This window comes from Streptomyces sp. XH2, from assembly GCF_049725035.1.
Lineage (GTDB): Bacteria > Actinomycetota > Actinomycetes > Streptomycetales > Streptomycetaceae > Streptomyces > Streptomyces roseoverticillatus.
Genome location: NZ_JBMMMZ010000003.1, coordinates 278,998 through 336,320, shown reverse-complemented (window position 1 = coordinate 336,320; position 57,323 = coordinate 278,998). Strand labels below are relative to the sequence as shown.

The following is a 57,323-nucleotide window of genomic DNA, read 5'->3' as shown; positions in this document are numbered from 1 at the left end:
GCTCGACGGGCTACGGCCGGGCATGGACGGACGCGCTCAAGCACCGGGTGGGCCTCATCGAGCTGGAGGACATCGCGGCCGTCCGGGACTGGACGGTCTCCGCGGGGATCGCAGACCCCGAGCGGCTGGTGCTGGCGGGCGGGTCGTGGGGCGGCTATCTGACGCTGCTCGGCCTGGGCACCCAGCCGGAGGCCTGGGCGCTGGGCCTGGCCGGCGTGCCCGTCGCGGACTACGTGACGGCCTATCACGACGAGATGGAGGCCCTGAAGGCCCTGGACCGCACGCTGCTGGGCGGCACTCCGGAGGAGGTGCCGGAGCGCTACGCGGCCTCGTCACCGCTGACGTACGTCGAGCAGGTGCGGGCGCCGGTCTACATCTCCGCGGGCATGAACGACCCGCGGTGCCCGATCCGCCAGATCGAGAACTACGTGGAGCGGCTGGAGCAGCGCGGCCACCCCCTGGAGGTGTACCGCTACGACGCGGGGCACGGCTCCCTGGTGGTGGAGGAGCGGATCAAGCAGCTCCGGCTGGAGATCGCTTTTGCGGAGCGTCACCTGGGCCGTCCGGCCCGGAATCGTCCGGAGCCTGCCCGTCCGGAGCCGTCCCGCCCGGAGCCTGCTCCGGAGTGATGCCGAGGGCCCGGTCCCGTGCGGCCTCCGCCTCTCGGCGGAAGAGCCTGGCCCACATGAACAGCACGAAGCCGGCGAAGACGAACCACTCCCCGGTGTAGCCGAGGTTCTGGAAGGCCTTGAGGTCCAGGCCGCTGCCCGGGGCGGCGGCCGGGGGCACCGGGGTCATGGCCCCGTCCGCCGCCGTGGCGGTGATCCACGCGTCGTGGACCCCGTACGGCACGACGTTGACCAGTGAGGCGGCGCTGATCACGCCGAGCTGGCCGGCGGGCAGGCCGCCCCCGGCCCGTACGCCCTTGGAGCCGGGGCTCTCCGAGGACTGGAGGGCTCCGGTGACGGTCACGTGGCCGGCCGGCGGGGCCGGCACCTTGGCGGTGTCGGCCTTGGAGTCCGCGTCGCCGGGCAGCCAGCCGCGGACGACGGGAAGGGCCTTGCCGTCGTCCGTGCGCAGGAGGGTCAGCACGTAGAAGCCCTCGCGGTCGTCCAGCATCCGCTCGGGCACGAGCAGCTGGTGCTCGGCGTCGTAGCGGCCGGAGGCGGTCGCCTTGCGGCCGGAGGTCTCGGTCGTCACGGGGAGGAGGTCGCGCAGCGGCTCGGCCGCGGCCTCGCGGGCGTCGTCGGCCTGCGTCTGCTGCTCGCGGTGCGAGTCGACGCGCGTTTCGAAGCGGCCGAGCTGCCAGCTGCCCATGAAGAGACAGAAGGGGATGGCCACCACGGTGAAGACGTTGATCGCCCACCAGCGGGGAGTCAGCAGGAACCGATACACACCACCACGGTACGGGCACGGCCGCGGGGACCGGCACCGCCCCCTGCCGCGGCGCCTTCGCCGGGATTGCGGCAACGCGACGGTGGCGGTGCCGGTCCGTTCCGCCGGACCCTCACCGCTGCGGTGCAGCGCCGTTGCGGCGGGCGTTGTTTTCGCCGCCCGGTGGAAGCGGAAGCTTCTCGGGGCGCCGTGGGGACGCCCCCGGCGGTGGCTGGAGAAGGCAGCCGGAGGTGGCACACCAGGACGCGGCAGTCCGGGCGCCTCAGCCCGCCGGGACGATCGGGCCGGTCCGGTAGACGGTGCCGGCGCACGCGTCGTCGATCTTGGCGTCCGCGATCGCGGGCTCGCCCACGTCCGGCGTGTGGCTGAGGACGATGCTCGGCGGGGGCGTGGGCGGCGGCGAGTCCGGCACGACCGGCTGCTGCTGGGTCGCCGCGGAGGAGCCGGCCGGGGAGGCGCTGGCACCGCCGCCGGCGGAAGGCGCCGGGGAGGCGCCGCCGCCGGGCTTGGCGCAGCCGTTGCTCCCGCCGTCGCCGGCCGGGATCCAGGCGAACTTCACCTCGTAGGCCTGCCCGGGCTGCAGGATGACCTCGCTGGGCTCGCTCGTCGGGTCGGGCAGGCCGGTCGCGGCGTCGCCCGGGGTGTGGTCCACGACGGAGACGCGACCGCTCTCGGCGCTGCCCCGCGGGCTCGCCGCGACGGTCCCCGGCCCGCCCACCGTGCAGACGGAGCGGGAGACGTTGACCACGCGGAAGGCGCCGTAGACGCGTCCGTCGCGGCCGGCCGGGCCGACCGTGCCGCTGCCCTTGCCGAGCTGGTCCCGGTCGCAGGTCGGGGAGACGGCGGCGAAGGTGTTCGTGGGCGCGGGAGGGATGCCTGCGGGGGAGGAACCGGCGGGCTTCGGTTCGTTGCCCTTCTTCCCCTCTTCCTTGCGCTCTTCCCGCTTCTCGTCGTGGTTCCGGGCCTCGCCCTCGTCGGGGCGCCCGGGGCCGTCGCTCACCCCGTCGGGCTCGGTGTCCGGCTCCTCGGGGGTGTGACGGCTGCTGGCCGTGTTGGCGTGGCGGTCCTCGACCGCGTCACCGGTGGTGGCGACGTGGACGACGGCGGGCAGGGCCGTGCCGCCGAGGATCAGCGCGGCCGCGGCGCCCACGAGGGCCTGCCTGCGGCGGGTGCGCCGGGCCGGCACGGCGCGCCGGATCTGCTCCAGCGAGTCGGGGGCGGGCTCGATGTCCCCGACGGCGCCCTGCAGCAGCTGCCGGAGCGTCTGCTCGTCCATGCCGCTTCCGTGCACATCACTGCCGTGCGCATCGCTGCCGCGCATACCGCTGCCGTGCATACCGGTGTCGTGCATGCCCCCGCCGTGCTCGTCGGCGGGGCCGGGCCCGTCGTATGGGGGGCGGGTCATACCGGAGCCTCCATGGCGACGCGGAGCGCCGCAATGCCCCGCGACCCGTACGCCTTGACCGAGCCGAGCGAGAGGCCCAGGGTCTCGGCGACCTGGGCCTCGGTCATATCGGCGAAGTAGCGGAGGACGAGGACTTCCCGCTGGCGGCGTTGCAGTCCACGCATCGCTTTGATCAATTGGTCGCGCTCCAGCTGTTCGTACGCACCCTCTTCCGCGCTCGCCATGTCGGGCATCGGCTTGGAGAGCAGCTTCAGCCCGAGGATCCGGCGGCGGAGCGCGGAGCGGGACAGATTGACGACGGTCTGCCTCAGATAGGCGAGGGTCTTTTCGGGGTCCCGGACCCGGCCGCGCGCGGAGTGCACGCGTATGAACGCTTCCTGGACCACGTCCTCGCAGGAGGCGGTGTCGTCGAGGAGCAGCGCGGCAAGGCCGAGCAGGGACCGGTAATGGGCCCTGTAGGTCTCGGTGAGGTGGTCGACTGTGGTGCCCGCTGCCATTGCTTCGTCAGCGTCCCCCCGCTGGGGCGGGATCTGGGCGGCGGGGCGGGCGGTCGGCCAGGGAGCGATCACCGGCATGCCGCCCGACGGGTGGGAACGCGGACGCAGTGCACTGCCGCCGCGCCTCGGGGCGGTTGCGATGCTGATGACCTCTGCCACGCCTGTTGGACACGCTTCCCCCCGTCAGGGTTGTACACGCGAGGCGCCGCGTCTGACGATGCGCCGCGTGACGATGCGTCATATGCCCTCATGCGTACCAGCTCTTCCTCAATGCCCCGGTTTTGCTACCGCCCTGAGAGACGGCAGCAAAGACGCCCCCCGGCCCGCTGGCGGTTGCAGTGGGCGGGGAGCGCATCGTCGAACACTTCATCTGCCCAGTTCAAGAGGTCTGGACCAACGACTTGATCACAGGACCTGCAAGACCTTCACCACTTCTCCAGATTAGGGAGTGGTCAGCTCCGCCGCCACGCATTCGGCGACCTGAGCCGTGTTCAGCGCCGCTCCCTTGCGCAGATTGTCTCCGCAGACGAAGAGGTCGAGCGCCCGCGGATCGTCCGGGGACCGGCGCACCCGGCCGACCCACGTCGGATCGGTGCCCACCGCGTCGGCGGGCGTGGGGAACTCCCCCTCGGCGGGGTCGTCCACGAGCACGACCCCCGGCGCGCTCGCCAGGATCTCGTGGGCCTGCTCCACCGTGACCTCGTTCTCGAACCGCGCGTGCACGGCCAGCGAGTGCGTGGTGATCACGGGGACCCGTACGCACGTCGCCGCGACCCGCAGCGACGGCAGCCCCAGGATCTTGCGGGACTCGTCCCGGATCTTCAGCTCCTCGGAGGACCAGCCGTCCTCCCGGAGCGAGCCCGCCCACGGCACCACGTTCAGCGCGAGGGGCGCGGGGAAGGGGCCGAGCCCGTCGCCGACCGCCCGGCGCACGTCGCCGGGCTGCGTCCCCAGCGAGGAGCCGGCCACCGCGGTGAGCTGTGCCCGCAGCGTGTCGACGCCGGCCTTGCCCGCCCCGGAAGCCGCCTGGTACGAGGAGACGACCAGTTCGCTGAGGCCGAATTCGGCGTGCAGCGCGCCCACCGCGACGATCATCGACAGCGTCGTGCAGTTCGGGCTCGCAATGATGCCGCGCGGCCGTACGCGCGCCGCGTGCGCGTTCACCTCGGGCACCACCAGCGGCACGTCCGGGTCCATCCGGAAGGCCGCGGAGTTGTCCACGACGACCGTGCCCTTGGCGGCGGCGATCGGCGCCCACTGCGCCGAGACCTCGTCCGGCACGTCGAACATGGCGACGTCGACGCCGTCGAACGCCTCCTCGCTCAGCGCGACGACCTCGGTCTCCTCGCCGCGCACGGTGAGCCGGCGCCCCGCCGAGCGCGGGGAGGCGACGAGCCGGATCTCGCCCCACACGTCCTGCCGCGTGGAAAGGATCTCCAGCATGACCGTGCCGACGGCGCCGGTGGCGCCGACGACGGCGAGCACCGGCTTACGGCCCGCCCCGGCACCCGCGAAGGTGCCGGTACGGGCCGCGGGGCCGGAGGTCATCGCCCGGTGCCTCCGTAGACGACGGCCTCGTCGTTCTCGCTGTCCAGGCCGAAGGCGGAGTGCACCGCGCGGACGGCCTCGTTCACGTCGTCGGCACGGGTGACGACCGAGATGCGGATCTCGGAGGTCGAGATCAGCTCGATGTTCACCCCGGCGTTCGACAGCGCCTCGAAGAACGTCGCCGTGACGCCCGGGTTGGTCTTCATCCCCGCGCCGACCAGCGAGATCTTCGCGATCTGGTCGTCGTAGCGCAGCGAGTCGAAGCCCACGCGCGCCTTCGTCCGCTCCAGCGCCTCGACGGCCTTGCGGCCCTCGGTCTTCGGGAGGGTGAAGGAGATGTCGGTCAGGCCGGTGGACGCCGCGGAGACGTTCTGCACGACCATGTCGATGTTGATCTCGGCGTCCGCGATCGCCCGGAAGATCGTCGCGGCCTCGCCCGGCTTGTCCGGCACCCCGACGACCGTGACCTTGGCCTCGGAGGTGTCGTGCGCGACGCCCGAGATGATCGCGTTCTCCATCGGCTGGTCCCCTCGCGGTTCGTTGCTGACCCAGGTGCCCTGGAGCCCCGAGAAGGACGAGCGCACGTGGATCGGGATGTTGTAACGGCGTGCGTACTCGACGCAGCGGTGCAGCAGCACCTTGGAACCGGAGCTCGCGAGCTCCAGCATGTCCTCGAACGAGATCCAGTCGATCTTGCGGGCCTTCTTCACCACCCGCGGGTCGGCCGTGAAGACGCCGTCGACATCGGTGTAGATCTCGCAGACCTCGGCGTTCAGCGCGGCGGCCAGGGCGACGGCGGTGGTGTCGGAGCCGCCGCGGCCCAGGGTCGTGATGTCCTTGCTGTCCTGGGACACGCCCTGGAAGCCGGCCACGATCGCGATGTTGCCGGAGTCCACCGACTGCTGGATGCGGCCCGGCGTGACGTCGATGATGCGCGCCTTGCCGTGGACCGCGTCCGTGATGACACCGGCCTGGCTGCCGGTGAACGACTGCGCCGCGTGGCCGAGGTTTTTGATCGCCATCGCCAGCAGGGCCATGGAGATCCGCTCTCCGGCGGTCAGCAGCATGTCGAACTCACGCCCGGCAGGCATCGGCGAAACCTGCTCGGCGAGATCGATCAACTCGTCCGTCGTGTCACCCATCGCGGAAACCACGACGACCACCTGGTGGCCGTTCTTCTTGGCTTCCACGATTCGCTTGGCAACCCGCTTGATGCCCTCGGCATCGGCAACGGAGGAGCCTCCGTACTTCTGCACGACAAGGCCCACGTGCGCTCCTCGCAGCTCTGTGTAATGCGGTCGGCTCAGTCTAACGAGCGGCCGGATTCAGCCATGCCGATATCGCATGCTGAGACGTGTCGCCCGCGTCATGATCGCGAACGGTACGCCGTCGGACCGCTCATGATCGCTCTTGCCCTCTGCGGCCGGAGCCACTCACTTTGTGAGCTGCACCATACGGGGCGCGGGGTGGTCCGGGGCGGCGGGGCCGGTGCCGGCGGCCGCGGTGGCCACGCCGGTGGCCGGGGTGGGCGCGCCGGTGGCCGCAGTGGGCGCGGTGGCCGCTTTCCAGCGCGCCACCATGTCTGCGTGGACGGCGTACATCCGCGGCTCGGTGGAGAGGGCGGGCAGCTTGCGGCGCCGGCCGTTCCGCAGCCGGACCCGGATGTAGAGGTTGTGGTACGGGCCGTCGCTGCAGAAGACGTGCTGGTCGATCACGATCTCCGTAATCTCCTGCCAGGGCATGAAGTGAACGCCACGGAAACGGCGCGTCCGCAGCCCGTCGTCGGCGACCCATGTACGGGCCCAGTGGGCGAAGGCCACTGCGCCGAGCATGAGGGGAAACGAGAGGATCGCCACCGCCGCCGCTGCGTGGCGCGCCAGGAGCCGGTCGTCATCGGGCAGATCGGCGAAGTAGCCGATGTAGGTGCTCCAGCCCATGGAGAAGGTCACCCAGTACAGGGCGGCGAGCCCGGCGAGGGCCCAGAAGGCCGCGGAGATCCGCCAGGCGACGCCCGTGACGCGGTATTCGTCCATGCCGTTCACCTTGCTGTCTCCCATGAACCCATATGGGTCCTTCAAGATCACATAACAGGGCAGACAGTATGCGGAGCGCGCCGGTTGATCCAGCGATCAGGGAGCGGTTCCAGCGGCAGGGCGGGCCGGCGGGAGGATGGACATGACGCCGCGGAGCGTCTCATCGCAGACGTCCGGCGCAGGGGGCATCACATCGCTGAGGATGAGCACGTCGGAGCCGTCCGCGCCCCGGAGGTCCGGGTGCAGGCCGTTGCTGAGGAAGGTGATTCCCTCGCGGCGGTGCTCCATCTCCAGCACGCTCCGGGCCCCGTGGAACTCGACGACCACGGCCGTCCCGGCCGCAACGACGTGCTCTGTCCCCCACGGCTCGAAGCAGAGCCACAGGTCCCGCTCACCAGCGCGGACCGTCAACCGCGAGACGGTTGCTTCACTCACCGTTCCTCCTGACGCCCAGGCTCCAGCTGGGCACGTACTAGCTGGTCAAGAAGGTACTGACAGCGCCTTCCGGGCCGCGCACCCGGCTCGGCACGCAAGGCGGAAGCCCGGCACCGCCCAGCGGTAACGACCCGGCCACAAACGACACTTGCCGGATGCGGCGCTTATCGGCCACGAGGACGATGCCGTACATGACCGGACAGGTGCAGGCACGGTGGGGCGGGGCGGCCGCGGCGGCGGCTGTGGTGGGGCTCGGGGTGTACTTCGCGCTGGCGGGGTGGGACGCGGCGCAGCGGTGGGCCACGGTGCTGGGTTTGTTCGTGGGACTGGCGGGGCTGTGGGTCGCGGTGGCCGGTTTGCGCCGCGGGCGGCGGGAAGCGGCGGGCGGTCAGGGGGTGGTCGGCAGCTCGGTCGGGGGCGGGGTGGCGCAGGTCCACCGCACGTGCGGGAACGTACGGATCCGGCATACGGGTGGGCCGGGAACGGCGTCGGGTACGCCGCTCGTGCCGGGCCCTGCCGCGCCCCCGGGGAACGGCCAGACCGTTTCCGGCAGCGCGGTCGGCGGGCCGGTCGACCAGGTCCGTGAGGCGGGTGGAGATGTCGACATCGAGCAGGGCCCGTGAAGTGGCCGAGGCGGCGCCCGGCCGCCGGGCCGGAGACGTACGGCCGCGGCTCGTGGGTCGCGGGGTCGGTCGTCTACGGGTCCGTGGTGCAGGTGACGGGTGTGACGGGCGATGTGTCCGTCACCGGCGGGGAGTCCCCGCTGTACCGGGTGGACGCCTTCCCCTCGGCCCCTGCCCGGCTGACGGTCGAGGAGGCCCGGGCCCAGCCGGCGCGGCTGCTGCTGGCCCGGCAGGGAGTCGTCCCCTTTACGGGGCGGTCCGCCGAGCTGGCGCGGCTCGCGGAGTGGCGTGACGGCGCGCCGTCTGTGTCGGTGCTGCTGTTGCACGGGCCGGGCGGGCAGGGCAAGACGCGGTTGGCGGCGCGGTTCGCGACGCTGAGCTGTGAAGCGGGCTGGGACGTACTGCAGGCGCGACATGCGAGCGACCCGGCGCCGGTGGGGTCCGCGGCGTGCCGGAGGGACGCCGCCGGAACCGGCGTACTGATGGTGGCCGACTACGCCGAACGGTGGCCGGTCACCGACCTGCTGGAGCTCATGCAGGACGCAGCACGCCAGGAGGGCCGCCCGGCCCGGGTGCTGCTGGTGGCCCGGCCCGCGGGGGCGTGGTGGCAGCCGCTCGCCAACCGGCTGGACCGGATGGGCCTGGCGACGGACCAATTGCCGCTGCCGACACTGGCGGATGACCCGATCACGAGTGCGGGGGACCTTTTCGCGGCGGCGCGGGAGCGGTTTGCTGCCGCCCTGGAGGCGCCCGGGGCACCCGGTATCTTCCCGCCGCCCGTCGTACTGTCCAAAGACTCCGGCTCCCGGTCGGTCCTCGCCATCCACATGGCGGCGCTGGCAGAGGTCGACCGCGTACGCCGTAACCCGGAGCAGGCGGAGACCGGCCTGAACACTCCGGCCCAGTTCTCCGCCTACCTCCTGAACCGTGAACGTGACCACTGGCAGACGCTCCACGCCAACGGCCGCGTCACGACGCCCCCGGACGCGCTCGGCCGAGCCGTCTATACGGCGGCTCTTACGGGTGCCGTGACGTATCAGGACAGCCGCGCGGCCCTGACAGCGATCGACGCGTGCCCGGACGGGGACGCGGCCCGGCTCCTCATGGACCATGCGGTGCCGTATCCGTCCTCCACCCCGCACGCCGGAACCGTGCTGGAGCCCCTCTATCCGGACGTCCTCGCCGAGGACTTCATCGCGCTGACCACGCCTGGGCACGGGGTGGAGGACTACACGCCGGATCCGTGGGCCACGGGTGCCGTCGGAAGGCTCCTGACCGGCGAAGGCGGGCCGCCGGGGTGGACCCGGCCGGCCGTTTCCACGCTTGTCGCCGCCGCAAGGCGGTGGCCCCACCTCATCGAAGACGAACTCGCACCGCTGTTCCTTGCACGGCAGGACCTAGTACTCGCCGCAGGCGACATCGCTTTCGTGGCCGACATGATGCTCGCGACTCTCCCTCACACCGTCCTACTGCGCGCCGCAGAGCAGATTCCACGCCCGCGGAACACCGACGACGCGCGCATCGCCGCGCTGACTGCCCGGCTCGTACCCAAGCTGATCGCCAACCTTGAGGACCCGGACGGGCGAGCCGATATGTACCTCTACCTAGCGGAACGACAGTTGTCCGCAGGCCGCCACGACGATGCAGTGATCGCAGCCGAACAGGCATTGGCCATCCTGCGGCCGCTCGCCGCAGATGACCCTGCTGAATACGAGCCTCAGCTCGCCCTCGCGCTGACTCGACTCGGTTCCTGCTTGTCAGGTGCCGGACGGCACGAGGAGGCGGCAGCCACTCAGCGCGAAGCACTCGCGATCTGGGAAAGGTGGCCACAAGATGCCTATGCCGAATACGAGGAGGAGTATGCCAACGCACTCTCCGAACTGAGCGACTATCTGTCACGCGCAGGGCGCTCGGACGAGGCTCTGACTGTCAGCCGGAAGGCCCTCGACGTGTGGCCGCAAGCGAAGGAGGACGAACCTGTCGAACGCATGCACGAACTGTCCATATTCCTGTCCGCCCATGCTCTCCGGCTCGCGAGAGCCGGAGAGAAGGAAGAGGCACTGGCCACGGCCAGAGAAGCAACGGGGATCTTTCGGCAACTGGCGGAATCCTGGCCGAACACCTTTGAGCCCGCATATGCCCTGTTGCTGGACAACCTCCTTCGTTACTCGCTCTTGGCAGACCGGCACGCAGAAGGGCTGAACCCCGCAACGGAGGCTGTCGCGGTCTGGCGGCGATTGGCAGCAGGCGATCCAGTACACATGCCCGAACTCGTCAGCGCACTGTCCCGCCTCGCCGACCTGCTGTGGGAGGCAGGACGGAGGGAAGAGTCCCTGCGCACGCGCTATGAGGGCCTGCTCATCCTCAATCAGCTGACCGCCAGGAGTTCCGTGACATACGCCCCCGCCCTGGCCGAAGCGCTACGCGTCTTCACCCACCGCCTGTTCGAGGCAGGCCGGCTGAGAGCAGCAACCGATTTCGCCCGCAGAACCCTGAAACTGGACCGGCACCTGTTAGCCGGTACCCGCGACAACGCATACGAGTTCCGGATCGTCAGCATGCTGATGCTGCTGACGACGATGCTGATCCTTCAACGAAGCGAACTGCACAACGCGCTGGACGCTCTCAACGAATGCGAAGCGCTCGTCCTACGGTCGACTGCATGGGAACCCGAGCGATCTGCCGAAGCCCTGCAAAAGGTAGGGACACTCAAAAAATTGGTCCTTGAAGCCCACGGTCGCGCCGACGAGACCGAGCAGGGGTGACCCCTGCGTGCGCAGCTCGGGCAGGGGTCATTTCTTCTTGCGTCTGCGGAGGGCATCGCCCGGTCGCTGCCGGAACAAGGACTCCCTGATGCCGGCCGCCCGGCGGTGGATTTCCTCCGCGTACGCCGGGTCCACGTCCCCGTCACCGGCGTCGGGCTGGAGGAACGGTGGGCGGCAGGGGCGGCACAGGCCGTCCGGGAGGGCCTCAGGGCGTCCCGGGGCGCCGCAGGCAACGCACTCCGCCATCAGGGGAAGCGGGGTGTACGGATCAGCGGGCTCGTAGACCGGTTCCGGGGGGATCTTGTCGATCAGGCGGCGGCGGGCGAAAGCCCCCGCGCAGTGGACTTCCGGCGGCAGGCCCGACGACACGGCGCGGACGACGTCCGCCTCCCCCGCTCCCCGCGCGAACCATTCCGCCACCAGCGGCTCCAACTGCGCGCACTCCGACGCCGACAGCGTCAGGCGGCGATCGCCCGTACGGCCCAGCATCGCGAGTGTTTTGTACGCGCGGGAGCGGGTCGGGGGCTGCGCCGCCGGTACGGGGTCAGGTACGGGTTCGGGTACGGGTACGGGTTCGGGGGTGGCGTCAACCTGCTCGGGCGGTGCGTCGCCCTTCAAAAACCTCTTCCACCACGCGTCGTTCCGCGGCGTCCGCGAGAAGTACGTACGGAACACCCACTGCGTACGGCCCTCCCCCACCGGCTCGCGGCGGCGGAACAGGTAACCAGCCCGTACGAGGTAGTTGAGCGCGGTGCGGATGGCCTGCTGGCCGTACGCTGCCAGTTCCTTGGCCAGGGTTTTCACGTCCATGGCCGCGCCCTCGGGCAGGCGGTCCAGGTAGCTGGCGATGGAGGCCTCACGGGCGGGCAGGTGGGCGAAGTCGTCCGCGCGGCGGGGCGCCTGACCGGGTGCGGAGCGTTTTCCGAAGCCGGGTCGGGCCATGGGGGGAGCGTACGGAGGCGCGTCAGCGCTAAGGTTGGCTGCAGCCATGGGATCGGGCTTTCGATCTCGATGGTCAGACCCCCGTTCGGTGTTGTCAGCACCGGCGGGGGTTGCTTGTTGCTGCGCACGCTACACCGCCGCAGCGGATCGTCGCGACCCGATCACGTAAAGTCATGTCACTTGTGGTATAGGCAAGTTCGAACCCTGCCGCCACCACGCCATGGGTGGGAGGGTGGGTTTCAACCTCCCCGCCCATTCCTTGCATAAAGAGCTCGAATCTCGACCTCCGACGCCCGAAGCTCAGCCCGCGGCCGCCTCGGACGCGTAGGTTATGAACGCTTCCCAGGCGTGGACCGGTATCGAGAGGCGACCACCGACGTCCCCGAGCTTCGAGTCTCGGACCTGCATCCCGTCCAACGCGGTGGCCACTTCAACGCAGTTGGTATCCGCGGTTCCCTGGCTGTAGCTGGACTTGAACCATCTCAACCTGTTACTCACAACTCCTCCATCAACGTACCGATGAACCGCCTGGACTCTTCCTCGCTCAGAGCCTGCATACGGAGCATGGCGAAGCGCTTCGTCATTGCGCTGACCCTCTGCGCTTCGGAGTCCAGCGAGGTGACCTCGTGGCATTCCACGTAGGCGAAGTGCTCGCACTCCGGGCTCTCCAGGAGCGTAAATCCGCCGTACATCCCCGGGAAGTAGCCCTGCCCGGCCGGCACGATCTGGACGAACACGTTTCGCCGCTCCCCCGCCTGCAGGAGCCGCCGCAACTGCCCCTTCATCACCGCCGACCCGCCCACCATGGTGCGGAGAGCCGCCTCGTAGATGACGAAGTTGAAAAGAACCGTCTCTTCGTTCAGCCGCTCTTGTCGCTGCAGGCGATGCTCAACGCCGACCTCGATCTCGTCACCTGGGTTAAGGGGCATGTGCGCTTCCATGAGCGCTCGCGCGTACTCCTCGGTCTGCAGCAAACCCGGGATGAGCACGAGCTCGAAGCTGTGGACCGCCACCGCCTCGGCTTCGGCCGCCAGGTACTCCGGTACGCGCGTCAGGTCCCTCTCCGGCAGCAGGTACTCCTCCGCCGCGATCAGCATCCCCTTCGCGCCGCACATCTGGTCCGCCACCATCAGCAGTCTCTGCGTGGGCCGCCGCCTGCCCTGCTCCATCGACTTCACGGTCTCGACGTCGTAGTTGGCCTCTGCCGCCAACTCCTCGCGTGTGACGTCCGCTTGTCCTCGCCACATCTTGATCTGGCCGCCGCAGTACCGCCATGCAATGGGGGGTCGGGAATTGCGCAGCATCGTCGCCGTTCACCTCACGGTCCGTACCGACATGGTTGCGCCAGAGGCTAGGACCGGCCAGCCGGATACGAGCCAGAACGGCCAACGTTCCCCCGCACGAGCGTGCGCGTGCGGGGGAACGTTATCGCCGCGTCAGGGTTGGCGGGGTTAGACCGGAATCGCCTCGATGATCGAGGCGAAGTTGGGGGTGGAGATGATCCGGTCCACCCTGAAGCCCGCGTGGCCGAGCAGGTCGCGGAACTCCTGCTCCGTACGCTCGCGGCCCGTCACGACGGTCAGCATGATGATGTCCAGCACCTTGGCGGTGTGCGGCTCGTTTCCTGGCGGAAGGATCGCGTCGACGGCCAGCAGCCTGCCGCCGGCGGGGATCGCCGTGCGGACGGCGCGCAGGATGCGCAGGCAGTCCTCGTCCTTCCAGTCGTGCAGGATGTGCTTCAGGACGTAGATGTCGCCGCCGGGTGTCACGGATTCGAAGAAGCTGCCGCTGTCCGTCCGCCAACGGCCGGCGATCTCCTTGGCGCTCGGGCCCTCGTCCAAGAGGTGCTCGGCCACCGTCTGTTCCTGGTCGAACAGCACGCCCGACAGCCCGGGATTTCGGCTGAGCACGGCCCGGACCAGGCCGCCGCGGCCGCCGCCGACGTCCACGATCGTGCCGGTGGCGGGGAACTCGTACGCGTCGGCGATGAGTTCGTCTTCCGGGCCGGACATGTTCGCCATGCCCGTGTCGAAGAGCTGCTGAGCGCCGGCGTCCGTCAGCAGGTAGTCGAAGAAGGGCATGCCGTATGCCGTGTCGAACGGCGTGATGCCCGTACGGAGGGTGTCTTCCAGGCCCGCTGCTGATCGCTGGAAGATCTCGTCGGTGAGCCACACCATTCCCGTGTGCGCCGAGGCGGGCACGTCCGTACGGAGCAGCTCGGCGGCCGGGGTGAGGCCGAAGGCGCCCTTCTCGTCCTCCTGGAAGATGCCGCGCGTGGCGAGCAGGCGCAGCACGCGGCGGAGGGTGGGGCCGTGGAGGCCCGCGCGGCGGGCGAGCTCGTCGCTCTGCAGCGGGCCGTCGGCGAGGTGGTCGGCGACGCGGTGGACGGCGACGGCGCGCAGTGCGGAGGCGTAGAAGAAGCCGAAGGCGACTTCGCCCAGCTGGGCGGAGAGTGCGGGGTGGTCGGCGGGGTGGTCGGCGGGGTTTCCGGTGCCGGGAGTGACGTCCATGTCCTCTTCCCCTCGTTTTCCCTCGTTGGTGAGCGACCGGCCTGGCAGCTACCGGGGCGGGAGCTACCGGGCCGGGCCCACTCGCAGGCTACGAAGGGGAAGGCGGCCGGGGACGTCGAATTCTCAACGATGGCCGAAGTTGGGCCCGTCAGACCCCGCGCAGCCCCAGCGGGGTCGCGATCTCCGCCTCCATCACGCGTCCGGCCTCCTCGGCGAGCCGCTCTTCCGTCGCCACGGAGTCGGTGTCCAGGCCGCCGAGCTCGTCCAGGGGCTGGTCGAGGCGGACGTGGGCGACCAGGGACTGGAGGGCGCGGAGGGCGGCCGAGGCCGTCGGGCCCCAGTTGGACAGGTACGAGAACTGCCACCACCACAGGGCCTCGCTGACCCGGCCGTCCCGGTAGTGGGCCATGCCGTGCCGCAGGTCGGTGATGATGTCGGCGAGGTCGTCGGAGATGCGGCAGGCGACGGGGGCCGTACGCGGCACGTACGGGTCGAAGACCTCGGAGTAGACGTCCACGGGGTCGAGGAGCCTGGCGAAGCGCTCCCGCAGCTCGTCGACGTCCGGCTCGGGGCCGACGTCGGGCTCGTACCGCTCGTCGGGGAGGAAGTCCTCGTGCGCGCCGAGCCTGCCGCCGGTGAGGAGCAGCTGGGAGATCTCCAGCAGCAGGAAGGGCACGGCGCTGTCGGGCTCATCGCCGCGCGACACCTCGGCGACGGCGACGATGAAGCTCTCGATGGAGTCCGCGACCGATACCGCGAAGTCGTCGGGGTCGCGCTTGGCGTCATGCAGCGTTGCGTCAGACATCGAGAAGTCGTCTCCCTTCGAAGGCACGCCCGAGCGTGACCTCGTCGGCGTATTCAAGGTCTCCCCCTACGGGGAGGCCGCTGGCCAGCCGCGTGACCTTGAGCCCCATGGGCTTCACCATGCGGGCGAGGTACGTGGCGGTGGCCTCACCTTCCAGATTGGGGTCGGTGGCCAGAATCAGCTCGGTGACCGTGCCGTCCGCGAGCCGGGCGAGCAGCTCTCGGATGCGCAGATCGTCGGGACCGATGCCCTCGATGGGGCTGATGGCCCCGCCGAGGACGTGGTAGCGGCCGCGGAACTCTCTCGTCCGCTCGATGGCGACGACGTCCTTGGACTCCTCCACGACGCAGATCACCGAGGGGTCGCGGCGCGGGTCCTGGCAGACCCGGCACCGCTCCTCCTGGGCGACATTGCCGCAGACCGCGCAGAAGCGGACCTTGGCCTTGACCTCGGTCAGGGCGTGGGCGAGCCGGCGGACGTCGGCCGGCTCGGCCTGGAGGATGTGGAAGGCGATCCGCTGCGCGCTCTTGGGACCGACGCCGGGCAGCCTGCCCAGCTCGTCGATGAGGTCCTGGACCACGCCTTCATACACGGATCGAATGCTCCTTCTTGGGTTTGTTCCGCTTGCTTCTGGGGTTGCTTCTTGGGGTTGCTCTTCGTGCGTTTTGCGTTTGTCAGAACGGCAGGCCGGGGATGCCGCTGCCGCCGCCCAGACCCTGGGCGAGCGGGCCGAGCTTCTGCTGCTGCAGCTGCTGGGCGGAGGCGTTGGCGTCGCGGACGGCGGCGAGGATGAGATCGGCGAGGGTCTCGGTGTCCTCGGGGTCGACGGCCTTGGGGTCGATCACCAGGGCCTGGAGCTCGCCGGCGCCGGTGACCGTCGCCTTGACCAGGCCGCCGCCCGACGTGCCCTCGACGGGCGTACGGGCGAGCTCTTCCTGCGCCGCGGCGAGATCCTGCTGCATCTTCTGCGCCTGCTGGAGGAGCTGCTGCATGTTGGGCTGGCCACCACCGGGAATCACGGGTTCGCTCCTGGCTTTCGACGACGTTTGTCTCGGTAGCCCGAGCCTACGTGGTCGCCGCCTCCGGCGCCCCATGCCGGACGAAGAAGAACAGGGGCGCCTCGGGGCGCATGCGGCGCACCCAGGGGGTTTGCGGTGTTGTCGCTGGTCGGGCGGGTCGCGGCCCGGCGGCGGTCGGCCCGGGAGCGGCCCGCGTAGGCCTGCGGGCGGGCCGTGGGTGGCTCACGGGCGGCCCGTCTTGCTCGCTGCTTGGCCGCTGCTTGCTCGCTGCTTGGTCGCTGCTTGGCCGCTGCTTGGCCGCTGCTTGGTCGTCGTTCTTACTCGTTCGCGATCTCTTCGATGACGGTCGCGCCCAGCTCGCGGACGATGAGGTCGTGGCCGGTCAGGGCGGTCTCGTCGAGGTCGGGGTCGTCCTCGGCGGGCATGTCGTCCTCGGGGGCGACGGGCGGCGGCTCGGGCTCGCGGTACGCCTGGGCAGGCGGGGGCGGCGGAGGCGTGGGGGACGAGGGCGCCTGGTACTGGTGCTGCGGGCTCGCCTGGGGCTGCGGGGCCGCCGGGGCGGGGGCCGTGGCCGCTCGGGGAGCGGCGTGCGCGGGGGCCTGGGGGGCGTAGCCGGCACCGCTGAAGCCGCCGCCGAAGCTGCCGGTGGGGCCGCCTGCGGGGGCACCGCCCCCACCGCCGACGACGAGCTCGATCTTCCACTGGACCTGGCCCTGGTAGGCGTCGCCGATCGCCTGGCGGAGGACCTCTTCGCTGCCGCTGTTGGCGAAGCTGTCGCGCGCGCCGGCGTTGGCGAAGCCGACCTGCAGGGTCGTGCCGTCGAAGCCGACGACCTCGGCGTTCTGGCTGAGGACGATCCAGGTGAAGCGGCGGCGGTTCTTGACCGCGTCCAGGATGGCGGGCCACATCTGGCGGACCTGGTTGGGGTCGCCGACGGGGGTGGGCTGGGCGCCCGCGCCGACTGCGGCTCCGGCGGCTGCCGGTGCGGCCGCGGGGGCGGGTGCCGGTGCGGCGGGGGCCGGGGCCGGGTGGCCGCCGCCCTGGCCGGGGGCCACGGCGGAGGGCCAGGCGCCGGGGCGGGAGGCTCCGCCGCCGCCCTGACCGGGCGCGGCAGCCGTCGGCCAGGCGCCTGCGGGGCGGGCCGCGGGGGCTTCGGGGGCCGGGGCCGCGGGGGCGGGGGGTGCGGGGGGCGTCTGCGGTGCGACGGGGGCGGCGGGGGCCGGAGCCACCGGGGCGGCCGGGACGGCCTGTGCGGCGGCCGGGACGGGAGCGGCGGCAGCCGGCGCAGGAGCCCCGGAGACCGCCGCGCGGGCGGCAGCCGGACCGGACAGCCCGGGGGCGGCGGCGGGCGGCGCGTAGGCCTGGTCAGGGGCGTGGGCGCCGGGCCCGGGCACGTAACCCGTGGCGGGAACCATCGGAGCGGTGACGAGCGCGGCCGCGCCCCGCTCCAGCTTTTCGAGCCGGGCCCGTACGGACCGCTCGTCGTCGTAGGCGGCGGGCAGCAGGACGCGCGCGCAGATCAGCTCCAGCTGCAGCCGCGGCGAGGTCGCGCCCCGCATCTCCGTGAGGCCTTCGTTGACCAGGTCGGCGGCGCGGCTGAGCTCACCCGGGCCGAAGACGCCGGCCTGGGCCTGCATGCGCTCCACGAGATCGGCGGGAGCGTCGATGAGGCCCTTCTCGACCGCGTCGGGCACGGCGGCGAGGATCACGAGGTCGCGCAGGCGCTCCAGGAGGTCGGCGACGAAGCGGCGGGGGTCGTTGCCGCCCTCGATGACGCGGTCGACGACCTCGAAGGCCGCGGCGCCGTCGTTCGCGGCGAAGGCGTCCACCACGGCGTCGAGCAGCGAGCCGTCCGTGTAACCGAGGAGGGACGTCGCCATGGCGTATGTCACACCGTCCTCGGCGGCGCCGGCGAGGAGCTGGTCCATGACGGACATCGAGTCACGCACGGAACCGGCGCCCGCCCGCACGACCAGCGGCAGCACCCCGTCCTCCACGGGGATGGCCTCGCGCTCGCACACCTCGCCCAGATACTCACGCAGCGTGCCCGGGGGGACGAGGCGGAAGGGGTAGTGGTGCGTACGCGACCGGATGGTCCCGATGACCTTCTCGGGCTCCGTGGTCGCGAAGATGAACTTGAGGTGCTCCGGCGGCTCCTCGACCACCTTCAGCAGGGCGTTGAAGCCCGCCGAGGTGACCATGTGGGCCTCGTCGATGATGTAGATCTTGTAGCGGCTGGAGGCGGGCCCGAAGAAGGCCTTTTCCCGCAGCTCACGGGCGTCGTCCACGCCACCGTGGGAGGCGGCGTCGATCTCGATGACGTCGATCGAACCGCGCCCGTTGCGCGCGAGGTCCTGACACGACTGGCACTCGCCGCACGGGGTGGGCGTCGGCCCCTGCTCGCAGTTCAGACAGCGGGCGAGGATGCGCGCGCTCGTCGTCTTGCCGCAGCCGCGGGGACCGCTGAACAGATACGCGTGATTGACCCTGTTGTTGCGCAGCGCCTGCTGCAACGGGGTGGTGACATGCTCCTGCCCGATGACCTCGGCGAAGGACTCGGGGCGGTAGCGGCGGTAGAGCGCGAGGGACGACACACCTACGACGATATCGGGCCCCGCTGACAAGTGGCCTCGCTCACATCCACAGGCCCCCCGCGACCCGGCCCGGGACCGCTCTCGCGCCCGGAAACACCCCGGGAACGCAAGGGCCCCCCACGTACCCGCCAGAGCCGACCTACCCTTGCTGCCTTCCGGCCCTGGGGGAGTTCAGTCAGATAGCGCCACGTGAGGGGCTTGCCCCCAAGCCTAGCGGATCGCCCGGGGTGCTCAGCCACCCCCGACCCCTCCGGACGTCCCCCGCGACCACGTGTTCGCGAGCACCCCTCCGCGTCTTGTATTGTTTGCGGCGGAGGATTCGCCTAGAGGCCTAGGGCGCACGCTTGGAAAGCGTGTTGGGGGCAACCCCTCACGAGTTCGAATCTCGTATCCTCCGCACTCGCCCAGCAGGGCAAACGAAGGTCCCGACCGCTCAGCGGCCGGGACCTTCGTCGTTTCGTGGTTGCAGTTTCGGTTGCAGTCCCGCCCTCGGACCTGAACCTGGGGGGCGGAGATCCTGCGCCGGCTGCCGGAGTGGAGCCTGCTGGACACACTCGCGCGCACGGCGTACGGGATCCAGTGGTGGCGGCCTGGACTGCTCGCGAACCGCCTGACCTCCCACACCGCCTCCGGACGGGCGGGCGGCCGGGCAGCTGCGGCCGGCCGCATAGACAGCACGGACCCTGGGGCGTGCACCGGGCAGAGAGAGCCGTGCCGGTCCTCCGCTCCGGCCGGCGGGCAGACAAATGCATTGCGACTTCTGCGGCCACGTGAGTAGCGTGATCGGTGCCGTGGAGCCACGTGCTCCAGCCGCACATGTCACGAGGTGATGACTTATCTCCCAGGCCTGACAGCCGCTTGCCCCGAGGCTTGACCCCCTGCCCTTCCCCGGCAGCGCGCGGTCGCCTCAGCAGCGGCGTACCCATCGGCCTGGGCGTCGTCGTACCCATTTCTTCCTGTCGCCGCAGTGAGCGGGACGGGCACGCCTGGCCTGCCCTCTTCCCATTCCGCCCCCAGAACAGGAACTGCTCCGTGTCCGCCGACACCGACCATTCCCCGCTCCTCTCCGCCTCCCCCGAGAGCCGCACATCCCGCGGCCGCACCATCACGCTCGTCGTCGTCCTGGTCGCCGAGCTGATGAACGCCCTCGACGGCTCCGTCGTCTACACGGCCTTGCCTTCCATCCAGGGCGACACCGGCGCCTCCGCCGCTGCCGTGCAGTGGATCCACGCCGCCTACGCCCTGACCTTCGCCCTCGGGCTGATCACCGGCGGCCGTCTCGGTGATCTCTACGGCCGCAAGCGGGTCTTCCTGCTCGGAACCGGTGTCTTCACCGCGGCGTCGCTGCTCTGCGGTCTCGCCGGCACCCCGGGCCTGCTGATCACCGCCCGCGTCGTCCAAGGTGGTGCCGCGGCGGTCATGATCCCGCAGGTCCTGGCGACCTTGCACGTCACCTTCGACGAGGGATCCCGGGCCAAGGCGTTCAGCCTGTACGGCACCATCATGTCGCTGGGCAGCGTCGCCGGACCGGTCCTCGGAGGCGTCGTCACCGGCGCTGACCTCTTCGGCCTCGGATGGCGTCCGATCTTCCTGATCAACCTGCCCATCGGCCTGGCGGCCGTGCTCCTCGGACTACGCCACCTCCCCGAGTCCCGGGACCGCGACGCCCCGCGTCTGGACGTCGTGGGCGTGGCGCTGTCCGGCCTGGGCCTGCTGCTGATCGCCTGGCCCCTCACTGTCGGCGGCGAACACCACTGGCCCGTCTGGACTTTGGTCATGCCGGCAGCGGGCCTGGGGACCCTGGCCGTCTTCGTGCTCCAGCAGCGGACCAGGACCGTACGGGGCGGCGCCCCGCTGGTCGTCATCGCCCTGTTCAAGGACAGGGCCTTCAGCGCCGGCCTGGCCGCGCAGTTCGTCTTCGGGTTGCTGTCCGGCGTGTTCTTCCTGACCTGGACCTTGTTCATGCAGGACGGCCTCGCCCTGGCCCCCGGGCAGGCGGCCCTGGGCTTCGTGGCGGCCTCCCTCGGCGAAATGGGCGGTGCCTGGCTGGTGATGAGCCTAGCCGCTCGCCTGGGCCGCAGGGCCCCGCAGGCCGGGGCCCTGCTGGCCGCCGCCTCGCTGGGTGGCTATGCGTGGATCATCGCGGACCAGGGCACCGGTCTGTCCTTGGCGCTGACCGTGGCGCCGATGCTCCTGGTAGGGCTCGGCCTCGGCATGGTCGGTGCCGCACTGGCCGACATGACGCTCAGTCGGGTGGTCGGCGACCACGCCGGTTCCGCATCAGGGGTCTTCAACACCTCGACCCAGCTCGGCATCGCTCTGGGTACGGCACTGACCACCGTGGTGTTCTTCGCCCACTCCCCGGCGGGCAGCCGGGGAACCGCGGTCACCGCAGCATTCACCGGAACGATTTGGTACGTCATCGGCGCCCTGCTGGCGATGTGGGCCCTCATGCTCCTGCTGCCCAAGCGCTGCCCCGCAAGCTGAACTCCGCTCCGGACCGGGCTGGTTGGCCGCCATGCCCTACCGGCCGACAGGTCTTTCGAAGAGGAACAACCACCGCCATGATCCGAGTGCTGATCGCCGACGGCCTGCGATTGCCGCGCGAAGCGCTGTCCGCCGTACTGTCGTCCGAACCCGGCGTGCGCGTGGTCTCGCAGGCACCGCGGGGCGATGCAGTGGTGCCGAGCGCACTGCGCACCCGCCCGGACGTCGCGCTGCTGGACGCCGACCTCCCGGGACTGGACGGGGTCACGGTCGCAGCACAGCTCAAGGCCGCCCTGCCCTGCTGCCGCGTCATCATCGTGACCGCGCCGGAGCGGGCCGCCTCCCTCAGGGCTGCCCTCAGCACTGGGGTGGACGGGGTCCTGGGCAAAGGCTTGTCGGTCAAAGAGCTGGCGGAGGCGGTCCGCAAGGTGGCCCGCGGCGACCGGATCCTGGACCCGCAACTCGTCACCGATGCCCTGCACGCCCCCGACAACCCGCTCAGCCGACGCGACATCGGCATCCTCCGCCTGGCCGCGCAGGGGCACACCCCCGCAGAAATCGCCGAGGTCCTGCACCTCTCGCCAGGCACGGTCCGCAACAACCTGGCCGCGATCAACCGCAAGGTCGGAACCCGCAACCGCATCGAGACGATACGTACGGCTTCCGCCCGGGGCTGGATCTGACGCCCACGGCGGGTCTGCGGGTCGGGGCGTCGTGCAACGCCGTACGGCGCCCCGACAGAAGTGCAATCTGCACGGAAAGCAATGCAGTTCGCCCTGGATTCAGGAATTGCCACGGGTAACCACGGACACGCCTGACACCCTTGCACGAGCTGGTCAGCACGCTATCGGCAGGAAAACCGGCGGGCACACACGTTGATCTGCGCACTGTGGCGCAGCCGTCGGACTCGTTCAGCGAAGCACGTGACCAGCAAAGGAACGAGCGGTGATCAAATGCGCCGCAGACCGGGAGATGCAATGTCCAGTCGATGTGATGTATGCGGAAAGCAGCCGAGCTTCGGAAAGCGTGTGGCACGCGCCGGGCTCCGTGCCCAGGTTCGGCACGTGAAGGGGCGGTCGAGTCGCCGATTCAATCCGAACATCCAGTCGGTGCGGGCCGTCAAGGACGGCACGCCTGTCCGCATGAAGGTGTGCACCTCTTGCATCAAAAAGGGAAAGGTGGAGCGCCGCGCCTCGGCGTAGGTCTCCTGAGGCAGCGGTCCGGCGGCCTCAAGAAGATGGCCCGTATTCACCATGCGGGTAAGGGCATGTGGCGCCGCCGTCGCCCCGAGCGGGACGAGTTCCCTTGCCTGGACTGCGGCTTCCTGACCGCACCTCTTGACGGCCCGGACGAGTGGTACATGGTGCATGACAGCGTATGGCAATGCGCCGGTATCGCGGAGGACGGTGTCCTTTGTGTCGGTTGCCTTGAGGCCCGGCTCGATCGCCGACTGCTGCACACGGATTTCACGCCCGCCGCTCTCAACGACCCGGATTATGGCCACCACAGCGAACGATTGCTCAGCCGCTTGCGGCCCGGGGCTGCTGGAGCACCCACATCCTGCGCATCCTCATGAAGTCGATCGCGATCACTGCGGTCGACCTCGTTTCGAGACGGCAGGACGGGCGAGGACAGGGCGGTCGGAAAATGGGTTTGCACAGGCAGGCGCCGACCGTACTCTGGAGGACTGCGAAGCGCGTCCGCGCTTCGTCCGTGTTGTGTTTCACGAGGTGATGACTTATCTCCCAGGCCCTGTAGCCGCTCGTCTTGAGGCGCTCTTTCCGGCTGTCCGCTGAAGCGGGCTTCCGACGCATGCCTCGACGGTGGTGCACCCGATGGCCTGGGCTTCGTCGTACCCTTTTCCGCTCCTGCTCGCAGCAGGCGTACGGGCATGCCCAGGCTTGCCCCTCTACCCCCCATGCGAACAGGAATTGTTGTTCCGTGTCCACCGACACCCATACCTCCGGCCGGCCGCGCTCCGGCGCCGGGCCGGGCCGCGCCCGCACCATCACCTTGGTCGTGGTGCTGATCGCGGAGCTGATGAACGCGCTGGACGGCTCGATCGTCTACACCGCGCTGCCGTCGGTCCAGGCCGACACCGGTGCATCCAGCGCCGCGACGCAGTGGATCCCGGCCGCGTACACCCTCACCTTCGCCCTCGCTCTGATCACCGGCGGCCGCCTGGGAGACCTCTACGGCCGCAAGCGGATCTTCCTCGTCGGCACAGGTGTGTTCACCCTGGCGTCGCTGCTGTGCGGCATCGCCACCAGCCCGGAACTGCTGATCGCCGCCCGGGCCCTTCAGGGCGCGGCCGCCGCAGCGATGGTGCCGCAGGTCCTGGCCACGATCCACGTCACCTTCGACGGGGAATCGCGGGCCAAGGCGTTCGGCCTCTACGGGATGATCATGTCGCTCGGCGGTGTCCTCGGCCCTGTCCTGGGAGCCGTCCTGACCAGTGCCGACCTCTTCGGCCTCGGCTGGCGGCCGATCTTCCTGATCAACCTGCCCATCGGCCTGGCCACCGTCCTGCTCGGTCTCCGGTGCATTCCGGAGTCCCGTGACCAGCAGGCCCGCCGTCTGGACCTGCTGGGCATGGCGCTCTCGAGTGCCGCGCTCCTGCTGATCGCCTACCCGCTCACCGTCGGCGGCGAGCGGAACTGGCCGGCCTGGAGCTTCGCCATGCCGGCCGCGGGCGCTGTCGTGCTGGCTGTTTTCGTGGCCCAGCAGCGGGCGAAGACCTCCAAGGACGGCTCGGCGCTGGTCGCGCTGTCCCTGTTCCGGGGCAAGGCGTTCGCCGGCGGGCTGGCCGCCCAGCTGGTCTTCGGACTGGTCTCCGGCGTGTTCCTCCTGACCTGGACCCTGTTCATGCAGGAGGGGCTGGGCTTTTCTCCGGCGCAGTTCGCTCCGGGGTCGATCGCCGTCTCGATCGGCGGTATGGCCGGTGCCATGCTCGCCTCGAAGGTGGCGGCGCGTCAGGCCCGGCGCGTCCCGCAGGCGGGTGCCGTGCTCGTCGTGGTCACTCTGGTCGGCTACCACCTGCTGATCACCGCCCAGGGCACGGGTCTGCCGTTCGCGGCCGCCGTTGCCCCGATGGTCCTCTTCGGAGCCGGCTTCGGCATGATCGGCGCCGGGCTCGCCGGCCTGGCACTCGGCCAGGTGGGACACGAGGACGCGGGGTCCGCGTCCGGGCTGTTCAACACCGCGATGCAACTCGGCACCGCCCTTGGCATCGCCGCGGCCTCCGTGGTGTTCTTCACCCACGCCCCGGCCGGCAGCCACGGCACCACCGTGACCAGCGCGTTCACGGGCACCATCTGGTACGTCACCGGAGCCCTGGCAGTGATGTGGGCCCTGATGTTCCTGCTGCCCCGCCGGACACGCGCCTGACCACCTGGTGCCCCCTCTGCCATCCGCAGAAGGGCACCGGGACACAAGCGGGCCTTAGTTCCTCGTCGTGATGACGGGTGGGTTCGGTGTCGGGGAGCCGATGTTGCACCGCGCCTCAGTTCTCCGCACTCGCCCAGCAGGGCAGACGAAGCCCCCGACCGGATTCCGGTCGGGGGCTTCGTCGTTGTCGTCCGGTGGCAGAGACGCCCCCGCCCGTCGATCTCGGGTCGGCAACGAGGCGGTCACGACAAGTGGCCGCATGTGGTGTTCAAGGGTTCAACCAGTCATAGTGACCACTCGCCACTGGTGAGGTAAGCCTCGCCTTACTTGATCGGAGAAGTGTGTCCACCGCCCTGCCCCGCGACCCCTCGGTGTCCTACCTCCCCCACTCGCGGCCGGCGCCGGGCTGGGCGAGGAGCGCCCGGTACGCCCGGCCCGTGGGGGTGTACGACTCGTGGTGGACGGTCGCGGGGGCCGCGCTGGTCGTCTGCGCGGCGTGGGGCGCGGCCGTCTGGGTCTCCGGGCACCTGCGGGTGGACGCCTCGCTGCACACCGCGGCGCTCTTCGTACACCTGGCGACCCTGGCGCTGGGCTTCGGCGCCGTACTCGTCGCCGACTACTACGGCATGCTGTGGCTGACCGGCCGGATGTCGCTGATGGACACCCTCGACAGTGCGGGCCGGCTGCACACGCCGATCTGGGCGGGCCTGGCGGGCCTGGTGGGCAGCGGCGTATTGCTGCACCCGGACACCTCCTCGACACCCACCCGCATCAAGCTGGTGATGGTGCTGGCGCTCTCCCTCAACGGGCTGCAGGCCGGCCTGCTCAACCGTCGCATGGCCGCCGCCCGCCGCCCCGGGGGACAGCCGCCGCGCCGCTTCCTGGCCTGGGGCGCCGGCACCGCCCTGGTCTCCCAGGCGTGCTGGTGGGGCGCGGTGATCATCGGCTTCCGCAACAGCCAGCGGTGACGGGCGGGCGCGCTCGCGCTGCGCGCCGGCCGGCGCGCCTGTACTGACGCGCGCGTCCCACGAAAGCGCGGGGGGGGGGCCCCCCGGGCCGCCCCCCCCCGTGTGCCGCGCGCCGGGCCGGACGCGCGCGCCCCACCACCCCGGGGGGGCGGCACCACGGGGCCGCCCCCGCGCTTTTTCCGGCCTTCCGGAATACCCCTGGGGGGTATACAGTTCTCACGAACGCAGCACGAAGAAGAACGAAGACGCGACGACCCGAAGGAAGTGCCATGACCTCCATCACCACCATCTACAACGTGACCGGCATGACCTGCGGCCACTGCGAGGGCTCGGTCTCGCAGGAGGTGTCCGCCCTGGCCGGCGTGACCTCCGTCAAGGCCGTGGCCGCCACCGGACTGGTGACCGTCACCTCCACCGGCCCGCTGGACGACGAGGCCGTCCGCGCCGCCGTGGACGAGGCGGGCTACGAGCTCGCCGGCCGCGCCTGAGGTACCCCCGCCCCGTAGGCCCGTGGCCATACGCCCGCCCGCGGCCGTAGGTACGCCTGTAGCCGTAGGTACGCCCGTAGCCGTACGCCCGCCGCACCCCCCGTACACAAGTTCCCGGTACCGCCGGATCGTGCCGCTCCACTGATATGGACGCCCGCAGCTCCGGCCCTCCTCCAGGAGACTCCGTATGACCAGCACCGCTCTCGAGAAGACCCCGGCACCCGCCGCGGCCGCCTCCGAAGTCGAACTTTCCATCGGCGGCATGACCTGCGCGTCCTGCGCGGCACGCATCGAGAAGAAGCTCAACCGCATGGAAGGCGTCACGGCGGCGGTCAACTTCGCCACCGAGAAGGCCAAGGTCTCCTACGGGCCGGGTGTGGCGGTCGCCGATCTGATCGCCACTGTCGAGAAGACCGGCTACACCGCCCAGGAGCCGCCCAAGCCGACGGCCCGCGCGGAAGCGCAGACGCCTCAGGGGCAGGAGCAGGAGCCCGGCCACGGCGGTGGAGAGGTCGGCGCCCTGCGGCAGCGGCTCCTGGCCTCGCTCGTCCTCGCGGTGCCGGTCGTCCTGATGGCCATGGTCCCGGCCCTCCAGTTCGACAACTGGCAGTGGCTGTCCCTGACCCTGGCCGCCCCGGTGGTGGTGTGGGGCGCGCTGCCCTTCCACAAGGCGGCGTGGACCAACGCCCGGCACGGGGCCGCGACGATGGACACGCTCGTGTCGATAGGCACGCTGGCCGCCCTCGGCTGGTCGCTGTGGGCGCTGTTCTTCGGCCACGCCGGCATGCCGGGCATGCGGCACGGCTTCGACTTCTCGGTCTCGCGGGCGGACGGCTCGTCCTCCATCTACCTGGAGGCCGCGGCCGGCGTCACCGCCTTCATCCTGGCCGGGCGCTACCTGGAGGCGAAGTCCAAGCGCAAGGCCGGCGCGGCCCTGCGGGCGCTCCTGGAGCTGGGCGCCAAGGACGTGGCCGTCCTGCGCGACGGGCGCGAAGTCCGCGTTCCCGTGGAGGAGCTGGCGGTCGGCGACCTGTTCGTCGTACGGCCCGGGGAGAAGATCGCCACCGACGGCACGGTGACCGAGGGCAGTTCGGCCGTCGACGCCTCCATGCTCACCGGCGAGTCCGTCCCCGTCGACGTGACCGTGGGCGACGCCGTCACCGGCGCCACCGTCAACGCCTCCGGCCGTCTGGTCGTCGAGGCCACCCGGGTCGGCTCGGACACCCAGCTGTCCCGCATGGCCAAGCTCGTGGAGGACGCCCAGAACGGCAAGGCCGCCGTCCAGCGCCTGGCCGACCGCATCTCCGGGATCTTCGTCCCCGTCGTCCTGCTGATCGCCCTCGGCACCCTGCTCACCTGGCTGCTCGTGACCGGCGACGCCACCGCCGCCTTCACGGCCGCCGTCGCCGTGCTCATCATCGCCTGCCCCTGCGCCCTGGGCCTGGCCACCCCGACCGCCCTCATGGTCGGCACCGGCCGCGGCGCCCAGCTCGGCATCCTCATCAAGGGCCCCGAGGTCCTGGAGTCCACGCGCCGCGTCGACACCGTCGTCCTGGACAAGACCGGCACCGTCACCACCGGCCGCATGGCCCTGCACGAGGTCATCACCGCCCCCGGCGTCTCCGAGCAGGAACTGCTGCGCCTGGCCGGTGCGCTGGAGCACGCCTCCGAGCACCCCATCGCCCGCGCCATCGCCGACGGCGCCACCGAGCGCACCGGCGGCCTGCCGGTCCCCGAGAGCTTCGAGAACATCGCGGGACTGGGCGTCCAGGGCGTCGTGGAGGGCCACGCGGTCCTCGTCGGGCGGGAGAAGCTGCTCGCCGAGTGGGTCATCGAGCTGCCGGTCGAACTCGCCGCGGCGAAGGCCGCCGCGGAGGCCGAGGGCCGTACCGCCGTGGCCGTCGCCTGGGACGGCGAGGCCCGCGGCGTCCTCACCGTCGCGGACGCCGTCAAGGACACCAGCGCGGCCGCCATCACCGAACTGCGCCGCCTCGGCCTCACTCCCGTCCTGCTGACCGGTGACAACAAGGCCGTCGCCGAGGCCGTCGCCCGCGAGGTCGGCATCGACGAGGTCATCGCCGAGGTCATGCCGCAGGACAAGGTCGACGTCGTCAAGCGGCTGCAGGCCGAGGGCCGTTCGGTCGCCATGGTCGGCGACGGAGTCAACGACGCGGCCGCCCTGGCCACCGCCGACCTCGGCCTGGCCATGGGCACCGGCACCGACGCGGCCATCGAGGCCGGCGACCTCACGCTCGTACGGGGCGACCTGCTGGTGGCCGCCGACGCGATCCGGCTCTCCCGCCGCACCCTCGGCACCATCAAGGGCAACCTCTTCTGGGCCTTCGGCTACAACATCGCCGCCCTCCCGCTCGCGGCGGCCGGCATGCTCAACCCGATGATCGCCGGGGCGGCCATGGCCTTCTCCTCGGTGTTCGTCGTCACGAACAGCCTCCGGCTCCGTCGCTTCCGCTGAGCGAGTCTCCTCGAACCGGCCGGGGGCCGGGTCCGGTGATCACCGGACGCGCCCCCGCCCGCCCCCGGGCGGGGGGCGGGGGCCCGCCCCCCCCCCCCCCCCCCCCCCGGCCGGTTCGAAGGGTTTCGGCCACGCCGCCCGACCACCCGCCGGAGCCGCCGTTACGCGCCCGGGGAGCGGTCGCGGAGCGCGTCCTGGGAGGCGACGTACTTGAGCATCAGGCGGGCGAACTCCAGGCGTTCGCACTCGGGCCGGTCGGCGGTGATGAACTCGTAGGCCGAGCGCTGGTGGCGGCTGAAGCGGGCCATCAGTTCGCGGCCTTCGGGGCTGAGGTGGAGAACCATGCGGCGGCCGTCCTGCTGGGAGGCCGCCCGGATCAGCGGATGACCCGCAACCTGGAGAGCCTGCCGGCGACGTGAGCCCGGACTCCCGGAAGGGAACGCAGCCCTTCAGTCCCCGCCCAGGGCCCCCCGCGACTTCCCCGTCAGCGCCGACGCCAGGTAGCGCCCCGCCCCCGGCAGCCGGGCGGCGCGCAACGCGAGGCGGCGGGCCCGCAGTTCGCCCTGTGAGCGGGGGAGGAACCAGCGCACGCCCTTACGGGCCGCGCGCTGTTTCTCCGTGACCACCGGGCGCCACCGCTCCTCGTACCGCCGCAGCGCCGTCGCGGTCGACGGCGCCTCGGACAGCTGTCCGGCGAGGAGGCGGGCGCCGGCGAGGCCGAGGGAGGCGCCCTGGCCCGCCAGGAGCGAGACCGCGTAGCAGGCGTCGCCGACCAGGGTCACCCGTCCCCGGCTCCAGCACGGCACCTCGGTCTGGGCGACTTGGTCGTAGTACACCTCGTCGCCGGGCGGGCACGCGCGCAGCGCCTGCGGGACGACCCAGCCGAGACCCCCGTACTCCTTGCGCAGCGCCTCGCGCGGGTCGCCGGGCAGGCCGGGGCGGGCCGTCCAGTGGACGGCGAACGCCGCCACGCGGCCGTCGCGCAGGCCGTAGAAGCCCATCTGCCGGTCGGTCGTGTCGGTGAGGACGAAGCTGTCCCGGCAGGCGGCGTGGATCCCGGGGTCCTCGAAGACGAACGCCGCGGTGTGGAAGCCGAGATGGCGGACGTGGCGCTCGTCGTCGCCTTCTGCTTCGCAGAAGGCCAGGCGCCGCACGGCCGAGTGGACGCCGTCCGCGCCGACGACTACGTCGGTTTCGAGGTGCGTGCCGTCGTTCAGCAACACGCTCGCGCCGTCCGTACCGTCCTCGATCGCCGTGAGCGTGGTGCCGAACCGTACGGCGACGCCCGCGGGCAGGCTGTCGTACAGCGCGCGTTCGAGGTCCGGCCGCATGATGCTGATCAGCCGGCCGCCGACGGCGCGGCCCAGCGTCTCGTACGTCATCCCCGCCCGCCTGCGTCCGTCCTCGTCCACGTAGCGGAGTTCGTGCACCGCGTAGCCGAGCTCCTGCAGCCGGGGCAGCAGGCCCATCTCCTCGGCGGCCGTGTAGCCCGGACCGAAGAAGTCGATCATGTAGCCCTGGGTGCGGAGGGCGGGGGCCTTCTCCAGGACCACCACGTCCCAGCCGGCGTCGCCGAGGCACCGGGCGAGGCCCAGTCCGGCGATTCCGGCGCCGCAGATCACGGCCTTCACCGGCGTCGGCCTCCTCTCGCGCGGCTCCGTTTCCCCTTCCGCTCCGTGTTCCCGCGCAGGCCGGGGGCACACTCGCCCGGACGGGTCGTCCAGTGCGGCTCCCCGGGGCGGACCGCGGGCCGGCGGCTACCTCGCCGCCGGTTCGGCGAACTGCGGTGTGCCCACCGCTCCCAGGAGGGCCAGGCGGTCCGGGGTGTCCGTGCCCGGGGGCGGAGTGAGGAGGATCAGGCGCTGGTCGCAGTCCGGGGAGAGCAGGACCTGGCAGTCCAGGTCGACGGGGCCCACCACCGCGTGCAGGACGCGCATGCGGGTGCGGCGGCGGACGGCCACCTCATGGCGCTCCCAGAGGGAGCAGAACTCGTCGCTGGCCCCGCGGAGGCGGTCGACCAGGCGGGTCGCCGCCGGATCCCCCGCGCGGCGGGCCACGGCGGCGCGCAGGTCCGCGGCGTGCAGCCGGCCGTAGTGCTCGTGCTCCTCGGGCGGGTACGCGGCGCGGACGGCCGGGTCGGTGAACCAGCGCCAGACGACGTTGCGGCCGTGCTCGGAGACGGTGCAGACGCCGCCGAGGAGGGCGCGGGCCATGGCGTTCTGCGCCAGCACGTCGCCCAGGTCGCTGAGGACCTGCGCCGGTGTCGCGGGCAGCTGGTCGAGGAGGTGGAGCAGGCCGGGGGCCACGTGGTCGCCCGCGGTGCGGCCCGCGGGCGGGCGGTGGCCCGCGAGCAGGTACAGGTGGTCGCGCTCGTCGGTGTCCAGGCGCAGGGCGCGGGCGAGCGAGGCGAGCATCTGCGGGGAGGGCTGCGGGCCGCGGGCCTGCTCCAGGCGGATGTAGTAGTCCGCCGACATCCCCGCGAGCTGGGCGACCTCCTCGCGGCGCAGTCCGGGCGTGCGGCGCCGGGGGCCCGCGGGCAGGCCCGCGTCCTGGGGGCGGATCCGGTCGCGGGAGCGGCGGAGGAAGTCGGCGAGCTCCGGGCGGTCCGGGCGGGCGGTCGTCATGCGGATCATCCTCGCCGACGCGTACGCCGCGAACCAGGGACCGGCGATCCCAGGGTGGGCAGGGCTCTCCCGCCGGGCCGCGGACGACGGAAGTGTGAGGGGCGTCCCCACCGGTACGCATCTCGCTCGCTACAGGAGTTCTCCCATGACCACGACCACGACCACGACTACGACCATGACCATGACCAGCGCCGCCGTCACCACGGCCACCGTCCCCGTCTCCGACGCCCTCGTCCACTACGACCGCCTCGGCCCCTCCGGCTCCACCCGCACCCCCCTCGTCCTCGTCCACGGCACCGGGTCCGCCGGCGCCGCCCTGACCTGGGGTCAGATCGCCCCGCGGTTCGCCGAGGACCGCACGGTCATCACCCCCGACCTCTCCGGCACCGACCGCACCACCGACGGCGGCGGACCGCTCACCGTCGAGGGCCTCGCCGCCCAGGTCGTCGCCGTCATCGAGGACGCCGGCACCGGGCCCGTCGACCTGCTGGGCTTCTCCATGGGCTCCCCCGTCGCCGCCGCCGTCGCCGCGCTCCGGCCCGACCTCGTACGGCGGCTGATCCTGGTGGCCGGCTGGGCCCACACCGAGGCCGACGAGTTCCTCCGCAACACCTTCGCCCTGTGGAACCGGCTCGGCACGACCGACCCCGAGTCCTTCGGCCGGTTCGTCATGATGACCAGCTTCAGCCGCGGCTTCCTCAACGCCATCGGGCGGGAGCAGGTCGACGCCATGTCCGCCAACATGCCGCCCACCCCCGGCACCCTCCGCCACGCCGACCTCGACGCCCGCGTCGACATCCGCGACCTGCTGCCCCGCGTCCAGGCCGAGACGCTCGTGATCGGCTGCCTGCAGGACGCCACCGTGCCGGTCGAGCAGAGCCGCGCCCTGCACGCCGCGCTCCCCGGCAGCACGTACGCCGAGCTCGACACCGGGCACGTGGCCTTCTTCGAGCGGCCGGAGGAGTTCCGGGAGCTGGTGGACGAGTTCACCGCCGGTGCGTGAGCTCCGGCCGGACCGGCGCGGGAGGAGCCCCGGAACACGGGGGCGGGCCATGCGGCTCCTCCCGGCCGGACACCAGGATCACCGGCGCGGCACCCCCGCGCCCAGGGCCGTACGGTCCCTTTTCCACAGCCCGTCAGGCCCTGTCGCACAGGTGTCGTACGCTGCTGGGCAGGGACTCGGCCCGGGGAGCAGTCATGACGGAAACCGCAGATCAAGCCACTGATCACGCCACTGATCAAGTCACTGATCACGCCGATCACACCGATCGGCGAAGTGCCCGGCCCCAGTCCGCGCACTTACCGTCCGCCGACCGCATGCGCGGTCTCCTCGACGCCGTCATGAGCATCGGCCATGGCCTCGAACTCCCCCAGGTGCTCCGCGGCATCGTGGAGGCGGCCGTCACCCTCACCGACGCCGAGTACGGCGCCCTCGGCATCGTCGGCGACGGGCAGACGCTGTCGGAGTTCCTGCCGGTCGGCATGTCCGAGGAGCTCACGGCGCGCATCGGCCGCACCCCCTGCGGGCGCGGCATCCTCGGCGAGCTCATCCACAACCCCTCCCCGCTGCGGCTCACCGACCTCACCCGCCACCCGCGCAGCTACGGCTTCCCCGAGCACCACCCGCCCATGCGCACCTTCCTGGGCGTGCCGGTCCGCGTCCGCAACGAGGTCTTCGGCAACCTCTACCTCACCGAGAAGCGGGGCGGCGCCGCGTTCGACGCGGACGACGAGGCCGTCCTGACCACCTTGTCCATCGCCGCGGGCGTCGCCATCGACAACGCCCGCATGTACCACGAAAGCCGCCGCCGGGAGCGCTGGCTGCAGGCGCTCGGCGAGATCACCCGCAGCCTGCTGTCGGGCACGGACGCGGACGCGGCCCTGAAGCTCATCGCCGAGCGGGCGATGGAGGTCGCCGGCGCGGACAGCGCCGTCGTCGTGGGACGCGATGACCTCGTGGGACGTGACGACCTCGTGGGACGTGACGACCTCGTGGGACGTGACGGCCTCGTGGGACGTGACGACCAGGACGGCGGCCGTCACGGCCCCACCCTCTCCGTCCCTCTCCAGACCGCCGACGGCACCCGCGGCGCGCTGCGGCTGCGCCGCCGCGCCGGGCGGCCGCCGTTCGACGAGAGCGAGGTGAAGCTGATATCCGGCTTCGCCGACCAGGCCGCCATCGCCCTCGAACTCGCCCAGCACCGCGCCGAGTCGGAGGAGCTCACCGTCCTCCACGACCGCGACCGCATCGCCCGCGACCTGCACGACCTGGCCATCCAGCGGCTCTTCGCCACCGGCATGACGCTGCAGAGCGCGACGCGCCTGATCGACCGGCCGGAGGCCGCCGAGCGCGTCGGCCGGGCGGTCGACGACCTGGACACGACCATCCAGATCATCCGGTCGACCATCTTCGGCCTGCGGACGGCCGGGGACGGCCGCGGCGGCGGGCCGAGCCTGCGCCGCGGCATGGCCGAGGCGGTGCAGGCGGCCACGCGGACGCTGGGCTTCGCGCCCGCACTGCGGATCGAGGGGCCCGCCGACACCGACGTCCCCGCCGAACTGGCCGAGCAGATCCTGGCCGTGGCGGCGGAGGCGCTCAGCAATGCCGCCCGGCACGCCGCGGCACGCCGCGTGGAGGTCATGCTGACGGTGGCCGACCGGGCGACGCTGACGGTGACGGACGACGGCGTGGGCGTCGGCTCCGCCCCGCGGCGCGGCGGGCTGGCCAACATGCGGTCCCGGGCGGAGCTCCACGGCGGCCGGCTGGCCGTGGAGACGCCCGACGGCGGGGGGACGCGGATCGTGTGGAGCGTGCCGCTGCCCGAGTGACCGGCGCGACCGGAGTGACCGGCGCGAACCGGAGCGAACCGCATCGCCACAACCCGCACTGCCACGACCCGCGCCGCCACAACCCGCACCGCCACAACCCGCACCGCCGCGGCTTCCGGCGCACGGGCTCCGGCCGGGGCCGGGGCAGCGGTTACGGCCGTGGCCACAGCCACAGCCACAGCCACAGCCACAGCCACGGCTACGGCTACGGCTGAACCTTCTTCGTCCGGCCCGCTATCACCGCCGCCTGTACCCGTCGCCCCACCCCCAGCTTCGCCAGGATGGACGAGATCCGGTTCTTGACCGTCTTCTCGGCGAGAAAGAGCCGGTCCGCGATCTGGCGGTTCGTCAGCCCCTCCCCGATGAGGTCGAGGATCTCCCGCTCGCGGGGCGAGAGGCTGTCGAGCTCCGACGCCTCGGGGGCCTCCGGCTCCCGCGGCGCCCGCAGCCGGTCCATCACCCGGGACGCCGTGCGCGGGTCCAGCGTCGACTTGCCCGTGGCCACCGTCCGCACCGCCGACACCAGCTCCGAGCCGTTGATCTGCTTGAGGACGTAGCCCGCGGCGCCCGCCATGATGGCGTCGAAGAGGGCCTCGTCGTCGTCGAAGGACGTCAGCATCAGGCAGGCGAGGCCCGGCATGCGGGCGCGGAGTTCGCGGCACACCTCGATGCCGCCGTGGTCGCCGCCCTCCGTGCCGCTCTCCCCGAGGCGCACGTCGAGGACGGCCACGTGCGGGCGGGACGCCGGGACGCGCACGAGGGCCTCCCGGCCCGTGGCCGCCTCCCCCACGACCTCGATGTCCGGCTCCGCCTCCAGGAGGTCACGGACGCCGCGGCGGACCACCTCGTGGTCGTCGAGGATGAACACGCGCAACGGCACGGTCGGCTCAGCTGTTTCCGCATCGATTCGGTCCATACGAGGCAGTATGTCCGGGCCCGGCAAGGGCACCGCGCACCAGGGGTGCGGGCACCGCTGCCGGGCCCGGGCGCAACGAACCGCGGACCCAGCTCACACCGGGCCCGCACCCCGTCGATAGGGCCGAACGGCCCTGCTGACCAGGGCCGGGCGGTCCCCCGGGGCGGTTGCCATACTGGCCCGCCCCAGCCCGTGCGCGAGGAGCCGTCGAGGAGCCGCCCACCGTGAACCCCGTCAACGACACGTACCACTCGCTGCTCGCCCGGCACGACGCGATGCGGCTCCGCAGGCGGCTGCACTCCCCCTCGGGAGACGGGCGGCAGACGGCGGAGGGTGCCGGGACGGCTGCCACGGCGGCGGCACCGCGGCAGCCGTACGACGGTGCCGCCGACCAGCGCCTCATCGCCGACCACCTCGAACTCGTCACGCCGTTCGAGGACTTGATCTCCCACCTCTACGAGTCGATGTTCGCGAACTGGCCGTTCCTGCGGCGCCTCTTCCCGGACTCGATGGAGTTCCAGCGCAAGCACCTCGAAGCCGCCTTCTGGTACCTGATCGAGAACCTCCACGACCCCGACGCCGTCTCGGCCACCTTCACCCGCCTCGGGCGCGACCACCGCAAGCTGGGCGTACGGCCCGCCCACTACCGGGCGTTCGAGGCCTCGCTGTGCGAGGCGCTGCGGCGCACGGCGGGCCCGCGCTGGAGCGAGGACGTGGAGCGGGCCTGGGTGCGCATGCTGCGGTTCGCGGTGGCGGCCATGGTCGAGGGTGCGGAGGCCGCCCTGGGCGAGCCCGCGGCCTGGCAGGCCACGGTCACGGACCACGACTTACGGCGGGCGGACCTCGCCGTCCTGCGCGTACGTCCGCACGAGCCGTACCCGTACCGGGCCGGCCAGTACGCCTCGGTGGCCTCGCCGCTCCTGCCCCAGGCGTGGCGGCAGTACTCCATCGCCTGCGCGCCCCGCCCGGACGGCGAGCTGGAGTTCCACGTGAAACTGACCGGCCGCGGAGGCGTCAGCGAGGCCCTCGTGGCGCGCACCCGCGTCGGCGACGTCCTGCGGATCGGGCCCCCGAGCGGCACGATGACGCTGGACGAGGACGATCCCGCGCACGACCTGCTGCTCGTCGCGGGTGACACCGGCTGGGCCGCGGTCAAGGCGCTGCTTCAGGAACTGGCCGCGCACCGGGTCGCCCGGCGCGAGGTGCACCTCGTCCTCGGGGTGCGGCACCCCTCCGCGCTGTACGACGCGGAGTCGCAGGCGGACCTGCGCCGCCGCCACCCGTGGCTGAAGGTCACCCAGGTGCTCGGCGAGGGCCCCGGCCCGGGCGGGCACGGCGCGCTGGCCGACGTCGTCGCGGGGCTCGGCGACTGGTCCCGGCGGCTCGCCTTCGTGAGCGGCCCGCCGTCCATGGCCGGACCGCTCGTGGCACGGCTGACCGCGGAGGGCGTGCCGGCCGGGCGCATCCGGCACGACCCGCTGCCGGACCGGACGTGAGGCCCGGCCGGCGACGGCCGCACAGCGGACACCAGCGGCTTCCCGAATCGGAGCCCAAGCCGGACTCCAAGGAGAAGTCCAAGCCGAAGTCCAAACCCGGGCTCCAAGCCGGAGCCCAAGCCGGAGCCCAAACCGGGCTCCAAGCCGGAATCCAAGCCCGCGTCCGAGCCGGAATCCACGCGGCAAGCCGAACCGGCGCCCCCGGCCGATATCCAGAGGACAGCGGCGCTCCGGCCCCGGCACACTTCGCCCATGAACGATCACGCCGAAGGCGTTCCGGCCGCCCCCGGTTTCGCCTTCAAGCCCACGCTCACCGGCGAGCTGACCCTGCTGCGCCCGGTCACCGTGGACGACGTGCCCGCGCTGCTCCCCATGTTCCGGGACGCGGAGACGGCACGGCTGACCGGTGACCACACCACGCACGACGACGCCGGGCTGCGGGCCTGGTACGCCTCGCGCGGCGACCAGGACGACCGGCTGGACCTCGCGATCGTGGAGAGGGCCACCGGGAACGTCGTCGGCGAAGCGGCCCTCCTCGACTGGGACCCGGGCAACGAGAGCTGCGCCTTCCGCATCTGCTCCGTGCCCGGCGCCCCCGGCCGCGGCCTGGGGACCGAGGCGACCCGCCTGATCGTCGGCCACGGCTTCGAGACGCTGGGCCTGCACCGCATCTGGCTGGAGGTGTACGCCTTCAACCCGCGCGCCCGCCGCGTCTACGAGAAGGCCGGCTTCGTACCGGAGGGCGTGCTGCGGGGAGCGCTGCTGTGGGAGGGCGAGCGGGTCGACGCCGAGGTGATGTCGATCCTCGCGCCGGAGTGGTTCCGGCACCGCGGGCGGCCGGAGTCCGGGGCGGACCCGGATGCCTCGCGGGCCCGCCGCGAGCCGGGAACGGCACGGTGACCCCCCATTCCCTCGCGTTCTACATGGGCGTCGTCACGACCGGTACGGTGCTCGGCGCGCGGCCGGCGGACACCCCCGACCGGGTGGCCGCGGTCCTGGGGCCGGACTTCGCCGAGAACTCCCCCGACGACACGAACATGTGGCGCGACTACGGCCTGGCGGAGTTCTTCTGGACCCGCGAATCCGCCGGGCACCCGTGGCAGGGCCACCACTTCTCCTTGCAGGTCCACCGGCTCGCCCACGGAGGGAAGGTCGTCGACGACGCCGTACGGGCCCGGTACGGCCGGTTCGCCCGGAGGCTGCGCTTCGAGAAGCTGCAGCGGCTGCTGGAGCGGCGCGGCACGACGCTGCTGGAGATCCCGGACCCCTGGAACGCGCCGAACTACCGCCTGTACTGGCAGCCGGAGTCGCAGGTGTCCGTCAGCGTCGTCGCCGAGCGCGAGGAGTACCTGACGCCGGGGAACCTGCGGCCGGGCGACGTCTACCGCATCAGCGCCCCGATGCCGCCAGAACAGGTGGAGCGGCACCTGTCCTACGGGCAGGAGTAACCGTGCGGCGCCCCGGGGCCGTTCGGCCCCTGGTGCCCTGTGAACCGGCCGCCTGTACTGGAGGGGTGAGCGACACCACCGCGCCGCCCCGGCGCCGCATCGAGCTGACCCGCACCGAGTCCCTCCGGCTCCTGCGCTCCGTCTCCCTGGGACGGGTCGTCTTCACCCGGCGCGCCCTGCCGGCGATCCGTCCGGTCAACCACGTCGTGGACGGCGGCCACATCGTCATCCGCACCCACGAGGGCGCCGCCCTGGCCGGACTCGCGGCGACCGCGCAACAGCCCGCGCCCGGGCCCGCTCAGCCGCCCGGGGCGGCCGTCCGCCGCGTCGTGGTCGCCTACGAGGCCGACTCCATCGACCCCGTCACCCACCTCGGCTGGAGCGTCGTCGTCACCGGCTACTGCATGCCGGTGACCGACCCGGGCGAACTCGCCCGCTACGCCACGCTCCTGAAGCCCTGGTGGGACGGGCGGATGGACTACGCGGTACGGATCCGGCCGTCGCTCGTGACGGGCGTCCGGCTGCTCCCCGGGTGCCCGCACGCACTCGCGCCGGCCCGCTGATACCGGCGGACGACCAGCCGGGCGACGGCGTCGTGCGGGCCCAGCGGGCGGGACATGAGCACATCGCTCACTCCCCTCCGTACGGATTCGCTGAAGTGCCCCGGCGCCGTCAGGTACGTGGCCACGGACACCTCCCCGTGCCCCTCGTCGCGCAGCGCCGCCACGGCCTCCGCGGGACGCCGCCCGTCGCCCGACACGTACGACGGCATCACCCTCACTCCCATCCGCAGGGCCAGCAGCCGCGCCATGCGCGTGGTGTCCGCCCGGGCTGCGGGGTCCGAGGACCCCGCAGCGGCGAGGACGACGGGGGCCGGCGAGCGGGCCTCCCGCCCCGCCTCCGCCAGCCGGTCCGCGAGGGCCTCGGCGAGCAGCGGGTGCGGCCCCAGCGCGGGGGCGGTACGGCACCGCAGCCGGGGCCCCGCGGACGCCACCGCCGCCGGAATGTCGACCCGTATGTGGTGGCCGGTCCCGAGGAGCAGCGGCACGAGCACCGCCTCGCCCCGCAGCCCGGCCAGGACCTCGTCCAGGGAGGGCGCCACCAGGCCGAGGTAGCCGACCCGTACGGCGAGGTCCGGCCGCAGGGCGCGGACGCGCCCGGCCAGGGCCTCGGTCACGGCGATGCCGGCCGGGCTCCGGGTGCCGTGGGCGACCAGCACCAGAGCGGGCGCGCGCCGCGCCGTCGCCGTCACCGTTGCCGCCGCTATCGCCGCTGTGGCCGCTGTCGCCGTTGCCGCCGTTGTCACCATCGTCATCGCCGTCGTCGCCTACACCCCCGCCGGCCGGCCCGGACGGGGCCGCAGGTAGACCGCCCACGTCAGCGCCGCGCACACCACATACGCGGCCAGGAAGGCCAGGTAGGCCGCGTCGCCGTTGTGCGAGCCGAGGAAGGACTGCCGGAAGGCGAGGTTGACCAGGACGCCGCCGAAGGCCCCCACGGCGCCGGCGACGCCGATCAGGGCCGAGGCGCGGCGCCGGGAGGTCTGCTCGGCTTCGGCCGGGTCGGTGCCGTGGACCTCCACCGCGGTCCGGGCCCAGGCGCGGAAGATCGCCGGGATCATCTTGTACGTGGAGCCGTTGCCGATGCCGCTGAAGACGAACAGGGCCACGAACCCGGTGACGAACAGCGGCAGCGAGCCCTGCCGGGACGCGGCCAGGACGGTCAGCGCGCCCGCCGCCATCGCCCCGTAGTTCGCCAGCGTCACCCGGGCGCCGCCCCAGCGGTCGGCCATCATTCCGCCGACGGGGCGCACGAGGGAGCCGAGGAGCGGGCCGAGGAAGGTGAGCGTCGCGGCCTTGACCGGGGTGTCGAAGTCGGCGTGGAACTGCACCTGCAGCACCTGCCCGAAGGCGAATCCGAAGCCGATGAAGGAGCCGAAGGTGCCGATGTAGAGCACCGACATCACCCAGGTGTGCGGCTCGCGGCAGATCTCGCGCAGGGCGCGCTTGTCGTTGCGCAGGGCGGTCAGGTTGTCCATGCGCAGCGCGGCGCCGAGGGCCGCGAGGGCGATGAGGGGAATGTAGAGCAGGGGCAGCAGGCGCGGGTGCGCGCTGCCCGCGGTGGCCAGGACCAGCAGACCGAGGAGCTGGACGGCGGGGACGCCGAGGTTGCCGCCGCCGGCGTTGACGCCGAGGGCCCGGCCCTTGAGCCGCTGGGGGTAGAAGGCGTTGATGTTGGCCATGGAGGAGGCGAAGTTGCCGCCGCCGACGCCGGCGACGCACGCGACGGCGAGCAGGGTCCCGTAGGAGACGCCGGGTTCGAGGACGACCCCGGCCAGGACCGTCGGGACGAGCAGCAGGAGGGCGCTGATCACCGTCCAGTTGCGGCCGCCGAAGGTCGCGACGGCGACGGTGTACGGCAGCCGCAGTACCGCGCCGAGGGCCGTCGGCAAGGCGGTGAGCAGGAACTTTCCTGCGGGGTCGATGCCGTACTCGGGCCCGAGGAAGAGGACGAGGACGGACCACAGGCTCCAGACGGAGAAGCCGATGTGCTCGGAGAGGACGGAGAAGAGGAGGTTGCGGCGGGCGGTCCGGGCGCCGGTCTCCTTCCAGAAGACGGGGTCCTCGGGGCGCCAGTCCGCGATGTCGTGGCGGCGGGCCCGGGGCGGCGCGCCTGCGGCGGGCTCCGCGGCCGCCGGGAGCGCAGCGGGCGCGGCAGGCCCAGCGGATTCCGGGGGCGCCGCAGACTCCGCAGGAGCCGTCGGCGCCGCGACCCCCACGTCCCCGCGCCGCACCGGCCACACCCGTACCGCCGCGTCGCTGCCGTCCGGTGCCAGCGGCTCGTCCAGGCAGGCGCCCGTCCGCAGGCAGAACGCCTGCTTGTACATGGGCGAGGCCACCACCGGCACGCCGTCGCGGCTGCCGAGGATGCCGCGCGAGAGGACGTGCGCGCCGCTGAACGGGTCCTGGTTGCCGACGGCGTACACCTCACCGGCCCGGTCGCGGAAGACCGCCACCTGCTGGTCGCCGACCAGCACCGCGACCCCGCGCCCGGGGACGAGCCCGTCCCACTCGCACACGGGCTGCCAGCCCGTTCCGTCGTAGATCTCCACGATCTCCACGGTCATCCTGCACGCACCTCCAGCTGGGCGCCGGCGATCAGCGGCGCGGTGGGCACCTGCCCGTCCTCGTGCGGCAGGGCGGGGCGGATCTGGTCCCGTTCGGGGACGAAGCGGACGGTCGGGTCGGGGGTGCCGGGGGCGTTCGCGAAGGAGACGAAGCGGCGCAGCCGGACGGGGTCGGCGAGGGTGGCGGCCCACTCGTCCTCGTACGTCGCGATGTGGCGGGCCATGAGCGCGTCCAGGTCCTCGCAGATGCCGAGGGAGTCGTCCATGACGACGGCGCGCAGGTGGTCGAGGCCGCCGTCGAGGCGTTCGAGCCAGGGGGCGGTGCGCTCCAGGCGGTCGGCGGTGCGGATGTAGAACATCAGGAACCGGTCGATGGTGCGGATGAGCGCGGGGCGGTCGAGGTCGGAGGCGAGCAGGTCGGCGTGGCGCGGGGTCATGCCGCCGTTGCCGCCGACGTAGAGGTTCCAGCCGGTGGAGGTGGCGATGATCCCGAAGTCCTTGCTCTGCGCCTCGGCGCACTCGCGGGCGCAGCCGGAGACGGCCGACTTGAGCTTGTGCGGGGCGCGCAGCCCGCGGTAGCGCAGCTCCAGTTCGATGGCGAGGCCGACGGAGTCCTGCACGCCGTAGCGGCACCAGGTCTCCCCCACGCACGACTTCACGGTGCGCAGGGCCTTGCCGTAGGCGTGGCCGGACTCGAAGCCGGCGTCGACGAGCCGCCGCCAGATGTGCGGGAGCGCATCGACCGTGGCGCCGAAGAGGTCGATGCGCTGCCCGCCGGTGATCTTCGTGTAGAGGCCGTAGTCGCGGGCGATCTCGCCGATGGTGATGAGCCCGGCGGGGGTGATCTCGCCGCCGGGGACGCGCGGGACGACGGAGTACGAGCCGTTGCGCTGGAGGTTGGCGAGGAAGTGGTCGTTGGTGTCCTGGAGGGCGGCCTGCTCGCCGTCGAGGATGTGGCCGTTGCCGAGGCTCGCGAGGATGGAGCCGACGGCGGGCTTGCAGACGTCGCAGCCCTCCGCGCCCGCACCGGCCGTCCCGTGTTCGTCGATGAGGCGGGCGAAGCCGTCGATGCCCTTGACGCGGATGATCTCGTAGAGCTCGGCGCGGGTGTGCTCGAAGTGCGCGCACAGGCCGCGGGAGGTCTCGACGCCGGCGGCGGCGAGCTCGTCGGTGACGAGCGTGCCGAGCAGCTTCACGCAGCTGCCGCAGCCCGTGCCGGCCCTGGTGCACCGCTTGACCTCGGGGACGGTCGTGCAGCCCTTGTCGTTCACCGCCGCCCGGACCGCGCCCTTGGTGACGTGGTGGCACGAGCACACGACGGCGTCGTCGGGCAGGGTCACGGGGCCGGCCGGGGCGCCGGCGGAGGCGGGCAGCACCAGCTGTTCGGGCGGGGCGGGCAGCGGCGTGCGGCTGAGGGCCAGGGGGCGCAGGATGCCGTAGGCCTCGGTGTCGCCGACGAGGACGCCGCCGAGGAGCGCGCCGTCCGCGCCGATCACCAGCTTCTTGTAGACGCCGTCGCGGCTGTTGGAGTACGTGACGTCGAGGGCGCCCTCGGCGGCGCCGTGCGCGTCGCCGAAGCTCGCGACGTCGACGCCGAGGAGCTTGAGCTTGGTGGAGGTGTCGGCGCCGGTGAAGGAGCCGCCGCCGTCCGTAAGGGCCTGCGCGGCGGTCTCGGCCATGGCGTAGCCGGGGGCGACGAGCCCGTAGACGCGGCCGTCGGCGGCGAGCGCGCACTCGCCGATGGCGAGGACGGCGGGGTCGGCGGTGCGGCAGTGCTCGTCGACGACGATGCCGCCGCGCTCGCCGACGGGGAGGCCGCAGCCGCGGGCCAGGTCGTCGCGCGGGCGCACGCCGGCCGCGAAGATCACCAGGTCGGTGGGGAGCCGCGTGCCGTCGGAGAGGGCGAGGGCCCGCGCCGTGCCGTCCGCGCCGGTCTCGACGCGCTGCGCTCCGGCGCCGGTGTGGACGGTGACGCCCAGGTCCTCGATCCGGCGGCGCAGGACGGCGCCGCCGCCGTCGTCCACCTGGAGCGCCATGAGGCGGGGCGCGAACTCGACGACGTGGGTGGGGAGTCCCATGGCCTTGAGCGCGCCGGCCGCTTCCAGGCCGAGCAGCCCGCCGCCGATGACCGCACCCGCGCCGGCCGTGGCGGCGGCGTCGCGGATGGCCTCCAGGTCCTCGATGGTGCGGTAGACGTGGCAGCCGGGGGCGTCGTGGCCGGGGACGGGCGGCACGAACGGGTACGAGCCGGTGGCCAGGACGAGCACGTCGTAGGGGAGTTCGCGGCCCGAGGCGGTGGTGACGGTGCGGGCGGCGCGGTCGACGGCGGTGGCGCGGTCGCCCAGGTGCAGCTCGATGCCGTACTTCTCCAGGAAGCCGTCCGGGCAGAGGGAGAGCTCCTCGGCGGAGGTGCCGGTGAACCAGGAGCTGAGGTGGACGCGGTCGTAGGCGGGGCGGGGCTCCTCGGCGAGGACGGTGACCTGCCACGCGGACGTCCGTCCGGACGGGTCCTGCTCGAAGAAGGCTTCCAGGAAGCGTTGTCCGACCATGCCGTGGCCGACGAGAACCAGGCGTCGTGCAGCCGTCATCAGGAGGCTCCTTGCGAGGTGGGCGAGGTCAGCAGGTGGAAGGGGTCGGCGGGCACGATCTCGTCCCGTTCGTAGGCGCGGGCGAGGGCGCCGACCGTCGACAGGTCGCCGAGGAGGACGGCCCCGGCGATCCGGTCGCCGCGCAGGACGAGCTTCTTGTACGAGCCGCGGGTGGCGTCGGCGATGCGGAGCACGTCGAGACCGCCCTCGTCACCGCCCTCGTCGGCGGCCGGATCGCCGAACGCCGCGTACTCCAGGGGCCCGGCCGACAGCCGCGCGTACGGGCGCGAGCCCGCGTAGGCGGCGTCCGGGGCGGCGCCGGAGAGCCGGGCGGCCAGCACGTCGGCCTGCTCCCAGGCGGCGCCGGCCGTGCCGTGCGTACGGTCCCGGTGCTCGGCGCAGTCGCCGATCGCGTACACGCCCGGGGCGCAGGACAGACGGTCGTCGACCAGGACGCCGGTGCGGACGGGGAGGCCGGCGGCGCGGGCGAGGGCGGTGCGGGGCGTGACGCCGCAGGCGGCGACGACGAGATCGGCGTCGAGGACGTGGCCGCCGGAGAGTTCGACGCGGCCGTCCCCGTGCACCGCCCGGACCGTGCTCCCCGTGCGCACCTCCACCCCCAGGCCCGCCAGAACGCCGCGCAGGAGCTCGCCCGCCGGGCCGTCCAGCTCGCGTTCGACGAGGTGGGAGGCCTGGTGGACGATCGTCACCGGCAGTCCGCGGGAGGCCAGCGCACGGGCCACGCTCACCCCGAGGACGCCGCCCCCGATCACGACCGCGCGCCGGGCGCGGGCCGCGGCAGCGGCCAGGCGCTCGAAGTCGGCGGCGGTCCGCACCATGTGCGCGCCGCCGGGCGGGAGTGCGGGGCCGGCGGCGGGGCCGACGCCGGTCGCCGGGGCGGGCTCGTCGTACGGGGCGTGCCCGCCGTCGGCCGGCCGCAGGGTGTCCGCAGTGTCCGCGCCCCCCGGCAGCACCGGCTCCGCGCCCGTCGCCAAGACCAGGTCGTCGTACGGGACGTGCGCCCCGTCCGCCAGCCGCAGCGTGTGCGCGACGGTGTCGAGCGCCGTCACCTCGCAGCCCGTCCGCAGCTGCGCGTCGCCGGACAACAGCGTGAGATCGTCCGCGGCGTAGCGACCTGTGAGGACGTCGGCGAGCAGCGCCCGGTTGTACGGGGCGCGCGGCTCGGCGCCGTACAGCGTGACCTCCGCGTCGCCGCCGAGGGCCTGGAAGCGCTCGGCGAAGCGGGCCGCGGCCATTCCGGCGCCGACGACGGCGATGCGGCGGGTCATGACGCCCGCCCCGGCACGGCGGGCCCGGACGCCGTGCGCCCGGCGACGGCCCGGCGCCCGGTGCGCTCCCCGGGAGCGGGTCGTGCCGCGGGTTCCGTGCGCTGTGTGGGCTGCGTGGCAGCACCCCGTTCCTCCCGCTCGCCGGCCGCAGGCCCCACCCGCACCGCGCACACCTTGAACTCCGGCATCCGCGAGACCGGGTCGAGGGCCGGGTTCGTGAGGGAGTTGGCGCGTCCGTCCCCGCCCCAGTGGAAGGGCATGAAGACGGTGTCCGTACGGATCGTGTCGGTGACGCGGGCCGGGGCGATTGCCCGGCCGCGCCTGCTGGTGACCGCCAGCAGTTCGCCCTCCACGACGCCGAGGCGACGGGCGAGCACCGGGTGGACCTCCACGAACGGGCCGGGCGCGGAGCGGTTGAGCTCGTCGACGCGCCGCGTCTGGGCGCCGCTCTGGTACTGGCCGACGACGCGGCCCGTCGTCAGGTACAGCGGGTAGTCGTCGTCGGGCTCCTCCGCGGCGGGCCGGTGCGTCACGGCCGCGAACCGCGCCCGCCCGTCGGGGGTGGCGAAGCGGTCCAGGAAGAGGCGGGGCGTGCCGGGGTGGTCCGGGTCCGGGCAGGGCCAGAAGACGCCGTCCTCGGCGCGGATGCGGCCGTAGCTGATGCCCGCGTAGTCCGCCTGGCCGCCGGCCGAGGCGCGCCGCAGCTCCTCGAAGACCTCCTCGGGGTCCTCGGGGAAGCCTTCGGGCACGCCCAGCCGGGCGGCGAGCCCGTGCAGGACGGCGAGGTCGCTGCGCACCCGCTCGGGGGCGTCGACGGCCTTGCTGCGCAGGATGACGCGGCCTTCGAGGTTCGTGGTCGTGCCGGTCTCCTCCGCCCACTGGGTGACCGGCAGGACCACGTCGGCGAGCCGGGCCGTCTCGGAGAGGACGACGTCACCGACGGCGAGGAAGTCCAGCGCGCGGATCCGCTCGGTGACGTGGGCGGCACGGGGGGCGGAGACGGCCGGGTTGGAGCCCATGAGCAGGAGCGCGCGGACGCCGCCGTCGGTGCCGAGCGTGTCGAGCAGTTCGTAGGCGCTGCGGCCCGGCCCGGGCAGAGCGCCGGGGTCGACGCCCCAGACGGCGGCGACGTGGCGGCGGGCCGCGGGGTCGGTGATCGAGCGGTAGCCGGGGAGCTGATCGGCCTTCTGCCCGTGTTCGCGGCCGCCCTGGCCGTTGCCCTGGCCGGTCAGGCAGCCGTACCCGGAGCCGGGGCGGCCCGCCTTGCCGGCCGCCAGGCACAGGTTGATCCACGCGCTCACGGTGTCCGTGCCCTTGCTCTGCTGCTCCGGCCCGCGCGCGGTCAGCACCATGCCGCGCGGCGCCTCCCCGAACATCGCGGCCGCCGCGGCCAGTTGTGTCACGGGCACGCCCGTCAGCCGCTCCACGCGCTGCGGCCAGTGCGCCATCGCGGCGGCCCGCGCCTGCGCGAAGCCCGTCGTGCGGCGGGCGATGAAGTCCTTGTCCGCCCGGCCGTCGGCGATCAGCAGGTGCAGCAGCCCGAGCGCGAGGGCGAGGTCGGTGCCGGGGAGGGGCTGCAGGTGCAGGTCGGCCTGCTCGGCGGTGCGCGTGCGGCGCGGGTCGACGACGATCAGCCGGCCGCCGTTCTCGCGCAGTTCGCGGAAGTAGCGCAGCGCCGGGGGCATCGTCTCGGCCGGGTTGGCGCCGACGAGGATCACGCAGTCCGTACCGGCGATGTCCGCGAGCGGGAAGGGCAGGCCGCGGTCGATGCCGAACGCCCGGCGGTGCGCGGCCGCCGCGGACGACATGCAGAAGCGGCCGTTGTAGTCGATGTGCGGCGTGCGGAGCGCGACGCGCGCGAACTTGCCCAGCAGGTACGCCTTCTCGTTCGTGAGCCCGCCGCCGCCGAAGACGCCGACCGCGTCGTTCCCGTGGCGGCGCTGCGCCGCCGTGAGGCCGGCGGCCACGCGGTCGAGGGCCTCGTCCCAGGAGGCCGGGCGCAGGGGCGCGTCCCTGCCGTCACGGACGAGGGGCTCGGTGAGCCGCACGCCGGGGCGCAGCACCGCGGCGGCGGTCCGCCCCTTGCCGCACAGGGCGCCCCGGTTGACGGGGAAGGCGGGGCGCTCCAGGACCTCCGCGGGCTCCGGGCCGGCGCCCGGCCGCAGCCGCATGCCGCACTGCAGGGCGCAGTACGGGCAGTGTGTGTCGGTGGCGGTGGCGGTGGCGGTGGCGGTGGAGGTGGAGGTGTCGGCGGAGGTGTCGGCGGAGGTGTCGGCGGAGGTGTCGGTGGAGGTGTCGGTGGCGATGCCGGAGCCGGAGCCGGAGGTCGTCATGCCACCGAGGTTCGCTCCGTGCCGTTACGCGCCGAGGTCGGCGATGTTGCCTGCCCGGTACAAGCCGTTCACACGGCCCGGCGGGCGGTGCAGGCGCTACGACATCTGCCGTAACGTGCCCGAAGCTTTCCCTAACGCTTGTGTGACGGAGGCGCAATGGCGCCGAAACCCCACCGACGGACCATGCGCGCATGGGAACGACCAGCGCCGGCACAGGACCGCTCACCGGCTTCGTCGTCGGGGTGACCGCGGACCGGCGGCGCGACGAGCTCACGGCGCTGCTCCGGCGCAGGGGCGCCCGGGTGATCGAGGCGCCCACCATGCGGATCCTCCCCCTCGACGACGACGTGGCGCTGCGCCGGGCCACCGAGCGCTGCCTCGCCGCCCCGCTCGACTACGTCGTCGCCACGACGGGCGTCGGCTGGCGGGGCTGGATGAGCGCCGCGGAGGGCTGGGGGCACGGGGCGGGGCTCGCCGGGGCCTGCCGGGGCGCCGAGGTCCTCAGCCGCGGGCCCAAGGCGACGGGCGCGGTGCGGGCGAGCGGCCTGGAGGAGGCGTACTCGCCTGGCTCCGAGGCCACCGGCGAGCTCCTGACCTGGCTCCTCGCCCGCGACCTCACCGGCCGCCGCATCGCCGTCCAGGAACACGGCGTGCCCCTCGACGGCTTCTCCGACGCGCTGCGCGAGCGCGGCGCCGAAGTCATCGACGTGCCGGTCTACCGGTGGACGCCACCGGAGGACACCGACGCGGTGCGGCGCCTCGTCGAGCAGACCGTACGGCGCGAGGTCCACGCCCTCACCTTCACCAGCGCCCCGGCCATCGTCTTCTTCCTGGAGTCCGCGCAGACGGCCGGCCTGTACGAGGAAGTCCTCGCCGCGCTGCGGAGCGACGTCCTGCCGGTCTGCGTCGGCCCGCTGTGCGCCCGCCCCCTGGAGGACGTCGGCGTCACGACGACCTGGCCGGAACGCGGCCGCCTCGGCGCCCTCGTCCGCACCCTCACGGACACCCTCCCGGACCGCGACCGCCGGATCCTGCGCGCCGGCCCGCGCCCCCTCGTCCTCCAGGGAAGCGCCCTCCTCGCCGGCGAGGAGGCCATCTGGCTGCCGCCGGTCCCGGCCGCGGTCCTGCGCGCCCTGGCCGTCCGCCCGGGCTGGGTCCTCAGCCGGAACGACCTGCTCCAGCGGGTGTGGGCGGGCGTCCGGGCGGACGAGCACGCCGTGGAGGCGGCGGTGGGGCGGCTACGGAGCGCGCTGGGTGCGTACGCGGGCCTGATCCGGACGGTGCCGAAGCGGGGGTACAGGCTGATGGTGGACGACTGAGGCCGGGGCGCGTGGCGGAGCGGCTCCGGCCCGGCCCGAGGGCCCACCGGCCTCTCCCGCCGCAACGGCGAGCACCCACCCACCACCGGGCCGGCGGTGCCGGCACCGCTTCAAGCCGCTCCGGCGCCGCCGGACACCGCCGCAAGGGTTGATCACCGCCGCGGCGGACACAAGAGAACGGCGTCCCGGAAGGCCCTGGCGCCCGGCCGGACCCCGCGCCGCGTACCTCTATCCCACCGCCGCCAGCGGCAGCGCCCCCGTCTCCGCCGGAAGCCGCAACCAGCCCTCCCGTACGGCGTGTTGCGTCAGTACGGGGTCGCTGCCGACGACCACCGGCGTGCCGACCGACCGCAGCAGCGGCAGGTCGCTCTCGTGGTCGCCGTAGGCGAAGCAGTCCTCCGGGGCCGCGCCGGCCGAGGCCATGAGGACCGCGGCGGCCTCCGCCTTCACCGGGCCGATCACGGGGCGGACGATCTCGCCCGTGAGGCGGCCGTCGTCGCCGACGCGCTGGGACGCGCAGAGGATCCGGTCCGCGCCGAGGTCGGCGGCGAGCGGGGCGAGGACCGCCCAGAGGGAGCCGGAGACCAGGACGGTCAGGTGGCCCAGGGCCCGGTGGCGGCGCAGCGCCGTGACGGCGGGGAGGACGAAGGCCTGCGGGTCCGAGCGGTACGCGCCGTACCACTCGCGGCCCGCGCTCTGGAGCTCCGCCGCGGGAACGCCCGCGAAGCGCCGGTAGTAGGCCCGGTTCAGCTCGCTCCGGTCCTTGCCCTCCAGGGCGCAGGGCCGCTCGCCCCGCGGGTGGAGGGCGTCCCACCAGTCACGGAAGAGCAGCATGCTCTTGCCGCTGATCAGCGTCTCGTCGACGTCGAAGAACGCCACCGGCCTCGTGGTCATGGACCGTCGGCCCCCTTTTCTGGCTCGTCGGAATCAGGCTCGTTCGGAAGCGGGCCTGTCGGGATCGGGCTGGTCGGAAACGGGCCGGTGGGAAACAGGCCCGATCGGAAACGGGACCGCCGGAAGCGAATCCGCCCGAAACAGGCCCGCTCGGAAATGAGTTCGCCGGCAGCGAGCCCGCTCGGAATCAGGCTCGCTCGGAAGCGGGCACGCCGGAAGCAGGCACACCGACATCGGCCCCGCCGGAAGCGGGCACGCCGGAAGCTGCCCCACCGGCATCAACCCCGCCCGCGTCGACCCCGTCGGCATCGGCGAAGACCGCGTCGGCGTAAGCCGCGGCGGCCGTGTCGAACGACAGCGTCGCGTGTGCCGCGGCGGCCGTGACGTCGCGCCACTTCTGCTGCAGGGGATTGCCCTCGGCGAGGGCGCCCGCGCCCGCCGCGTGGAACAGCCGGTCCACCGCCTCCGCGCACAGCGCGGCGGCCATGGCGGCGTCCCGGCGGCACTCCGCGACCACCGCGGGCGTGGCCTCGGCCGTGTCCGCCCGGAGCGCCACCTCGACCAGCAGCAGCCGCGCCGCCTTGATCTTCGCCGAGGACTCCGCCGCCAGGTGCCGGGCGGCGGGCGTCAGGGCCGCGGCCCGGCCGTCGGCCCGTCGGCGGCCGGCCGTGGCGGCGGTCCACAGGGACTGCGCGGCCTCCGCCGCGCCGAGCAGCGGCGCGGCGAACTGCAGTGCCGCCACCATCGGGAACGGCACGCCGTGACAGCGCCCGCCGCCCGGCAGCGGGCGCAGCAGCCGGTCCAGGGTGAAGGTCCGGTACTCCGGCACGAAGACGTCTTCCACCCGCACCGAGTTGCTGCCCGTGCCGCGCAGCCCGAGCGGCCGCCACGTGTCGAGCACCGTCACCTCGGCGCGCGGCACCGCGAAGATCCGGTGCTCGCGACCGCCGGCGCTCTCGGTGAAGCCCGCGAGCAGCACCCACTCGGCGTGGTCGATCCCGCTGGCGTACGACCAGCGCCCGTCCAGGCGCCAGCCGCCCTCGCCGGCGGTGGCCCGGCCCTGCGGCGGGATGACGGACGCGGCGATCCGCACGTCGGGACCCGCGCCCCACAGCTCCTGCCGCGCCCGCTCGGGGAGGTACGAGGCGAGCCGTCCGTGCGCCGCGAACAGCGCCGCGCACCACGCGGTGGAGGCGCAGACCGCGGCGACCGTGGCGGTCGCCGTGAGGAACTCGCCGAACGTGCCCTCGCTGCCGCCGTAGCACCGCGGGACGAAGTGCCGGGCGAAGCCGGCGTCGCGCACGGCGTCGGCCGTCTCGCCCGCCAAGCGGCAGTGCTCTTCGGAGAGTTGCGCACCGAGGCCGGCGGCCGTCAGGACGGCGTCGGGGACGAGGGAGACAGAAAGGGAGGCGGAAGGGGCCTCAGCGGTGGGGGCCGCAGCCGTGGGGCTCAGCACGAGACGGCCTCCCGGTCGGAGAGGAGCGACCAGGACGGCGCGGCGCTGACGAAGCGCGCGTCGGCCAGCGTGCGACCGCCCTGCACGGCGGAGACCTCGAAGCCGGCGCGGGCCCGCCCCGCGTCCCGCATCGGGCCGACCACGATGTCGACGGGGCGGTCGAGCTCGCCGAAGCAGTGGAACTCGGTGTCGAGCGAGGAGAGCACGCGCGGCGCCAGCCGGGCCAGCGGACCGAACTCCCGTACGTACGCGGCGTATGCCGCCTGCTGCAACGCCTCCAGCAGCACCATGCCCGGCACGTGGTCGGACTCGTGGTCGAAGTGGACCGGGTGAGTGCGGTCCAGGCGCAGCCGCCACGTGTTCGCGGGGAGCCTCGGGTCGGCGGCCAGGAGGACGTCCCGGTCGTGGCGGCGGCCCACGGCGGCCGGACGGAGGACGAAGGAGTCGCCCATCGAGTCGTCCAGCGGACCGGCCGAGGGGCCGGCCGTCCCGTCCGCCGCTGCCGGGCTGTTGCGGCGCCGCAGCACGTCGTACTTAGCCTGCGGGAGCACCGCCCAGCGGAAGTCCGCGCGCCCGTACCAACGACCGTGTATGTAGAGGGAGACCGACAGCTGCATCGCGAAGCGCCCCGGCTTGGCGGTGGTCCGTACGCAGGTGATGTCCATGACCACGGGCAGCTCGGCGCCCGGGTCGTACGGCAGGCCGCCGGGCGCGAAATCGGCGCTCAGCCGGCTCAGCACGAAGTGCACGTCCTCCGTGGGCACCCGGTAGAACCGGTGCGAGAGGTAGATCGCCGACTGACGCATCGACTCGACCAGCAGCGTGGGGTCGCCCGCCCCGGACAGGCCCGGGTAGTAGAGGAGGTGGTCGGGGGACCAGGACGCCGCCACGAGGAAGCGGTCACGGCCCACCCGGTGCGCGTCGGTGAGCAGGACCTGGCTGTCGGCGGCCTTGTGCACCAGACGGCGCGCGACGGTGGGCGCGAAGCTCAGGCGGCGGCTCGCGCCGAGCGCGAACTCGACGATGCCGGCGGTCACGGTGGCGGCGCTCGCGGTACCAGCAGTGGCGGCGGTGGCCTCAGTTGCGGCGGTGGCGGCGGCTGCGCCGGCAGTGGCGGCGCCCGCCGGACGCGGCGCGGCAACGGGAACGGGAACGGGAACGGGAAGGGATACGGGAACGGGAACGGGAACGGCGTTGACGTGCACGATTGAACTCCCCCTTGAACGGAGCGCCCGGCGCGGGTGACGCGGCCGACGGCATTCCAGGTGTACAGAAGTACAGACGCTCAGTGCTCGATCAGTGCTTGATGCACGAAAAAATATACCTGCGGGAAGGTATATTGCAAGGAAGAGGCTCGGGGCTTGACGCTTTCCACATCCCGGACCCTCCCGCTCCGCAGCCTCACCGAAGGAGAAGAAGCGTGACGACCAAGCAGCGCAAGGCCTCCGTCCGCGCCACGGCCGAGCTCAAGCAGGACCGCGCCGTCCGCACGCGGGCACAGACCCTGCACGTGGCGGCCCAGCTCTTCGCCCAGCAGGGTTTCCGCGCCACGTCCATGCAGCACATCGCCGACCGGCTGGGCATGACCAAGGGCGCGGTCTACTTCCACTTCCCCACGAAGGAGACCCTCGCCGTCGCCATCGTCGAGGAGCACTACGGGCGCTGGCCCAAGGTGGTGAAGGAGGTGCAGGCGGAGGGGCTGAGCCCCATGGAGTCCGCCGAGGAGATCCTCAACCGCGCCGCGGTGGCGTTCCGCGACGACCCCGTCATGCAGGCGGGCGCCCGGCTCCAGCTCGAACGCCCGCACATCGACGCCGAGTTGCCGACCCCGTACGTGGACTGGACACAGCTGCTGCAGTCGCTCCTGGTGACGGCGAAGTACAGCGGGGAGCTGCGCGAGGGCGTCGACCCGGAGGCGGCGGCGCGGACGCTGGTGTCGTCGTTCTTCGGCGTGCAGCACATCTCCGACGTCCTCTCGCACCGCAAGGACATCGCGGAGCGCTGGGAAGAGACCCGGAAGCTGCTGTTCTACTCCCTCCGGGCGTGAACGGCGCGGCACTACGGCACGGAACGGCACTACGGCACGGAACGGCACGGCACAGCACGGCGGCACAGCACAACGGCGCAGCGCTACGACACGGCACGGCACCGCACGACGGCACCGCACCCGAGGGGAGTTGACCATTCCGGTGGACTCCCCTCCGGTGCGGGCCGGACCCCTCCGGTCTCGGCCGGGACTCCCGTCCGGTGTCGGCACGGCGCTCCCCTCAGGCGCAGGAGCAGGGGGATCGGGCACGGAAGCAAGGGAAAACATTCCTTCCAGGGGGTATGTTTCCACACACTGCCGGGGGACCGCACACCAACACTACGGAGGAACCGGTGATCCAGGAACGCGCCCGACGCACCAGGGAGCAGGTACTCAATGCCGCCGCCGAGGAGTTCACCCTGCGCGGGTACGCCAACACCGCCCTGCAGACCGTGGCCAACCGCATCGGGATGACGAAAGGCGCGCTCTACGCGCACTTCCCGTCCAAGGAACACCTGGCGAACGCGCTGCTCCAGCACTTCGCCGACGTCTGGGACGAACTGCGGGACACCTGGGGCGACATGGCGGACCCGGCGCCCGCCGGCCTGCTCGCCGCCGCCCTGGGACTGGCCCGCCGGCTGGAGTCGGACGTGCGCATGCGGGCGGCGCTGCGGCTGTTCGCCGACGCCGGCCTGACCACGGACCGGGGGGCGCGGGCCCTCAGGGAGATACGGGACTGCCTGGCCGCCCTCGCGCACCGCGGTCAGGAGGAAGGCACGCTCCTGCCCTCGTACACCCCCGACCGCATCGTCCGGCTGCTGCTCGCGGTCGCCTGGGGGGCGCCCTTCGCACCCGGCGCACCGCCCCTCGACCACCGCCTGACGGCCCTGGAGGAGGACTGGGCGATGCTCCTGGATCTGCTCAGCCCGCAGCCCCAACCCGCCCTGCCCGTACGGCCGGACGCCCGCTGACCAGGCATGACGTGGCGTCAGTGGAGCTTTCGGCAGGCTCGGAAAATCAGGGCTTGCGCACCACGCGGCACCTGTGTCACGCTTCTTCGCGAGCCACTGTGTCTTCTGGACCCCGACGCCGATTGCGTCCATCGCTCAATTTCCTCGACTCTCCCCATGGGATCTCCACCAGCAAAAAACATTCCTTCGGGAGGGTATTTAACAGTGGATGAACAGGAGATGGGACTGGTGACCACCCCGATACAGGCCGACCCCCGCTGCGCTTCGCCCCGGTGCCCTCGCGGCGAGCGCGACGCCCACCCGCACTCCCGGCCCGCCGGGGCGGGCACCGGCACCGGCCTCTGCCGCTCCTGCACGGAGCGGCTGGCCGATCGGCTCGCCGAGCTCCCCGGCCTCTTCGCCGAGAGCGAGCACGAACTGGCCGGCGAGGGCAGGACCTGGATGTCACCGCGCGTCTCCGGAAGCCGCAAGCGCCGCCTGCCGATCGACCCCCGCACCGCGGACGTCCGCGAGCACGCCCTGGCCACACTCGCGGAGTGGGCCGGTCTCGTCGCCGACGAGCGGCGGCTCACCGCACTCCCCCCGCGCACCGTTCCGGCGCTCGCCGGGTTCCTCGGCGCGCACCTCGGCTGGCTGGCCGGGCACCCGGCCGCCGGCGCGGCCGCCGACGAGATCACGCAGGTCGCCGGCAGCCTGCGCCGCGTGGTCGACCCCGACCCCGTGGAGGCGGTCCCCGTCGGCGACTGCCCCGAGCCCGGCTGCCACGGGACGGTCTCGATCTCCTCCATCGGCAGCGCCGCGGCGCTGCGCGGACTGGTCTGCGACGCGGGCCACTCGCTTCCCCCCACCATGTGGCTCCGCCTCGCGGATCCCCGGTTCAAGAAGGAGGTGGCGGCGGTATGACCCCCGCCCAGCGCGCCCGCCGCGTCCCCACCAACGTCGCCGCCCTCGCCCTCGGCGTCACCGAGGGCACCATCCGCCAGTGGGCCCACCGCGGGCGCATCACCCGCTACGGGACCGCCCGGCGCGCCACCTACGACCTCGACGAACTGGTCGCGGTGGCCCAGGGATCGCGCCACTCCGACCGGTCCGGCTGACCTTCTCCCACCCGGTCCGCCCGACCTCCCCGACCGGTCCGGCCCGGCTCCCCCGGCCGGACCCCGCGGCCGGGGCCCCGGTGCCGCACCCCCGTCGGCACCGGGGCTCCGGGCCGCCCCGTCACCTCACCACCCCCCACGCGCATTTCATCGGCACAACCCCCTCGTCACACCCCCTCATCACCCACCCTCGTCACCCACCCCCATCACCCACCCCTGCCACACACCCCCATCACGCACCCCTCACCAAGATCCTCATCCGGAACGGAGAAGCACGTGCTGGAACACCGCAAGCTCGGTCGTCAGGGCCTCGAGGTCGCCGGGATCGGCCTCGGCTGCATGGGCATGAGCCAGTGGTACGGCGCCACCGACGACACCGAGTCGGTGGCCACGATCCACCGGGCCCTGGAGCTCGGCGTCACCATGCTCGACACCGCCGAGGCGTACGGCCCGTACGACAACGAGGAGTTGCTCGGCAAGGCGCTCCAGGGCAAGCGCGACCAGGTGGTCATCGCCACCAAGTTCGGCTTCCCGATGAAGCTGAAGGACGGCTCGACCGCCAAGGTCAACAGCCGCCCCGAGCACATCCGGGAGGTCGTGCACGCCTCGCTCGGCCGGCTGCGCACGGACCACATCGACGTGCTCTACCAGCACCGCGTCGACCCCGAGGTGCCGATCGAGGACGTCGTCGGCACCATGGCGGAGCTGGTGGAGCAGGGCAAGGTCCGCTACCTGGGCCTGTGCGAGGCCGGCGAGAACACCATCCGCCGCGCCCACGCCGTGCACCCCCTGTCCGTGGTGCAGAGCGAGTACTCGGTGTGGGAGCGCAATCTGGAGGACGGCGTGCTGCCCGCCCTCCGCGAGCTGGGCATCGGCCTCGTCGGCTTCTGCCCCCTCGGGCGCGGCTTCCTCACCGGCGCCGTCGACCGCGCCGAGAACTACCCCGAGGACGATTTCCGCAGCCACGACCCGCGTCTCCAGGGCGCGAACTACGACCACAACATGGCGATCGCCGCGAAGATCAAGGACATCGCGGGCCGCGAGGGCCTCACCCCCGCCCAGCTCGCCATCGCCTGGGTGCTGCACCAGGGCGACGACATCGTGCCCATCCCCGGCACCAAGCGCCGCACCTACCTGGAGCAGAACCTGGCCGCGGCCGACGTGACGCTCGGCGCGGAGCTGCTCGACGAGATCGCGGACACCGTCGCCTCCGCACAGGTCGCCGGCCCCCGCTACAACGAGAAGATGATGGCCTTCATCGACCGCTGACCCGCGTCGACGACACCACCCCCGGCCGTCGCTCCCCCCTCCCCCGGACGGCCCCGGCGGCGAACCCCCTGACCCGAGCACCGGCGGACTCCCCCTCCGCCGGTGCTCGCTGTTTTCCCGCCTCCCCGTAGCCGACGAGCACGGCCTGCCGCCCCCGGGACCCTTCCGGCTCGGCCGGAGCCGCGGCCTCGCCCGCTTCCGGCGGGCCCGGCGCGGCCGGCCCGCTCCACCTCCCTCACCCAGCCGACCCACGCGGAGAGAAGCAGACATGCCCAAGACGGATTCCAAGAAGGACTCCACGACGGAATGGCAGAAGCACTGGAAGGCGCGCCGGGGCCGCTTCATCGAGGAGTGCCGCCAGGCCCACGAGCGCCTCCTGGCCGACCTGAAGTGCCCCACCACCGCGCAGGACCGCGTCCTCGCCGACATCATCGGCGTCAGCGCGGCCTCCCTGCACTGGAAGGAACGCAACTACGACGTCCTCGCCTCGGACAAGGCGTCGTTCCGCAAGGTCCTGCCGATCATGCGGTACGACGACTTCGCCGAGGTCATCGAGCGGGAGACGCGTACCAAGGGCGGCACCCTCACGTGCAGCCCCGTGCTGCGCTGGCTCAAGACCAGCGGCACCACCGGCACCCCCAAGCGCGTCCCGTACACCCTGCACTGGCTGCTGACCTACCGCATCCCGGCGATGATGGCGATGTGGGGCACCTACCTGGAGCACCACCCCGAGCTGCTCGCGCACCCGTACGCGACGCTCGACACCCAGACCGTCCGCGAGGACGTCAGCGACTTCGTGCACGGCGTCGAGCACCAGGCCATCAGCAACCGGCACCCGCAGATCAACACCCGGGACTGGAACCCGCCGTGGTACGAGGCCCCGTGGTTCGGCCCGTCCGTGCCGGCCTCCCACGAGGGCCGGATGTACCACCGCATCCGCCACCTCCTCGGCAGGAACCTGCACTACATCTCGTCGATCAACCCCAGCACGCTCATCTCGCTGCGCGACCTCATCGAGGCGCACGGCAAGAGCCTGGTGCGCGACCTGCGCGAGGGCACGGTCGAGGGCGAGCCGTGGGGCGAGCCCGACCCGGCCGCCGCCGACCACCTGGCGGAGGTGCTGCGGAAGCCGGGCTTCAGCCTGAAGGACGTCTGGCCCTCGCTCACGCTCTACAGCTGCTGGCTGTCGGCCTCCGCCGGGCTCTACCAGAGCAAGCTCGACGCGGTCTTCCCCGGCGTCGCCAAGCTCCCCTTCATGAGCTGCGGC

General features: G+C 72.6%; 51 protein-coding genes, 1 tRNA gene, 1 other RNA gene and 1 pseudogene (2 of these 54 only partly in view). 25 read left to right on the top strand and 29 right to left on the bottom strand.

The window, feature by feature from the left end:
• Positions 1-629, top strand: the end of a protein-coding gene (locus tag ACOTKD_RS08565) for a prolyl oligopeptidase family serine peptidase (RefSeq protein ID WP_424888258.1). 1,279 nt of this gene lie to the left of the window's left edge; 629 of the gene's 1,908 nt are visible here — the last part of the coding sequence; the start codon falls outside the window, past its left edge; the stop codon is at positions 627-629.
• On the opposite strand, the gene ACOTKD_RS08560 is transcribed toward ACOTKD_RS08565, so the two are convergent.
• The 7 genes from ACOTKD_RS08560 to ACOTKD_RS08530 all read right to left on the bottom strand — a co-directional run bounded on the left by ACOTKD_RS08560 (position 514) and on the right by ACOTKD_RS08530 (position 7,313).
• Entirely contained in the window at positions 514-1,395 is an 882-nt protein-coding gene (locus tag ACOTKD_RS08560; protein WP_424888257.1) for an SURF1 family protein, read from the bottom strand. The two genes, ACOTKD_RS08565 and ACOTKD_RS08560, sit on opposite strands and share 116 nt — an antisense overlap.
• Before the next feature lie 262 nt (positions 1,396-1,657).
• The gene (locus tag ACOTKD_RS08555; protein ID WP_424888256.1) at positions 1,658-2,800 is read right to left on the bottom strand and encodes a hypothetical protein; all 1,143 of its coding nucleotides are present in this window, start codon (positions 2,798-2,800) and stop codon (positions 1,658-1,660) included.
• Positions 2,797-3,375 carry a SigE family RNA polymerase sigma factor gene (locus ACOTKD_RS08550; RefSeq protein ID WP_424888255.1) on the bottom strand — a complete coding sequence of 193 codons (579 nt, stop codon included), beginning with the start codon at positions 3,373-3,375 and terminating at the stop codon, positions 2,797-2,799. Before ACOTKD_RS08550 ends, ACOTKD_RS08555 begins: the two co-directional genes overlap by 4 nt.
• Before the next feature lie 363 nt (positions 3,376-3,738).
• Positions 3,739-4,845, bottom strand: a complete 1,107-nt coding sequence (locus tag ACOTKD_RS08545; RefSeq protein WP_424888254.1) for an aspartate-semialdehyde dehydrogenase — start codon at positions 4,843-4,845, stop codon at positions 3,739-3,741.
• Positions 4,842-6,113 (bottom strand): aspartate kinase, encoded by a 1,272-nt coding sequence (locus ACOTKD_RS08540; RefSeq protein ID WP_424888253.1) that lies wholly within the window; start codon positions 6,111-6,113, stop codon positions 4,842-4,844. The genes ACOTKD_RS08545 and ACOTKD_RS08540 overlap by 4 nt, the downstream gene beginning before the upstream one ends.
• 165 nt (positions 6,114-6,278) lie before the next feature.
• Complete coding sequence (locus ACOTKD_RS08535; protein WP_424888252.1) at positions 6,279-6,902, bottom strand: PH domain-containing protein; 624 nt, start codon at positions 6,900-6,902, stop codon at positions 6,279-6,281.
• A gap of 72 nt (positions 6,903-6,974) precedes the next feature.
• On the bottom strand, positions 6,975-7,313 hold the full coding sequence (locus ACOTKD_RS08530) for a hypothetical protein (protein WP_424888251.1): 339 nt from the start codon (positions 7,311-7,313) through the stop codon (positions 6,975-6,977).
• Between the two features lie 191 nt (positions 7,314-7,504).
• On the opposite strand from ACOTKD_RS08530, the gene ACOTKD_RS08525 reads away from it, so the two are divergent.
• Together ACOTKD_RS08525 and ACOTKD_RS08520 are read left to right on the top strand one after the other, a co-directional pair.
• A complete protein-coding gene (locus ACOTKD_RS08525; RefSeq protein WP_424888250.1) occupies positions 7,505-7,936 on the top strand; it encodes a hypothetical protein in 432 nt (143 codons plus the stop codon).
• 83 nt (positions 7,937-8,019) lie between these two features.
• Positions 8,020-10,701, top strand: coding sequence for a tetratricopeptide repeat protein (locus ACOTKD_RS08520; RefSeq protein WP_424888249.1), 2,682 nt, complete (start codon positions 8,020-8,022; stop codon positions 10,699-10,701).
• 27 nt (positions 10,702-10,728) lie between these two features.
• Here ACOTKD_RS08520 and ACOTKD_RS08515 read toward each other — a convergent pair whose 3' ends face one another.
• From ACOTKD_RS08515 to ffs, 9 genes are all read right to left on the bottom strand, one after another.
• On the bottom strand, positions 10,729-11,643 hold the full coding sequence (locus ACOTKD_RS08515; RefSeq protein ID WP_424888248.1) for a hypothetical protein: 915 nt from the start codon (positions 11,641-11,643) through the stop codon (positions 10,729-10,731).
• 300 nt (positions 11,644-11,943) lie between these two features.
• The gene (locus ACOTKD_RS08510; protein ID WP_424888247.1) at positions 11,944-12,141 is read right to left on the bottom strand and encodes a DUF397 domain-containing protein; all 198 of its coding nucleotides are present in this window, start codon (positions 12,139-12,141) and stop codon (positions 11,944-11,946) included.
• Positions 12,138-12,947, bottom strand: coding sequence for a helix-turn-helix domain-containing protein (locus ACOTKD_RS08505; protein ID WP_424888246.1), 810 nt, complete (start codon positions 12,945-12,947; stop codon positions 12,138-12,140). The genes ACOTKD_RS08510 and ACOTKD_RS08505 overlap by 4 nt, the downstream gene beginning before the upstream one ends.
• 147 nt (positions 12,948-13,094) lie before the next feature.
• Positions 13,095-14,153, bottom strand: a complete 1,059-nt coding sequence (locus tag ACOTKD_RS08500) for a methyltransferase (protein WP_424888245.1) — start codon at positions 14,151-14,153, stop codon at positions 13,095-13,097.
• 148 nt (positions 14,154-14,301) lie between these two features.
• Positions 14,302-14,958, bottom strand: coding sequence for a DUF5063 domain-containing protein (locus tag ACOTKD_RS08495; RefSeq protein WP_424888244.1), 657 nt, complete (start codon positions 14,956-14,958; stop codon positions 14,302-14,304).
• A complete protein-coding gene (gene recR / locus ACOTKD_RS08490) occupies positions 14,951-15,550 on the bottom strand; it encodes a recombination mediator RecR (RefSeq protein ID WP_382039583.1) in 600 nt (199 codons plus the stop codon). Before recR ends, ACOTKD_RS08495 begins: the two co-directional genes overlap by 8 nt.
• Positions 15,551-15,632: 82 nt before the next feature.
• Positions 15,633-15,977 carry a YbaB/EbfC family nucleoid-associated protein gene (locus ACOTKD_RS08485; protein WP_106674363.1) on the bottom strand — a complete coding sequence of 115 codons (345 nt, stop codon included), beginning with the start codon at positions 15,975-15,977 and terminating at the stop codon, positions 15,633-15,635.
• A 317-nt stretch (positions 15,978-16,294) separates the two neighbouring features.
• Positions 16,295-18,571, bottom strand: coding sequence for a DNA polymerase III subunit gamma and tau (locus tag ACOTKD_RS08480; protein WP_424888243.1), 2,277 nt, complete (start codon positions 18,569-18,571; stop codon positions 16,295-16,297).
• 106 nt (positions 18,572-18,677) lie between these two features.
• An RNA gene (ffs, locus tag ACOTKD_RS08475) (signal recognition particle sRNA small type) lies at positions 18,678-18,772 on the bottom strand.
• A 111-nt stretch (positions 18,773-18,883) separates the two neighbouring features.
• Here ffs and ACOTKD_RS08470 point away from each other — a divergent pair.
• The 8 genes from ACOTKD_RS08470 (at position 18,884) to ACOTKD_RS08435 (ending at position 28,374) form a co-directional block, all read left to right on the top strand.
• Positions 18,884-18,968, top strand: a tRNA-Ser gene (locus ACOTKD_RS08470).
• A 635-nt stretch (positions 18,969-19,603) separates the two neighbouring features.
• Positions 19,604-21,058: an MFS transporter gene (locus tag ACOTKD_RS08465; RefSeq protein WP_424888241.1), complete on the top strand. Its 1,455-nt coding sequence runs from the start codon at positions 19,604-19,606 to the stop codon at positions 21,056-21,058.
• 77 nt (positions 21,059-21,135) lie between these two features.
• Positions 21,136-21,741, top strand: coding sequence for a response regulator (locus ACOTKD_RS08460; protein WP_424888240.1), 606 nt, complete (start codon positions 21,136-21,138; stop codon positions 21,739-21,741).
• 294 nt (positions 21,742-22,035) lie between these two features.
• Complete coding sequence (rpmB, locus tag ACOTKD_RS08455; RefSeq protein WP_424888401.1) at positions 22,036-22,260, top strand: 50S ribosomal protein L28; 225 nt, start codon at positions 22,036-22,038, stop codon at positions 22,258-22,260.
• A 739-nt stretch (positions 22,261-22,999) separates the two neighbouring features.
• On the top strand, positions 23,000-24,445 hold the full coding sequence (locus ACOTKD_RS08450; RefSeq protein ID WP_424888239.1) for an MFS transporter: 1,446 nt from the start codon (positions 23,000-23,002) through the stop codon (positions 24,443-24,445).
• A 341-nt stretch (positions 24,446-24,786) separates the two neighbouring features.
• A complete protein-coding gene (locus tag ACOTKD_RS08445) occupies positions 24,787-25,413 on the top strand; it encodes a hypothetical protein (RefSeq protein WP_424888238.1) in 627 nt (208 codons plus the stop codon).
• A 269-nt stretch (positions 25,414-25,682) separates the two neighbouring features.
• Complete coding sequence (locus ACOTKD_RS08440; RefSeq protein ID WP_424888237.1) at positions 25,683-25,901, top strand: heavy-metal-associated domain-containing protein; 219 nt, start codon at positions 25,683-25,685, stop codon at positions 25,899-25,901.
• A 187-nt stretch (positions 25,902-26,088) separates the two neighbouring features.
• The gene (locus ACOTKD_RS08435; protein ID WP_424888236.1) at positions 26,089-28,374 is read left to right on the top strand and encodes a heavy metal translocating P-type ATPase; all 2,286 of its coding nucleotides are present in this window, start codon (positions 26,089-26,091) and stop codon (positions 28,372-28,374) included.
• Between the two features lie 161 nt (positions 28,375-28,535).
• On the opposite strand, the gene ACOTKD_RS08430 is transcribed toward ACOTKD_RS08435, so the two are convergent.
• From ACOTKD_RS08430 to ACOTKD_RS08420, 3 genes are all read right to left on the bottom strand, one after another.
• Entirely contained in the window at positions 28,536-28,718 is a 183-nt protein-coding gene (locus ACOTKD_RS08430; protein WP_424888235.1) for a hypothetical protein, read from the bottom strand.
• 105 nt (positions 28,719-28,823) lie between these two features.
• Positions 28,824-30,005 carry an FAD-dependent oxidoreductase gene (locus ACOTKD_RS08425; protein ID WP_424888234.1) on the bottom strand — a complete coding sequence of 394 codons (1,182 nt, stop codon included), beginning with the start codon at positions 30,003-30,005 and terminating at the stop codon, positions 28,824-28,826.
• 126 nt (positions 30,006-30,131) lie between these two features.
• The gene (locus tag ACOTKD_RS08420) at positions 30,132-30,998 is read right to left on the bottom strand and encodes a helix-turn-helix transcriptional regulator (RefSeq protein ID WP_424888233.1); all 867 of its coding nucleotides are present in this window, start codon (positions 30,996-30,998) and stop codon (positions 30,132-30,134) included.
• 145 nt (positions 30,999-31,143) lie between these two features.
• Between ACOTKD_RS08420 and ACOTKD_RS08415 the strand changes: the two genes are divergently transcribed.
• From ACOTKD_RS08415 to ACOTKD_RS08405, 3 genes are all read left to right on the top strand, one after another.
• Complete coding sequence (locus ACOTKD_RS08415) at positions 31,144-32,001, top strand: alpha/beta fold hydrolase (protein WP_424888232.1); 858 nt, start codon at positions 31,144-31,146, stop codon at positions 31,999-32,001.
• 314 nt (positions 32,002-32,315) lie between these two features.
• Positions 32,316-33,827: a GAF domain-containing sensor histidine kinase gene (locus tag ACOTKD_RS08410; protein WP_424888231.1), complete on the top strand. Its 1,512-nt coding sequence runs from the start codon at positions 32,316-32,318 to the stop codon at positions 33,825-33,827.
• The gene (locus ACOTKD_RS08405; RefSeq protein ID WP_424888230.1) at positions 33,824-34,042 is read left to right on the top strand and encodes a hypothetical protein; all 219 of its coding nucleotides are present in this window, start codon (positions 33,824-33,826) and stop codon (positions 34,040-34,042) included. The genes ACOTKD_RS08410 and ACOTKD_RS08405 overlap by 4 nt, the downstream gene beginning before the upstream one ends.
• Here the strand turns inward: ACOTKD_RS08405 and ACOTKD_RS08400 are convergent.
• Positions 34,033-34,743 carry a response regulator gene (locus ACOTKD_RS08400; RefSeq protein WP_424888229.1) on the bottom strand — a complete coding sequence of 237 codons (711 nt, stop codon included), beginning with the start codon at positions 34,741-34,743 and terminating at the stop codon, positions 34,033-34,035. The two genes, ACOTKD_RS08405 and ACOTKD_RS08400, sit on opposite strands and share 10 nt — an antisense overlap.
• Positions 34,744-34,967: 224 nt before the next feature.
• Between ACOTKD_RS08400 and ACOTKD_RS08395 the strand changes: the two genes are divergently transcribed.
• The 4 genes from ACOTKD_RS08395 to ACOTKD_RS08380 all read left to right on the top strand — a co-directional run bounded on the left by ACOTKD_RS08395 (position 34,968) and on the right by ACOTKD_RS08380 (position 38,250).
• A complete protein-coding gene (locus ACOTKD_RS08395; RefSeq protein ID WP_424888228.1) occupies positions 34,968-36,239 on the top strand; it encodes a globin domain-containing protein in 1,272 nt (423 codons plus the stop codon).
• Between the two features lie 252 nt (positions 36,240-36,491).
• On the top strand, positions 36,492-37,139 hold the full coding sequence (locus ACOTKD_RS08390) for a GNAT family N-acetyltransferase (protein WP_424888227.1): 648 nt from the start codon (positions 36,492-36,494) through the stop codon (positions 37,137-37,139).
• Positions 37,136-37,687, top strand: a complete 552-nt coding sequence (locus ACOTKD_RS08385) for a hypothetical protein (RefSeq protein ID WP_424888226.1) — start codon at positions 37,136-37,138, stop codon at positions 37,685-37,687. Before ACOTKD_RS08390 ends, ACOTKD_RS08385 begins: the two co-directional genes overlap by 4 nt.
• 65 nt (positions 37,688-37,752) lie before the next feature.
• The gene (locus ACOTKD_RS08380) at positions 37,753-38,250 is read left to right on the top strand and encodes a pyridoxamine 5'-phosphate oxidase family protein (RefSeq protein WP_424888225.1); all 498 of its coding nucleotides are present in this window, start codon (positions 37,753-37,755) and stop codon (positions 38,248-38,250) included.
• On the opposite strand, the gene ACOTKD_RS08375 is transcribed toward ACOTKD_RS08380, so the two are convergent.
• The 6 genes and pseudogenes from ACOTKD_RS08375 to ACOTKD_RS08350 form a co-directional block, all read right to left on the bottom strand.
• The gene (locus tag ACOTKD_RS08375) at positions 38,166-39,002 is read right to left on the bottom strand and encodes a sirohydrochlorin chelatase (RefSeq protein WP_424888224.1); all 837 of its coding nucleotides are present in this window, start codon (positions 39,000-39,002) and stop codon (positions 38,166-38,168) included. The genes ACOTKD_RS08380 and ACOTKD_RS08375 overlap by 85 nt on opposite strands.
• A gap of 12 nt (positions 39,003-39,014) precedes the next feature.
• Positions 39,015-40,331, bottom strand: coding sequence for a nitrate/nitrite transporter (locus tag ACOTKD_RS08370; RefSeq protein ID WP_424888400.1), 1,317 nt, complete (start codon positions 40,329-40,331; stop codon positions 39,015-39,017).
• Between the two features lie 147 nt (positions 40,332-40,478).
• Positions 40,479-40,814, bottom strand: a pseudogene (nirD, locus tag ACOTKD_RS08365) (nitrite reductase small subunit NirD); the annotation flags it as partial.
• The gene (nirB, locus tag ACOTKD_RS08360) at positions 40,811-43,402 is read right to left on the bottom strand and encodes a nitrite reductase large subunit NirB (RefSeq protein WP_424888223.1); all 2,592 of its coding nucleotides are present in this window, start codon (positions 43,400-43,402) and stop codon (positions 40,811-40,813) included. The gene nirB and the pseudogene nirD, both read right to left, overlap by 4 nt.
• A complete protein-coding gene (locus ACOTKD_RS08355; RefSeq protein ID WP_424888222.1) occupies positions 43,402-44,691 on the bottom strand; it encodes an NAD(P)/FAD-dependent oxidoreductase in 1,290 nt (429 codons plus the stop codon). The genes nirB and ACOTKD_RS08355 overlap by 1 nt, the downstream gene beginning before the upstream one ends.
• Positions 44,688-47,024, bottom strand: coding sequence for a molybdopterin oxidoreductase family protein (locus ACOTKD_RS08350; protein ID WP_424888221.1), 2,337 nt, complete (start codon positions 47,022-47,024; stop codon positions 44,688-44,690). Before ACOTKD_RS08350 ends, ACOTKD_RS08355 begins: the two co-directional genes overlap by 4 nt.
• Before the next feature lie 191 nt (positions 47,025-47,215).
• On the opposite strand from ACOTKD_RS08350, the gene ACOTKD_RS08345 reads away from it, so the two are divergent.
• A complete protein-coding gene (locus ACOTKD_RS08345; protein ID WP_424888220.1) occupies positions 47,216-48,343 on the top strand; it encodes a uroporphyrinogen-III synthase in 1,128 nt (375 codons plus the stop codon).
• A gap of 228 nt (positions 48,344-48,571) precedes the next feature.
• On the opposite strand, the gene ACOTKD_RS08340 is transcribed toward ACOTKD_RS08345, so the two are convergent.
• The 3 genes from ACOTKD_RS08340 to ACOTKD_RS08330 form a co-directional block, all read right to left on the bottom strand.
• Entirely contained in the window at positions 48,572-49,237 is a 666-nt protein-coding gene (locus ACOTKD_RS08340; RefSeq protein WP_424888219.1) for an HAD family hydrolase, read from the bottom strand.
• A 187-nt stretch (positions 49,238-49,424) separates the two neighbouring features.
• Positions 49,425-50,693: an acyl-CoA dehydrogenase family protein gene (locus ACOTKD_RS08335; RefSeq protein WP_424888218.1), complete on the bottom strand. Its 1,269-nt coding sequence runs from the start codon at positions 50,691-50,693 to the stop codon at positions 49,425-49,427.
• Complete coding sequence (locus ACOTKD_RS08330; RefSeq protein ID WP_424888217.1) at positions 50,687-51,730, bottom strand: ScbA/BarX family gamma-butyrolactone biosynthesis protein; 1,044 nt, start codon at positions 51,728-51,730, stop codon at positions 50,687-50,689. The genes ACOTKD_RS08335 and ACOTKD_RS08330 overlap by 7 nt, the downstream gene beginning before the upstream one ends.
• A 383-nt stretch (positions 51,731-52,113) precedes the next feature.
• Here ACOTKD_RS08330 and ACOTKD_RS08325 point away from each other — a divergent pair, with 383 nt between their 5' ends.
• The 6 genes from ACOTKD_RS08325 to ACOTKD_RS08300 form a co-directional block, all read left to right on the top strand.
• The gene (locus ACOTKD_RS08325; RefSeq protein ID WP_223268493.1) at positions 52,114-52,740 is read left to right on the top strand and encodes a ScbR family autoregulator-binding transcription factor; all 627 of its coding nucleotides are present in this window, start codon (positions 52,114-52,116) and stop codon (positions 52,738-52,740) included.
• A gap of 332 nt (positions 52,741-53,072) precedes the next feature.
• Positions 53,073-53,690, top strand: a complete 618-nt coding sequence (locus ACOTKD_RS08320; RefSeq protein ID WP_424888216.1) for a TetR family transcriptional regulator — start codon at positions 53,073-53,075, stop codon at positions 53,688-53,690.
• A gap of 228 nt (positions 53,691-53,918) precedes the next feature.
• Positions 53,919-54,593, top strand: coding sequence for an OvmZ protein (locus ACOTKD_RS08315; RefSeq protein WP_424888215.1), 675 nt, complete (start codon positions 53,919-53,921; stop codon positions 54,591-54,593).
• Positions 54,590-54,787 (top strand): hypothetical protein, encoded by a 198-nt coding sequence (locus ACOTKD_RS08310; protein WP_424888214.1) that lies wholly within the window; start codon positions 54,590-54,592, stop codon positions 54,785-54,787. The genes ACOTKD_RS08315 and ACOTKD_RS08310 overlap by 4 nt, the downstream gene beginning before the upstream one ends.
• Before the next feature lie 279 nt (positions 54,788-55,066).
• Positions 55,067-56,056 carry an aldo/keto reductase gene (locus ACOTKD_RS08305; RefSeq protein WP_424888399.1) on the top strand — a complete coding sequence of 330 codons (990 nt, stop codon included), beginning with the start codon at positions 55,067-55,069 and terminating at the stop codon, positions 56,054-56,056.
• A 268-nt stretch (positions 56,057-56,324) separates the two neighbouring features.
• Positions 56,325-57,323, top strand: partial view of a GH3 family domain-containing protein gene (locus ACOTKD_RS08300; RefSeq protein ID WP_424888213.1) — the 5' portion only. The gene runs 699 nt beyond the window's last position; the window shows 999 of its 1,698 coding nt (coding positions 1-999); it begins with the start codon at positions 56,325-56,327; the stop codon falls past the right edge of the window.

Coding starts and splice junctions, on each gene's coding strand:
- ACOTKD_RS08555 (WP_424888256.1), bottom strand. CDS start 2,800: ATGACCCGCCCCCCATACGACGGGCCCGGCCCCGCCGACGAGCACGGC.
- ACOTKD_RS08550 (WP_424888255.1), bottom strand. CDS start 3,375: ATGCCGGTGATCGCTCCCTGGCCGACCGCCCGCCCCGCCGCCCAGATC.
- ACOTKD_RS08545 (WP_424888254.1), bottom strand. CDS start 4,845: ATGACCTCCGGCCCCGCGGCCCGTACCGGCACCTTCGCGGGTGCCGGG.
- ACOTKD_RS08535 (WP_424888252.1), bottom strand. CDS start 6,902: ATGGGAGACAGCAAGGTGAACGGCATGGACGAATACCGCGTCACGGGC.
- ACOTKD_RS08525 (WP_424888250.1), top strand. CDS start 7,505: ATGACCGGACAGGTGCAGGCACGGTGGGGCGGGGCGGCCGCGGCGGCG.
- ACOTKD_RS08515 (WP_424888248.1), bottom strand. CDS start 11,643: ATGGCCCGACCCGGCTTCGGAAAACGCTCCGCACCCGGTCAGGCGCCC.
- ACOTKD_RS08505 (WP_424888246.1), bottom strand. CDS start 12,947: ATGCTGCGCAATTCCCGACCCCCCATTGCATGGCGGTACTGCGGCGGC.
- ACOTKD_RS08500 (WP_424888245.1), bottom strand. CDS start 14,153: ATGGACGTCACTCCCGGCACCGGAAACCCCGCCGACCACCCCGCCGAC.
- ACOTKD_RS08495 (WP_424888244.1), bottom strand. CDS start 14,958: ATGTCTGACGCAACGCTGCATGACGCCAAGCGCGACCCCGACGACTTC.
- ACOTKD_RS08460 (WP_424888240.1), top strand. CDS start 21,136: ATGATCCGAGTGCTGATCGCCGACGGCCTGCGATTGCCGCGCGAAGCG.
- rpmB (WP_424888401.1), top strand. CDS start 22,036: ATGTCCAGTCGATGTGATGTATGCGGAAAGCAGCCGAGCTTCGGAAAG.
- ACOTKD_RS08440 (WP_424888237.1), top strand. CDS start 25,683: ATGACCTCCATCACCACCATCTACAACGTGACCGGCATGACCTGCGGC.
- ACOTKD_RS08435 (WP_424888236.1), top strand. CDS start 26,089: ATGACCAGCACCGCTCTCGAGAAGACCCCGGCACCCGCCGCGGCCGCC.
- ACOTKD_RS08430 (WP_424888235.1), bottom strand. CDS start 28,718: ATGGTTCTCCACCTCAGCCCCGAAGGCCGCGAACTGATGGCCCGCTTC.
- ACOTKD_RS08420 (WP_424888233.1), bottom strand. CDS start 30,998: ATGACGACCGCCCGCCCGGACCGCCCGGAGCTCGCCGACTTCCTCCGC.
- ACOTKD_RS08415 (WP_424888232.1), top strand. CDS start 31,144: ATGACCACGACCACGACCACGACTACGACCATGACCATGACCAGCGCC.
- ACOTKD_RS08410 (WP_424888231.1), top strand. CDS start 32,316: ATGCGCGGTCTCCTCGACGCCGTCATGAGCATCGGCCATGGCCTCGAA.
- ACOTKD_RS08400 (WP_424888229.1), bottom strand. CDS start 34,743: ATGGACCGAATCGATGCGGAAACAGCTGAGCCGACCGTGCCGTTGCGC.
- ACOTKD_RS08390 (WP_424888227.1), top strand. CDS start 36,492: ATGAACGATCACGCCGAAGGCGTTCCGGCCGCCCCCGGTTTCGCCTTC.
- ACOTKD_RS08375 (WP_424888224.1), bottom strand. CDS start 39,002: ATGACGATGGTGACAACGGCGGCAACGGCGACAGCGGCCACAGCGGCG.
- nirB (WP_424888223.1), bottom strand. CDS start 43,402: ATGACGGCTGCACGACGCCTGGTTCTCGTCGGCCACGGCATGGTCGGA.
- ACOTKD_RS08355 (WP_424888222.1), bottom strand. CDS start 44,691: ATGACCCGCCGCATCGCCGTCGTCGGCGCCGGAATGGCCGCGGCCCGC.
- ACOTKD_RS08350 (WP_424888221.1), bottom strand. CDS start 47,024: ATGACGACCTCCGGCTCCGGCTCCGGCATCGCCACCGACACCTCCACC.
- ACOTKD_RS08345 (WP_424888220.1), top strand. CDS start 47,216: ATGGGAACGACCAGCGCCGGCACAGGACCGCTCACCGGCTTCGTCGTC.
- ACOTKD_RS08340 (WP_424888219.1), bottom strand. CDS start 49,237: ATGACCACGAGGCCGGTGGCGTTCTTCGACGTCGACGAGACGCTGATC.
- ACOTKD_RS08310 (WP_424888214.1), top strand. CDS start 54,590: ATGACCCCCGCCCAGCGCGCCCGCCGCGTCCCCACCAACGTCGCCGCC.